Raw genomic sequence first — 42,868 nt, forward strand, 5'->3', positions numbered from 1 at the left:
CTCACCAGACGCGTCGCCGACGAAACCACCCCAACCTGGCGAGACATCTGAAGGCAGCATCACTCGCAAAATACGTGAATCAGACGCCCTCTCAGGCGAACACTCGCCGCAGCAGCGTCTTCCGGAGCACGGCGTCTACCGCCAACTCCACCGACTGCTGCGGGTCGGTCACCCTGAGCCGCTCCAACAGCTCGCACGGCGAATTCAAGCGTGGGCCCTTGAAGTAGCCGTACTCGTCGATGACCTCCCCGTCGCCGCACTCAGCAAACGCGATGGTCGCCGCGATGCTCAGCACCTGGGATGCCGCGGTGCGGCGTGAGGTCACCCAGGCGAACATCCCGGTCTCCGGATCCTCGCCACGGGGTACGAACTCGTTCACTTTGAGGAACGCCGCCGCACCCAGGTCGGGGATCTCGAACACCGCATCCGACTCACCGGGCGGGGCCGGGTTGAGGGGGTCGATGACGATGTCGAGCACCCGGTCAGCGACCGGTCCGCTGGCGCCACCCCACATCCGTTCCCTCGTCGCCTCATGTGCCTCGACGACGAAGCACGCGCCGGGTAGGTCGAGCAGGCCACCGAACCGGTCCTGGGTTAACTCGAGAGCAGCCCGGAGAGTGAAGGCCCGGTTGACCCGACTATTCCATTCGACAGCCATGACCGCACCCTAACGAGGCCGGAAGTGAGCTCTTACCCGCGCGATCACGAACGGCGGACGTGCGCGCCTGACAGCCAGGCGCGGCCAGGCGCGCACATCCGATCGGCCAGCAGCAGCTCGACGTGGTCCCGCGGCAGAGGCAGGATTCCTAGGTCGGGAGCAGGTGGCGCGCTGGTGGAACAACGGCTGGGGCCGGCTGACCCGGCGCGACGTATGGCTCGCCCGCGAGGTCCGGTGGCATGTTGTCGCCAGGGCAGGCGACTCCGAGACAGGGTGCTCCGCTGGGAGTTCGACACCGAGGACGAAGCCCGGCAGATGGTGAAGCGGCTCGTGCAAGCCGATGGCGGCCAGTGGCGCGAGATGAGTAGGCCCGGCGAAGATTGAAGTGGCAGCGCTCGCGGATGTTCGCGCCGCAATTGGGGGAACGATGAGGCCGTGGTGGTCGTGGACCGGACGTGAGGGGACCGTTCGGACGTGGTCCGGCTTGCCGGTTCCTGCCGCGATCAGGGTGGTGTCGGAGCGGGAACTGCGGGCCCTTGTCGATGCTGCCGAACGTGACCGGCTCGGATGGGATCCAAACGACATTGTTCCGGACGAGAAGGACATGTACCTCCTTCTTCCGTACTCCTATGAAGAGCGTCCAGTCCGGCTTTGGAAGTGCCGGGTACTCGCCTTTGCCAACGGTTTAGCGGTGGAGGTCGGCAAAGGGAAGAAGATCCTGTACGGCCGGCTTGACGTGAGTCTCGCCGCTTTTCGGCGACTACCTCCCGCCCCACGAAAGGTGGAGCGGCAACTGTTGCACTGGTTGGCGTGGAAAGCAGCGACGGTGTCATGGAAGGAGACCAGCTCGTCTGATCGTGGATGAGGGGGTGCCTGGTCGCCCCGCCGCGGAGCGACGCTGGACCCAGCCACCGACCTAGGTCACCGCGGCTTGCCCCCTCACGCAATGGTCCTCATCGCCGACAGACGTCGGCCCGCACATGCGTCCCGCCCCCCGGAGGCAGCTCGACGGACCACACACGCCACCCGCCGTCGTCGCGCACAGTCGGGAATGTCTACACCGCACCTGACGGCACCCAGCACCGGCCGTCCATGTGGCTGTCGCTCACCCTCGACTCCTACGGCCGGATGCTGCCCGACGGGACACCGGTCGACCCCGACTCCTACGACTACCGTCGCGCGGCCCGGGACGCGATGCACTTCGCCGGCTGCTCGATCGGTGTCGGCAGAACCTACGGCGGCGCGTCGGCTGGTACGTCCAGTACGCCAACTGCGTCGAGCCCCAACGCGCCTCGCCCCACACGCCCACTTCGCCATCCGAGGCACCATCCCCGGGCCGTGCTGCGGATGCCCACCCCTGTCGCCCGCAAGGAGTTGGACATCGGCGAAGGCGTCCCGGTCCTCGTGGTCTTCCACGCCGACGGGTCCCGCGAGCTGCACCCCGCCGACCGCATCCGGGTCGACCGCTGACCTACGCATTACAAGTCGGTACCACAGCGCTGGTCCGCCGCCTGGTCCTTCTGCTCATGTTGATGCCCCGCGTCCGCGATCGTCCGCTGCTGCTCGCCGGGTTGGCTGCTCGCTTGGCTGATCAGCCAGTTCCGGGTGCCCAATGCTGCTCGTCGTCGATCTTTGCCGGCGTCTCGTGGCCTCGTGGGCCCAGGGCCGCCATCACTGACCGCTCTGGCGGGGCTCCTCTACCCTGCCGTCATGTCGATGGATGGAGTGCCAGTGACCGGCGCGTCCGACTGGATGGCCTTCCGGCTTCCCGTCCGGCGGGTCTTTGTCATGATGTTCCTCGTCGCCTCTGCTTCGTGGCTGGTCGTCCGGGCCGCGCTCGCGTTGATCCTTTGGGAGCCTCCGCACCATCCGCTCCTAGCCCTTGTGGGCGGCCTCATTTACGCCATCATCTTCAGCGGCGGCTGGGTCGTCGTTCATCGGGGACGGTGGACGTGGATTCGGATATCAAGCGCCGCCGTCGAACTGGCCCGGAGCGGCCGACCGGTCGTTCTCTCGTGGGAGGCGATCGAGTCAGCAACGATCCGGCGGTCTGGTCCGTTCGCGGTCCTTCAGGTGGCCCTGCGGCCGGATGCGGTGGCACCTCCCGCTCCCGCACAGCGTCCCCGCCAACGGCGCGGCCGCCGCATCTACACCGTCGACGTCGGTCTGATGCAGCCCGGCGTCCAGGCCTTGCGGGCCGAGTTGGCGCGTCACCTGCCGCAGGGCGTTGCATAACGCCAACTCTTGGAGCAGCACCGCGTTCCGCACTGTTCCGGATCTTGCGATGCGGCCTGACTACTCACTTACAAGAGGAAGATGCCGCTGGCGCGGCACGCCGGCCGTCTGGAAGTAGCCCAGACTGGTCCATCTCACTCGCGCCTGAGACTACTTCCGTCTGAGTTCTGGGCGCTCTGTCCGGCGGGGTCCGTCGACGTCCCTGGCCTCGGGCCACCGTCCCGGCCCGCCGGACAACGACGATGCCGCTGGACGAGCTACGCAGCCTGCCGATGCACGAGCACTGCGACAGCGACACCACCGACGAACTGTGGCGGCAGCCGGCCCACCACGCTCACGACGGGGATCCGCCTGGGTCATCGGCGCGATCGGCGTGGCCCTGCCCGCACTGACACACCTCGCAGCGAAAATCAGCCGCGGCCACGCCCGGCACGCCGACGACGTCGACTCCGCGAGCCTGTCGGATCACACGGTGTGCAACAGCCGGAAACGCTGGGCCAGCACCAGGGTGTCATCGTCGACGGTGAAGCCGGGGTCACCCAGCTCCGCGCGCACCTCCTCGCTCTGCCAGAACGCCTCGTGCCCGGCCCGCCATTGCGCCACAGACTCATCTCCTTCGCCCTCGTCGAGGGCGTGTTGCAGATCGACATCGGCGAGCCGGACCACACGCACCTCGGTCAGCTCGATCACCGCGACGCGCCGGCCCTCCGAGTCCACCACCGCCGATCGCTGGCCGACCTGAGGCAGCGGCTCGTTCGCGCACTCGTATCCGAGCACAAGGCTGGAGGTCGAGGACTTCGCGCCGGACAGGATGGCGGCCACCAGCTTGTCTCGCAGCGGCCCGGGGAACGCGAACTCCGCCAGGGGAAGATCATCGAGATTCATGCGGGAAGGGTAAGTGAAGCGGCGAGCCGCCGCTGACTGATATCTCGCTTGCAAGAGGAACATGCCGCTGGCGCGCCACCCCGGCTGCCTGGAGGTGGCCGATCCCTGCCCATCTCGCACGCGCCTGCGCTACTTCCGTCTGAGTTCTAGGCGGCACCCCCCGTACGCGGCGAGGGCCCAATCCTACTTCGCCGATGGCGGCGGGAGTGTTCGCGGAGGACCGCACATCTCTGGCGGCAGGTCAGGAAATGACACCCAGATCGACCGCTGCTGCGACCGGTCCCGCGGGAAGTCGGCTCCCGACGTCGCTCCCATCCAGGTCCACCAACTCCCCCAGGTCGAGTCGGGTGTGGACGATGTGCCGTACCGGTGGATCGAGGTCGAAAGCCGGAGTCGCCTTGCGTCGCCGGGATCGCAGGGCGCGGTCGCGGAGCCGGATGGCGGCAGGCGGGGCGACAGCTCGATGGCCGCGGGTAGCTGCGGGCGTTACGGAACCTAGCGGTGGAATCGATGCCAACGGGCGCACTACGCGGCAGATCAGCTCGTCATCGTGTGGCCGTCAGTCCTGGATCTCCATGTCCACGATGAGCCGCCAGTGAAGCGGTAGACGTGCGTCACCACTTGATCGACGACCACAGCGCCCTGCAAGGTACGCATCACCTGGTGCACGGTGACGCTGACCCGACCGTCGTCCTCGGTATGGAATGCCGTGGGCACTACGACGGGGGCGGTCGCTGCCCACTGGCGCCTGCTCCGCCGGCCGTCATGGAATGAGGGGCACGGGGCGGGCCGGACGAATTGGTGGGCCGCGACGCCGATCTCGGCGTCGCGGCCCGCCTTTCCTCACGGTCCCTTCACCGCGGCTCGACCATGGTCAAGCCGCGGATCACGGCCTACTTCCCGTTGTTCGGCACCGGGTGCATGACGGTCAGCGTCATGCTGTTGTTCTTGTAGGACACTCGGAACAGGTAACCGCCCACGTTCAGGGCCCGGTTCTCGGGCAGCGCGTGGAAGGCGCCCTTGATCGAGCTGCCGCTCATGATGGTGAACACGGTGCCGGGGGTCAGCTTGCCCCGCACGTCCAGGTCCAGCTCGCCGTCCAGCACCAGCTGGCCCGCTGCCCGGACGCTTGTGTAGTCCTGGTCGCCGGAGATCGTGACGGCGACGCGACCCTGCCTGCCGAGGGTCACGTTCCCGCCGACGTTGAGGACGTTGCCCGCGGAGGTGCCGGTGAGCTGCGCGGCTTCGTCGGACGCGAGCCCGGGCCGCAGCACGCCGCTGGTGACGGTCACGCTGTCGCCCACGCTGCCACTGCCGCCGAGCGTGCCGCCCTTGACGTCGATCGAGCTTGCGTGCGAGCCGGTGATCGAAAGCTTGCCGCCTTCAACCGTCGTGCCGCCCTCGTAGGTGGCGTTGCCCGTCATGATCAGCGTCCCGGGGCCTTGCTTGGTCAGAGAAGCCGTGTAGAGGTTGTTGTCGATGTTGTTCTGAATGTAGGCGGCGCGCTCGTCCATCCATTCCTTGCGCCACTTGACGGCGTCCTCATAGGTGATCTTGTCGTACAACTCGGGATGGCCGTTAGTGATAGCTTGGATGTGAGGATCACCCAAAATGCCCTGAAGCATGAAGGCCTGTTCGTCAAGCGTGCCGTCCGGGTTCAGCACGTTGGGGCTGAATTCACCGGCGTAGGCAATGCCTTGCTTCTTGTAGCCGGCCAGCCACTCCAGATCTTCCCTTTCCCTTTCCTTGATCGCGATCTGGCTGATGTCGTTCGACCAGACGTCCAAGGGCGCTTTATCCATGTTGTAGGTCATGGGGCTCAGGAGCTGGCCGGGGCCGTACATGCCCTTGGCCAGATCGGGAATCCCCCAGCCCCAGCGTTCGTCCGGAAGACCGTCGGGGGCGGTCCAGGCGATGGATGCCCCGGAGGGGGAGGTTTGCCCGGTGCCGAGGAATCTCACGCCGTCGGACATCTTGTTGTTCGCCGTGGTGAACATCAGCTCACGCACCTGCTTGGCGTCCATGTTCGGATAGCGGGAGAGCAGAACCCCCATCACCGCTGTCGCAACGGGCGTTGCCGGTGACGTGCCGCTTGAGTTTGAGTAGTTAGTGTCACCACCGCTGCTCGTGGTCCGAACGTTGCTTGAAGGGGTAGACACGTTCCACCATTTGGCGAGCCCCGCCTCGTTATACCCGAAGTGCTTTGTGTATTCGGGATTGGTCGCAGTGGGCGGTTGCACCCCGCCGACGGCTATCCACTGCTTTTCCGCCAAGGGATTGAAGAGGGGATACGCCGGGCGAAAATACGGGTTGCTCCAGTCGTTGTTGCCGGCCGACCTTGCGTTGACGGTACCGCTATCCTTGATGGCATCCCAGATGGCGTCCATAAAGGAACGTCCGGGGTGGTTCGGATTGTATTGAATGCCGCCTTCCGAATAGCTTTTCTTGAAGAAGAAATACTGGTACTCCAGATCCTTCAGGTGTTCGTTGGGGATAATGGTCGCCATTGCCGTGGCGCTGGCGCTGTCTTTGCCAGGAAGTTGGTAAGCGTTGGCGCGGTTGCCGTTGACTCCAAGGTCGTTTCCTAAGCCGTCATAGCGGGCTCTGTCGAGAGTTTGGACATAAGAGCCCCAACTGCTGTTGATGACCTGGGCGCCTGCGTCGACCAGGGCCTTATTGGCTGTATACCAGTACACGTAATCGTGGAAGGGGCCGTGGGACTGGCTATCGGAGCCGCCGGTCTTGGCAACATACATCTTCGATCCGAAGGCGATGCCGTGCTGGTCTGTACCATCGCGCATGCCGGAGGTGACGCCAAGCATACCGGTCCCGTGCGAGTAGTCACTTGTTCTCGCCTGATCACCGGCCACAGTGAACCACTCGCCCGCAGTAAAAGGGTTCGTCGGGGTCGCGCCACGATACCCGTAGCCGGACGTGCCGTAGACACCCTCCCCTGTCACCGATTCGATCCGCTCGGTCTGAAATGCTTCGTGTGTAGGCCTGTAGCCCGAATCCATCATGCCCAGCGTGACGCCCTGCCCGCAGTACCCCAAGGCGTAGGCGGTGGACGCGTTTACCGCGGCGAGCTGCCATGGGGAATTGACTGCTGTGCCAGGAGTAGAAGGATTATGGCCGGTATAATAACCATATTCCGGCGTTTCCCAACTGGCTTTAGCGGCATCTAGTTCCCCTGGACTCGTGGCGACAAAGCCGGGGTCTTCCGGATACGACCACTGCGCGCAGTCTTCCGGGTGCGACCACTGCGCGCTGGCCGGGCGTTCGTCGGCCCCCGGCCCGGCCAGGGCGCCGGTCGCCGGCAGGCCGGCGGCTACGACCGCCAAGGCCAGCACCGAGCCGCGCCCAGCAAGCTTCCCTCTTCGCATCTGCGTGCTCCTCCTCCCCACACCACCCGTCGACCAGCGGCTCGAGGTCCCTCGTCGGCATGGACACGGGCCAGTCGCCACAACGGTCGAACCGAACCTACGGACCGACGTGCGGCAGGTCATCGGGCACCTGTGGAAGATGGCCGCCGTCGGCTCCTACGACTGTCGCACGTCGCCGCCGGCGCTGGACCGCGAGCCGACCCGATTCGCGTTTGCGACGACCGGATCGTCGATTCAGGAGCGATCGGTCATTGACAGAACACAGAACGAGCCTTTAGTCAGCTCGTCTCGTTGCCCTCGTAGGCGGTGGGCCATGCGCGGTACGGGTTGTAGCCAGGTTGCCTGGTGGGCGCGATGTACCTCGTGCACTCAGCGCAACGCTGTCCGCATGCGGGTGGTGGCGTCCGAAGCCCGGGAGCGGTTCATCGCAGCGCGGGTGCTGGCGCGCCGCGGTCGGCGTCGGGTCACCACTCGGGGACGAGCGGGGTGTCCGGTTCGTGCTGCCGCCAGGCTTGGGTGAGGCGGGCGAGGCGGGCGGGGGCGGCGATGCCGCGCACGGTTGCGATCTTGCCGCCTGTGATGTCGAACGTTACGGCGCCGATGACCTGGTCGCCGAGCGTGAAGAGGATGGCGGCGGCGCCGTTGACGAGCGCGTAGTGGATGGCGGGTGTGCCGCCGGCGAGTCGCCGTTTCGCGGGTGTGGGTTTGAAGCCGGCTCGCACGATGGCGGCGATGCGCTGCGGATTGTCGTACCGCAGCAAGGTCTGGGCCAGGCCGGCGCCGTCGGAGATCGCGGTAGCGTCGTCGGTGAGCAGCGCGACTAGGCGTTCGGTGCGGCCCGAGGAGGCAGCGGCGAGGAATTCCTCGACGATCCTGCGGGCGGATGCCGGGTCGACTTCGCCGCCGCCGCGGCGGCGGGCGGCGGTGATGCGGTGCCGGGCCCGGTGGAGGTGCTGCTGGCTTGCGGATTCGGTGATGTCGAGGATCTCGGCGATCTCGGCGTGGCTGTAGGTGAACGCTTCGCGCAGGACGTAGACGGCCCGCTCGAGGGGTGACAGGCGCTCCATGAGAGTCAGCACGGCCAGGGAGACTGATTCGCGCTGCTCGAAAGTGTCGGCCGGGCCGAGCATCGGGTCGCCGGCGAGGAGCGGTTCGGGCAGCCAGGCGCCGACGGTGCGTTCGCGGCGGGCTTGCGCCGAGCGGAGCCGGTCGAGGCACAGGTTGGTGACGACCTTGGTCAGCCATGCTTCCGGCACCTTGATCCGCTGCCGGTCGACGGCCTGCCAGTGCAGGAACGCATCCTGCACGGCGTCTTCGGCGTCGGCGGCGGAGCCCAGCAGCCGGTACGCCAGCGAGGCCAGCCGGTTCCGGCTGGCCTCGAACCGGCTGGTGTCGAAGCGATCAGTGGCGGTGCTGTCCACGCGGATCACCCTAGGCGGTTACGCCGACCGCCTTCGTGGCGGACGCATTCGGCGCGGCGGCCAGGCGGTGCTTGCGCTTGGGCAGGCCGAAGGTCGGGTGCGAGGTGGCCCACAGCGACATCTTGAGGATGCCCGACTTGATCCGCGCGGCCGTCCGGCCGCCCACGTACTTCGGCTTTGCTTGCGCTTCGTCGTCAACCAGCTGCAGGATCCCGTCCCGCCGCCCGAGACTGATGTGGTTGCCCGGGTAGACCAACTTCGTGTTCGCGATCTTGCGGCCGGTCAGGCGTCCCACGATCGCCTCGATGGCCTGCTGGCCGGTGAAACCGGCCGAAGCGCAGGACATCGGCAGCGGCCGGCCGTTGTCGCCGATGGCGTAGGCGCTGTCGCCGGCGGCGTAGACGTTCGGGTGCGAGACCGACCGCATGGTGCGATCGACGACGATCCGACCGTTCTCGGTGACCTCCAGCCCGCTGACGGCGGCGATGGGGTCGACCGCGAACCCGGCCGTCCACACGGTGGCGTCGGACGCCAGGGCGGTGCCGTCGGCGCACAGCACCCGTGAAGCTTCGACGGCTTCGACCTTCGTGTGCTCTAGGACGGTGATGCCCAGCCGGGCGCAGGCCTGGCGCAGGTGGCTGCGGGCTCCGGCGGAGAGCCGGGCGGCCAGTTCGCCGCGGGCGACCAGCGTCACCGACAGGCCGGGCCGGGCTTCTGCGATCTCGGTGGCGGTCTCGATGCCGGTCAACCCGTCGCCGACGACCAGCACTCTCCCGCCTTCGCCTCGCCTGCCCAGGCTGTCCAGGCGCTCGCGCAGGCGCAGCGCCGAGGGCCGGGCGGCGATGTCGAAGGCGTGCTCGGCCACGCCGGGGACGCCGCGGTCGTCGCCGTGGCTGCCGAGCGCGTAGAGAAGCGTGCCGTAGCCGAGCTCGCCGCCGCCGTCGGCGTCGGCCACGGCGACGACCTGGCGCTCGGGGTCGACGGCGGTGACACGGGCCAGGCGCAGCCGTATCCCCGTGCCCGCGAACACATCGGCGAGTTTCGGTGCCTTGATCTCGTGGCCGGCCGCGAGCTCGTGCAGCCGCAGCCGCTGGACGAAGTCCGGCTCGGCGTTGACCACGGTGATCTCGGTGTCCGCCGGGGACAGCCGGCGGGCCAGGTTCCCGGCCACGTGGGCCCCGGCATAGCCGGCGCCGAGGACGACGATGCGGTGCTTCATGTGGTGCTCCTGTCTGTTCGCTTGCTCTCGGTGAGTTGAGCGGAACGGCGCCCCGATTGCTGACAGGAACTGCATGTGGCACGGGTCACAGGTCGGCAGGAGCGCCGCCCAACGATGCTCGCGACGCCGAGGCGGCGCAGATGCAGGCCGAGCTGAACGGGGTGATCTGATGCCGATCACCGTCGATATCGACGTCATGCTCGCCAAGCGGAAGATGTCCGTGGGCAACGGCTCCGGCGGCGTACTGAGCAGCGCACGCGACCTGGCCAACTGGCTCATCGCCCAGAACGACCAGGGCCGCGGCGTGGACGAGACGCCGGTCGTCTCATCGGCCGCCATCGCCGAAATGCGCCGCCCGTCGGCGGAGAGCTCCTACGCCGTCGGCTGGTATGTCGAAACGACCCCCTCGGGTGCACCCCTGGTCGAACACACCGGCGGCCTGATCACCATCACCGCATACCAGGCGCTGCTCCCGGCGACCGGGTACGGCGTCGTTGTCGCGGCGAACAGCGGCAGCCAGCACGGTGACGCGGCAGACCTCGGCGCGCAGCTCATCGACCTGATCGAGGGCCGACCGGTGCCAACGCAGCCGTCGCCGACGCCGCTTGTCGTGACCGATCTCGTACTCCTCCTGCTCGCCGTCGGCGTCGTGGTCCTGGCTGCCGGCGTTCGCGCCGGTGGGCCGACCGCCGCCGGCCCGGCCCGGCCGCCCTACGCGCAACCGGAACTGGTACGCCGCCGCGACATCCTCCCCTTGGCCCGGCGGCTGCGCACCGACAACGTCCACCCATGGTTCAACGCCGACACGAACCGGCACTACGTCGACCACCCGCAGCACCGGGCCGCGATCGGCGAGCCAGCCGAATACCAGCGGCTATGGCAAGCGTTGACGTCTCCGCTCACTGGCCCCGACCAACGGCACGCTTCCTGGGCCCATTGGCAGCAGGGGGCTCGCAAGGGCGGCGGCGCAGGAGGGATTTCGAACGGCCGTCTCGGCCGGCGCCGCGGCTGGGTCAGCCTGGCTTGACCGCCAGCGTCGCAAAATAGTTCGACATGTATTGGGCGGATGCGTTGGATTGGTCCGGTGCTTCTGCGAAGCCGGTGAGGACGAACCCCGCGGCGAGTTGCCCGCCGATCTGCTCGGTGAGGGTGTGACTATATTCAAGAGGCGCATCCGCGCCGAACTTCGTGGCGCGTTCCTCGGCGGAGTACTGCGTGACATCGCTGTAGGGCAGCTTGTGCACGACGACCAGCTCGCCGCGCTCGTCGAGGGCCTCGTGGTCGAACAAGTACACATCAGGGTTGAGGAAGCCCACGAGCAGAGTTCCGCCCGGTCGCAGGACGCGGAAGCACTCACGCCACACCGGTGCCAAGTCGGGTACAAATAAGTTCGAGACCGGGTGGAACACAACATCGAATGCCGCGTCGCCGAAGGCGCTGAGGTCGCGCATGTCACCCAGGACGGTGCGCAGCTCGAGTCCGTCGCGCGCCGCCACCATCTGGTCCTGACCGAGCTGGCGGGGCGAGTTGTCGAACACGGTGACCCGCGCCCCTGCGGCGGCGAGGATCGGACCCTGCTGGCCACCGCCGGAGGCCAGGCACAACACGTCCTTGCCGGTCAGGTCCGTCGGCAGCCAGGAGCGGTCGACTGGCTCACGCCCCATGAGAACAATCGACCAGTCGCCCATACGGGCGCGCTCGACATCCTCAGCACTCACCGGCCTCGACCACTCGTTGCCCTCCTGGACATACTTGTCCCAGGCTGCCCGATTATGGGCACCGGGGTCGACGACAATGTCCGGCACGTTTAACTCCCTGCTACAGCCAAGCGGACACCAGCGGTACTGACAGTTCGGTGCCGCTAGCCAACACGATCACAGGTGCGGGCTCAACGAAATTAGCGGGCGTCGAGGCCTCGCTGTCGGCCGCGGCGCCCAGGCCCTGCACCGCGCCACCTCGCCGAAGTTCTCTGGCTTGCTGGAGTCACTACGGAGCCACGCTTGACCTGGTCCAAATGCTCGACTGGCTACGCGCTGTCCCCGACCGACAAGATCCGCGAGACAGAACCTGCGCCGACAGGCCAGCGTGGTCGCCATCCTGCGTGACAGGCTCGCGCGGCACCGGGTCCAGGCCGGAGGTGGACGCGAGCCGACGCTTACCCTCTTTGACTATGATCTCGACCGTGTGGCGGCTGCTCACCCGCCAGATCGATACCAACCTGGCGCAGGACGACGCCGTGCTGCGCGAGGCGTGCATGGAGGCGCGGTACGGCACCGACATCGGGCCGGCCCGTAAGGCTTTGGCCGCCACCCGGGGTGACTACGACCGTCGGGCGCGGTACGTCCGCGTGCTGGCCGAATCGACCGCTGGTGGGCTGGGATCCCGAGTCGACCGTACGACCGGCCGGGTCGACACCGAGGCCGCCTGGACCGACCGCTGGGCGGCGGGCTCGCCCACCAATCCGGATGCTCAGCTCGTACGTGCTCGGTCCCTGATGGCACGAGCCTGGGAGGTGCGCGGCGGGGACTGGGCCGCCACCGTCCGTCCAGAGCAGTGGGCTGAGTTCAACCGCCTGCTGCACCTGGCCGGACAGGTGAACGACCTGGCAATGCGGCTCGCACCCGAGGACCCCACGCCGTGGGCGAACCGGCTGGACCTCATGATCGACCAGAGCGCGCCACGGGAGGACGTCGAGGAGACGTGGCGTGAGCTGACCCGGCGGGACCCCTGGCATCGGGAGGGGCACATCCAAAAGCTGACCTACCACTGCAGGAAGTGGAGCGGCTCGCACGAGGCGATGTTCGGCTTCGCCCGGTCCGTCGCCGCCGCAGCGCCTGCGGGCTCGCCGCTGCACGTGCTGCCGGTGCGGGCCGCCGCCGAGTGGGCGCTGTGGGAGCAAGAACGCGAGGCCTCGGGCAGCACCACCGACGAGATCGGCCAAAGGTGGCGGCAGGATCCGGTCATGCAGTCCGATCTCGACAACGCGCTGTCCCGCTGGTTCCACCAGCCGGCCACCCGGCACGCCGACTGGCTCAACGACGTGAACTTCTTGGCGTACGGGCTGGCGCGCACTGGCCGCGACGCCGACGCCGCGCCGGTCTTCGCGTCGATCGGCCGGTACGTGACCAGCGTTCCGTGGTCCTGGTGGGGCGACGTGCGCGGCGATGCAGCCTTTATCCGAGCCCGCCGCCGCGCCCGCCGCGCTGCCTGACCGCCCACTGAGCCGGGTCCCAGAATCGCCGCCCATTAGCGGCGGCAGATGAGGATACGTCCAGGAACAGGTCAAGGTTAATGCTGTATCTACGGCGACCATTCGATGTCGACCCGCCCTCACGCGACCAGCGCTGTCACGATTGGCTGCGTGCCGGCTGCTGGGGCTGTCTGCTACGGTCGCCGCCATGGCTGCCGTATGGCGGATCGGGAACTATCACCGGGCCGAGGCGCCGGTGACCGAGCCGGTCACCAAGTTCGGCGGTCAGCCCGTCTGGCTTACCGGACCGCAGTGGCCGCTCAGCCAAGGCTGGGGCACCCCGATGCGGTTTGTCTGCCAGATCGCACTGGAGCCCGAACTCGCCGGAGCCGGCCCGGGACAGTTGGCCTACGTGTTCGTCACCCATGGCGACCACGGCAGCGACGTGGAGGACTTCGACCCGGACGTCATCTTCCCCGACAGCGGCGAGAACGCCGTCATCATCCAGCCCGGCGGCGTCTTCGACGGGCCGACCAGCCCACTGACCAACGGCCCAACCCTCTACCACGACGATGGATCGCCAGCGGAGTACACCGTCGAGCTGATCCGCGGTGAGGACCCCGAGCACCTGCCGTACGACGCCTACATGGCGCTGCCGCCACACGAACGGGACCGCTACTTCCAGGCACTGGACCAGGACAAGATCGGCGGGACGGCACTGCTGCTCAACGAGCACGACTGGCCCAAGAGCGGGCCGTGGCGACCCCTACTACGCCTCGAGGCGAACTGGAAACCGTTCCACCTCAACCTCGGCGCCGCACCGGTGGCATTCGCGTTCATCTCCACCGACGGCCGGCACGGCTGTTTCCTCGTCCAAGACTCGTAGTCAATCCTGCCCGTACGCCAGTCGCCAGCAGCGAACACAACGCGCCCTGCCGGCGCACGCCTCGCGGCAGAGCCGGATGCCAGTCAGCTGCACGGTGAGCGGCTGGCTGGTTCAGGCGTTCGTGGGTGGCAGATCCGTCGGGTGTCCCGGCTTACCCCGGACTGTCCGCCCTCCGTAGATCGCCGGTAGGGCTTCAAGCTTCGCATCCCACCGCTGCAGGTAGTGCTCCACGCCCTCGGCGGTGCGGGGTGTGCCAAGCCAGTCGCGGGCGGCGTCGCGGATCTTGCGGACGGCGATCGTCTCGGCGTTGGGGCCGTAGTCGACGGGGTAGGCGTCCACGATGTCGGACAACAGGCCGAAGTTGGCGTACAGCTTGCCGACGCACCATAGGTGCTCAAAAAGCGGTGGCTCGATCAGCGCCCCCATCAGCTTCAGGAGTACGTCCACAGGGTCTTCGCCGCTGTCCAGAATCCGGTGCATGTAGGTGTCGATGATCTGCGCCAGGTTGGGCAAGTTGAAGGGATCGTCATCAGACACCTGCTCATGATCGCCCATGGGGTGGACTGGGCGCGGAGGTTCTCGGGGGACGCGTGGGCCAGACCACCAGCGCCCAGGCGGCGTCCGGGGCTGAGCCCGGGCATCCGCCCATCGGCTTCCATCGGCGAAGCCGAAGCCGGTCATGGTCGGCAGGGGCTTGTTCGCGGGTGACGTTGGCGACCTTCGGTCTTGCGGGTCGGGCGGCCTCGACCGCGAAGTCCTCGAGGTTGCGAGACTTCCAGTAGGTGAGGCAGTGATCGGATGTGTAGTCATGGCCGGTTTCGACGTTGAACCCGGCGATTGCTGCATCGGCCGACTCGCCGCGCTCCAGCATCCTCGCGATGGCCTGCTCCCAGACGAGCGGGTCAACCTGCACGGCCATCGCTGGGGCATCCTGTGGGAGCTGAGGGGGACATGACGGCCGCTCCCGGACCGCCTGGAACCCCCGAGACTGGCTGCGGTCATCGCCGCCATCTTGCTCCCGTAGCTACTATGGCGGCGCCCACCGAGCATCGAAAGGGAGCAACGCTTGGGATCAGGCCGTAGTAGTCGAGCCCGAGGTTGGCTTCGGTACCTCCCCACAATCCTGTACCTCGTCGGTGGCGTAGCGGCACTGCTGCTCTCGTGGCGGCTGTATCCGACTGCCTCGCCGCCGTCGCGCCCGGCCCCTGCCGTCGTCGCCATCGGCTCCGATCGGGCGGTCAGCACGGCAAGGCTGACGATTCAGGCGCCGCTCGGCCGGCCCGGCGACGTCGTGATCACCGTCACCGGGACGAGCGACTCGAAGGACCCCGGCGGCACGGCTGACGTGTTCGTGGTCCTGCCGGACGTGCTCCTCGTCCCGGGCCTGGCCGCCGAGGTGCAGTGCGATCCCGGCTGCACGCATGCGAACGAGTTCGGCCAGGGCACCACGATGGCGCGGACCCGGTTTGAACTCAAGCCCGCTTGGAAGCCCGCCAACGACGGAACGACTACGTTCACCGCCGGCGTCGACGTCCCCCGCAGCGTCCTGGCCGCCGGCCGTGATCCCGCGGCCACCGTGCTGGAGCTGCCGGGCATGAACTGCAGCAAGGTCGCCTGCCGTGGCTCGGTCCCGCTGCTGGTGGTGACCGAAGGTACGCCGATCGCGGCGGGAGCGATGGCGCGAGTGAACTTCCGCGACCCGACGCTAATGGGCTATCAATGGAGTTCGGCGCTCTCGCCATACACGGAGGCGGACGTCGGCCTGACGTTCAACTATCCGATCATGGAGGAGCCGAAGCTCGGCTACCTGGCCCAGTACTCCGCCGACGGCGCCAACATCGACCAGGAACGCCGCGTCCAGTACGACACGTTTATAGCCGGCGCCGTGGTCGGCGTCGCGGGCGCGCTGCTGCTGGGCGCCGTCCAGGACGCCGTGACGGTAACCCGCGACCGCGAACCGCGCGGCCTGGAGAGTGAAACCACCAGGACACGTCCGAAGACAGCCAAACGCTAGCCCGGTATTCCGCAGGTAGCTGATTCTCAACACCGGAATAAGACATGCCATACCGCAGGCAGTCCTAGCCGTGCTCGCCCCACGGCAGTGCATTCGACATCAGATCAGGTCAGGAGCGGTGTTTCGAACCTATCGAACAACGGCCCTCCGCGAGGATCTTGGTCGCCTCGCTCGGCGAGGCGCCTGGCCAACACCTCGGCCATCGGGTGCGCTGATCTCGGCATGTCCGGACGTTCCTCCGGACGCAAGCGGTCACGATCCGTAACGCTCGGATCGCGGCTACCCGTGCGTTGGAGCGACGGCGTGAAGCTCTTGGGCAGTGAGCTCACGCTCGCCTGTCGCCCCTACCGAGCCGCGTCTGAACGAGGCCGCCAACACCGCGCTGAGCAGCAGCGGCAGCGTGTCGGCTAGCTGCGGCAGCCCCGGACGCGCCTACGTTGATCCAGTGCACCGAGGCCCGTTCACGCGCTGGCCGACGCCGTCCTCGCCGCCGTGCTGTTCGTGCTCACGCTGCTGCTCACCGACGGGGCGGGCGACTCCGTGGTGCTGCGCGACGTCGGCGCCGTCCCGCTCTGGATCGTGCTGCTGCTCGCGGTCGCTGTTGCCGGAGCCGCTGTCTGCGACCCCGCACACTGGGCCTGCCTCGAGCGTCACACCCGGGCCTGGGCGGGGTCGCGGCCGGCGGTGGCTCGAATGGTCCGGGGCCAGGTCCATGCGGCGCGCAGGATGAAGGCCAGGAGCAGCAGCTCGAGTCCGATGGAGAGGCCGTAGAAGTAGAAGTAGGTCCAGGACTCGCCCTCCGCGTTGTACACCGAGACGGGAATGTAGAGCGTTGCCACGACGAGGTTGGTGGCGCGGTTGACACGGGCGGGGAGTGTCGTGGAGAGCAGGATCATGAGGATCGGGATGGCCATGAGCGTGAGCGCAAGGGCGACAAAGGTTGGGCCGGTGTCGAACTCATGAACGACGCCGGCCAGGATGTCGTTGATGAAGCCGGGCTTGTACAGGGCGAGGTAGTCGACGTAGATGTAGAGGAACATGAAGCTGGCCCAGGCTGCGGCGAGCTTCGCCTGGACCGGGATGTGCGCTTCCTGGAGCGCACCGGCTGGTCTGTCGGTTCTGGTCATCACGTCTCCTGTGTGCTGGCGTCGGCCGGGTCGGCTCACTCGATGTCTTAACCATGACCAGCGTTGACGGGCGCCACATCCGCTTGTGGGCTCGAGCGGTCCTGGCCGCAGGCGCGGGACATCCGCAGTACTTTCGGCTGATCCGCCCGAGCGGCGGCCCCCTTACGTTGTCCGGGAGGGGGAAGCATGCGTGCTGGGATCTTGGCTGAGCCTCGCCCCGCACGCCCGCCGGTGCGGGTCTGGCGGGACTGGGCGCTGTCCTCGGCTCTTGTCGCGATCTCGCTCGTCGAGGTACTGCTGCGCGACGACAGGGCGTGGGCGCCGCTGCTGGTCGGTGTCAGCGTCGTGGTCGCGGCGTGCCTGCTGTGGCGACGCACGCGGCCGCTGGCCGCAGTCACCGTTGCCTTCGGAGCCGTTCTCGCGTTCGACATCGCGAGGATCGCGGTCATTGATGCCACCGGCCTGCTGGGCATCGCAGGGCTGCTTGTGTTGCCCTACGCCCTGCTGCGCTGGGGAGCAGCTCGCGAGGCTGCCCTCGGACTCGGCATCATCCTCATCTGGCTACCCGTCACCCTCATCGCGGACCCGACCTCACCCGCGGAGAAGGTCGCCGGTTACGGCTTCTTCCTGTTCTCGGCCGCGCTCGGTGCGGCAGTGCGCTACCGCACCAGAACCCACGACCGCGACATCGAGCAGGTGCGGCTTCACCAGCGCAACGAACTCGCCCGCGAGCTGCACGACATGGTCGGCCACCGCGTCTTGGCCATCGCCGTCCAGGCACAGGCAGGTCGCGCGCTGTCCGCCGCAGATCCGAAGCGCGCGCTGGCTACCCTGGTCACCATTGAGGAAGAGGCGTCCCGGGCGCTCAAGGAGATGCGAGCCCTCGTAGGCGTGCTGCGCGACGGAACGGACGCCGATCTCGCCCCCCGGCGAGGGGTCGTGGACGTCGAACGACTCGCTCGTCCCGGCGGCGAGGTGCTGGGCGTCCGCGTGCAGGTCTCCGGCGACGTCGAGGCCGTTGAGCCAGCAGTCAGCACCGCCCTCTACCTGATCGCCGCCGAGGCGGTCACCAACGCGACCCGCCACGCCTCCGGCGCCACCCACGTCACCGTCGACGTCACCGCATCCCGCAGCCAGGTGCACCTGCGAGTGCGCGATGACGGCGAGGCGAGTACGACCAGCTCCCCGCACGCCGGCTACGGGCTGCGCGGCATGGCCGAGCGGGCGAGCCTGCTCGGCGGCATCCTCCGGGCGGGACCTGGCCCGGACGGCGGCTGGAGCGTCGACGCCTCGCTGCCTCGGACAGCGCGCGCGTCATGACCATCCGCGTGCTGGTCGCTGACGACCAGGACATCGTCAGGGCAGGGCTCTGCATGATCTTGGACGCCCAACCGGGCATCGCCGTCGTCGGCGAGGCCGCCGACGGCCGCCGGGCGATCGCCATGGCCCGTTCGCTGCGTCCCGATGTGTGCCTGCTGGACATCCGCATGCCCGAGGTCGACGGGATCGAAGCCACCCGCCAGCTCGCCGGGGCCGACGTCGCCGATCCTCTGGCCGTCGTCGTCATCACCACTTTCGACCTCGACGAGTACGTCTACGGCGCGCTGAAGGCAGGCGCCCGAGGCTTCCTCCTCAAGGACGCCGGCGCCGAGATGCTCACCCAGGCCGTCCATGCCGCCGCCCGCGGCGACGCCCTGATCGCACCGAACATCACCGCGAGGCTCCTGTCCTCCTTCGCGAACAGCCGCTCGCGCTCGGGGCCAGCTGAGCCTGTCGAGCCGCTGACCGCTCGCGAGGAACAGGTCCTGCTGGCTGCCGCTCGCGGCCGGACCAACAGCGAGATCGGCGATGAGCTGTCCATCAGCCTCAGCACCGTCAAGACCCACATCGCCGCCCTGATGCGCAAGCTCAACGCCCGCAACCGCGTCGAGATCGTCATATGGGCCTACGAGACACGCCGCGTCGGCACGTGATCGACGCCCGCATACGCGAATCGCGGAAGCAGGAGCGCCGGGGGGCCGGATAAGGCGAGGAACTCACCTCGGACGGGTTGAGTGGGCATGCCGCTGGCTTCGGGCGCACCGTCGGACGTCCGGCGGCTGTCCCTTCCTATACAGGTTGCGCCCTGCGGTGTCCCGGTCGTGTGTCACGGTGCTCGGTGCCCCGAAGGATCGACCGCCGTGTCGGCGGCGGCCGACCCGTTACGGCTCCGACATCCCGCAAGCGCGCTAGTCGTACCGATCGCCGTCGTGCACGACGACGGCAGGGCACGCGGGCCCGGCGAGCCGACGGCATCGAGCGCGACGTCCGCTTCTCGGCACGAGCGGGCGCTGACCGGTGCGCGGTCTGCGGCAAGTTGAGGATGCCGGCGGGGAGGGCGACCATCATGGTGTGCCGATTCGCGCTGTTAGGTCTGGCCCTGGTTCAGACCTGTTGGACGTCGAAGACGTGCAGCTACAACCGCGGTCCCTGGCTTGTTTCACCGCAGTGCACGATCACCCTGGAGGGCGGCTGTCAACTGATCCAAGCCCAGCGAACCCAGCTCCAGCGCCTGACGATGGAATGCGCGCCGGTCGCCGGGGAAAGACGAGCGGCCTGCCAGCCACACGCGCTCACCCACCTTGTAGGCCAGCGCCTGCCCTGGCCGGCCCAGGTAACGCGCGAGCTCGGCGGACGCGTACGGCCCCTGGTGACAGCGGTCCCGCAGCAACTCCAGCGCAGCATCCGGCGTCCACAATGCTCTGTCACCAGAGGGCATCGGCAGTCGCAGGTGCAGGCCGATGTCGACCACAACCCGTGCCGCCCGCAGGAGCTGCATATATAGATACCCCAGTCGAGCGCCCGGCTGTTCATAGAGCCCCAGCTCGTCCATGAACCGCTCGGCGTACAGTGCCCAGCCCTCCTGGCTGCCGGAGAGGCCGCCGAGCAGGTTCAGCCGCTGCCCGAGGCCTCCCCGGCAGACCTCGGAGCCGAGGTGGCGGTGGTGGCCGGGAACGCCCTCGTGGTAGGCGGTGCTATAGGCGTACCAGGTGGGGAAACTCGCTGCGTCCTCGGGAAGGGACCACCAGACCCGGCCCGGCCGCGTCAGGTCCCGCGACGGCCCGATGTAGGCAATGCCGGACGACGTGGTCAACCGCGACTCGATGCGCCGCAGCGGGGCGGGGATGTCGACGTACACGCCGTCGAGCCGCTCGGTGGCGGCCTCCAACAGCTCCTGCAGCCACGCGGCGAACGCCTCCCTGCTGTGCAGCGCGCCGGGCCCGTCGGGGCTGCCGAGCCAGGCAAGCACCTCTGGCACGCTCCCGCCCAGGGCCTTCGCCTCCGCGATCAGCTCTGCCTCTATCGCTCTGAACTCGTCCCAGCCCCAGTCGTACAGCTCGCGCAGGTCAGGCTGGGCCGCGAGGAAGGTGCGCACCCAGAGTGCGTACCGCTGCTGGCCGAACGCTTCCTCCTCAACGGCCCGCGGTGCCAGGTCCGCGGTCAGCATCTCGGCCAGTTTCTGGTACGCCTCTCGCGCGCCCGTCGCCGCCGCCTGCAACGACGCCCGCTGACGCCCCTCGCCGTAGCGATCCACCAGGGCGACATCGTCGTCGATCCAGTTACGGCAGCGCTGCGTGACGAGCTCCACTTGACGCCGCGCCGGCACATTGCCGCGCTCCGCGGCGAGTAAGAGGCTGCGCGCATACCCGTCCAGGGCCACGGGGATCGCGGCCAGGCGCCCGCCGACACGAGCCCAGCCCTCCTCGAAGGCCGCGCCCTCGGCGCCACGGCCGGGAACCGCGGCCTCGACGGCCTGGCGGATGAGCTGGAGCGGACCGGTGGCCGCCGCGTGCAGTTCGCGCAGGTCCTCCCCGGCGTCGTGGAAGGCGATACGGGTACGCAGCCGTTCGGCGAGGTGGGCGTGCAGCGGGGTCGCGGCCGGCAGTGCGTCACTCAAGATCTCGAGCTCGCGCAGGGCGCGGGCTGCGAGGTCGGCGCGGGCCTGGTGGCCCTCCGGGCCGTAGTCGGTAAGCCCGTCGACATCCTGCTCGCCGGCCTCGACGACCGCTGTGCACGGGTCGAGGCCGGCCATGTCGCACAGGAGCCGATCCGGGAAGTCCTCGATCATTGGGCAATGCTAGGGCTTTGCCCAAGCTGCGGTGGTGCGAGCCTGCATCGATCGCGGCAAGCGGTTCAGAACCGTCTGACAACCTTTCATCATCGACAGATGTGGATACTCCGCGCGGACCGCGCAGGTCTCGGCCCGGGACAGAGCGCCACTTTGACGGCGTTGATGAGGTGAATTCCGACTACTCGATCAGCCGAGCCTGCCATCAGTCTCAACCCCCAATCCGTGGCTTGACCCCGTCAGGGTCGACGATGGAGTCGAAGGCGTTCACCTTCGTCGCCGGTATCGGGCCGGCCCTGACCTTGGTTCGCGCCCGGTCATGAGCGCCCGCGCGCGGACGGCCGCGTGATGTAGTCCGGGGCAAGGCCACCTTCCCTCTCGCCCCAGCTCAGGCCCACGGCGGCGGCTCATGGCAGGACGAACGAGAAATCCCTGTGGGCCCTGCGGTTCAGCGGAATGCGGATTTTGACGTAGGGAGCAATCTTCCCGCGGCTGATGCCCAGCTCCCTGAGCGATGAGCCGTTCGGGGCGAGGGGGCGCGGGGTCGTCGAAGATGACCGAAACCTGGAGGGGCCAGGGGCTTTCGGGAGGGGACGGGGCGAGCGGTTCCCAGCATGAGTCCCACTTCAGGGCGAACCGGTTGCGCTGGGCGATCAGCGGGTCGTGAAGGACGCGGGCGATGAGGGTGGAGGAGTTGCCGGAGTGGCCCTCCAGAAGGATCGGATCCACGTGCCGGACTGGGACGCGATCGTGAACGGTGATCTTGCTGGTGCGGTCGCAGGAAACGCAGGCGACCAGGCGCCAGATGTCGAGGAGTTTGTCGTTGGCATGGACGCGGAACTTCCCGTCGCCGGTGGCGGCGAGGCCGGAATGGCGGTGGACGCAGCGGAACGCGAGCAGGGGAAGGCGCGTGGGCCGAAGGACCCAGGGCAGCATGATGTGAGGACGCGTAGACATGATCTCTCTGAAGACCTGACGGTAGGCATGGGAAGAGAGCCGACGGCGACGTCGGCGACCGATGCACGGAAGGTGTCGGGTCTAAAGAGCAGGCGGCGTCACGCGGGGTGAAGTCCTCTCGCGAGTGGGTCGGAGAAGAAGATCCAGTTACAAGGTAGGGCGGGACGGACTGGCGAGGCCACCCATTTTGTCCTGGTGCCGAGCACTGGTCGGGTGGCCGGGAGGAGTCTCACCTCCCGGCTCCCACAGATCCGGGCGTGACAGTCTCTCGTCACCCGGCTCTTGTCACCCCTGGTCCCCGGAAGTCACGAGCGCTACCTCAAACTCACCATCTGAGATACGTCTAAACCACCTAAAAGGACCAATCTCGCCAAGCTGGATCAGATGTCATCTTAACGGCAGGTACCGCAGTATTTTAGGATCGACGTATGGAACTGGTTGACGGCGACCGCCTCGGCCGACTGGTCAGCACCCATCCGGTGGCCGTCTCACGTCGTTGGCGCACCGGCGGCCTGGCGCCGGCGATCGGCCTCGGTGGCGCGTTTCTCCTCGGATATTTGATCAGCGTCTCGCCGGCCAGCGGTTCCGGCAGGCCGTTGCTCCTCGGCTTGGTGCCGATGGCCTGCGGTCTTCCGATCGCCGTGGCCCAGCTGACCAGGGCGGTACGGGGCGGCCGCAAGGAGACCTTCGAGCTCTACGAGAACGGCCTGGGTCGTCACACCTCGGGTGGACACCGGCGCTGGGCCTGGGAGCAGGTGGCCGGGATCCGGGTGAAGACGAATGATGGCACCCTATGGGTTCGCCTGGGCTCGGACCTCAAGTGCTCTGTGCGGTTCACCGACGGTACGAGGGTGTGGATCGACGGGCACACCAAAGACGGCCGGCTGATCGCTCGAACTCTGGTCGCCCGGCGCCCAGACGTGTCGTCGCCGCAGACGGACGAGTTGGGGTCGTGGCGGGTGATGCGCTGGGTCCTACCCATCGTGATCGTGGTCAGCGCCAGCGCCTTGGTGCTCCTCAGCCGCTACGTGAATGCGCACGACGGATATCACCACGTGCCGGACAGTGAGGGCAACCTTCAACTGCAACCAGAGCTGAGTGGCGTCGAAATGGGGCTACTCATACTCGCGGGGGCAGTCAGCGTCATCGCACTGGTCGCCTCGTTGGTGCTGCTGGGCATACACGTACTGATACGCCTGCCGGGCAGACGTTGAAGGCTCCAGTCACCGAGCCCGTTTCGTCCTGACCGCGCATTTGATCATGTCACCCGGCGGGTTCGATACGCAGGACGGCGACGGTGTCGCTGATCTCGGCGACCTCCAAGCTCATAACGTCGTTGATGGTCGCGACGGTTCCCACCTCGCAGCTCATCCCGACACCGCCGCCGCCCTGCGATGACACGCCGCCGCCACCGGAACAGCCCGAAACGCTGTAGCCCGACCGGGTCAGCGGTGCGACCATCTCGACTGCGGCGGCGGTGATCGCCGTAATCTCGATCGGCCCGAGGCCGTACCTTTCCGGCACGGCCACGACGTCGCCCACGGCGACCTCGATCTGGCACGTCCCGTCAGCGCACGGCCCGGTCGGTGAAGGCGAAGGTGTGGCCACCTGGGTGGGAGTCGGCGTGCCGTCGGACGCCGATGACTCGGAGCCGGACCCGTCAGAAGAATCGGAGCACGATGTGAGGGCAGCGAACACGACAGCGCCAACAGCGGCTACGACGGCGGTGGACGACGTTCTCCGCATCGCGCTAGCCGTGGAAATCCACCTCAACTGGAACCCCTCCCCGCCGCGACCGACCGGCGATAACAATACATAATGCTCCATTCGCGGCTACTAGTGCCGCGTCATGCAGCCTTGAACGGGTAATCCGGGTGGCGGATCTTGGAGTTGATCGCGAATCCGGATTTCGGTTGAGCTCGTTGGTTGCGCCAGCGGATGTAGTCGCCGATGGCGGCGTCCTGTTCGGCGTGGCTGCGGTGGTCGGTGCCGTTGAGAGCGAAGTAGCGGACCGCGGCGAACTCGGCCTCGATCCAGTTCAGCCAGGAGGCGTAGGTCGGTAGGAACACCAGGTCGACCTGGTTGGCGGCACACCAGGCGCGGACCTCGGGGTGCTTGTGCGGGGAGAAGTTGTCCACAATCAGGTAGAGGCGTTGGTCGGGCCAGCGTTGGCGCAGGGTCTTGAGAAAACTGAGGAACTCGCGCCAGCGTTTGCGGTCGCGGATGCGGTAGTGCAACTTCCCGGTGGCCAGGTCCAGGGCGGCGATCATGTGGCGTACCCCCTGGTCACGGGTGTAGGTGGCACGCAGCCGCACCGGCTGGCCCTGGGGTCGCCAGGCCCGGCCGGGGCGGGGTTGCAGGTTCAGCGGCCCGAACTCGTCCACGCACAGCACCCGCCCGCCCGCTGGCGGGTGGTCGTAGAGGTCCAGGATCCGGCGCATCTTGGTCGTGAAGTCGGGGTCGGTGCTGGCCTTCCACGTTTTGGTGGCCTGCCAGGTGACCCCGCGTTCATGCAGGATTCGCCGGATGCTCTCGGCGCTGATGGCCGCGACGTAGCCAGCTTCGATCAGGTAGTCGCGCAGCTTGGCAAGCGACCAGCAGGAGAACGGTCGGCCGAGGAAACGGGGGTCGCACCTGGCAATGACACAGATCCAGTCACGGGTCTGCTCATCGATCCGTCTCGGTGCGCCCCCGCTCCATTTTGGGTCCAGCGCGTCGAACCCCCGCTCGTTGAACGCGTGGATCACGTCCCGCACGTAGTCCTCGCTGGTCTTGAGCAGGTGAGCGATGTCCGGCGCCGGCTGCCCCTGCGCGGACATCAGCACCACAATCGCCCGGCGCAGCTTCACCGGGTCCTTCGCGGTCCGGGTGATCCGCTGCAACCGCTGGCCCTCAGCCATCGACACCTGCCGGACGAACACCTCCGGGCGTCTACCCACCCGGCACCACCTCCCACAGCCTCATGCGTTGAGAGACAGCCTGCCCGACGGGCCTTCAGAACCGACGGATTACACGATCAACGTTCAAAGACGCGGCACTAGAGACTTGGTCCAGGATCGGTGTCCGGCCAGACTCGGTCCAGGTGCCACGGTCGCCCACCGCGACCGCACGAGTGAGGGACGCAACATGGCACAAGGTGAGACGACACCACGCAAACGCGGCCGGCCCACTGCTCAGGAGCGCGAACGACGGCGCGATCAGATCCTCGATGCCGCGGTCACCTTGTTCGTGTCAAAGGGCTACGGCCAGGCGTCGATCGATGAGCTTGCGGCGTCCGCCCGCGTGACCAAGAGAACGATCTACACCTACTTCGGCGACAAGGCGGAGGTGTTCACTGCCGCCATCGAGAGCTTCCGCGCTGCCGCCCTCACCGATCTCACCGGCCGGGACGAGTCGCTCGCGGAGCTCGGCGCACGGCTCGTCTTCGCCCTGCACTCCGACGAGGCGATCGGACTACACCGCTTGATGATCGCGGAGGCCGTTCAGTTTCCCGGCCTGGCCGAACGCTTCTACACCAGCGGGCCCCGCGGCTACATCGAACTCCTCGCCACTCGCGTCGCCGACGTTCCCGGACAGCTCACCAGAAGAGCGCGCAGAAGCGATCTTCGGCCTACTGCTGGGCGAGCACCACCGCCGTCGCCTGCTCGGGCTGGCCCCAGCGCCCACCCGCGCCCAGGCTCGCAGACACGCCGACACGGTGCTCCGCATCCTCGGAATCGCCGAGAACGCAGGGCCCTAACCTGATGACGCGGTTGGTGCCTGCTGAGCCGGCGTTGGTGATGCCGGTGTACAGGAATGCGTGGATCTGCCACCAGGTTTCGATCGTGGTGGCGAGCCGGTGGAGTTCGGGCAGGTCGGAGGCGGCGCAGCAGGCGTAGAAGCGGTGGCGGTTGTCCAGCAGCCACCAGGAATGGCTGCCCCGGCGCCGTGCGGCGCGTCATGGATGTCGGCCCGAGGTGGCTGTTCTCGTTGTACCTCACCTATGTGATCACTGAAGACGGCGCCAGCGCGTCCTGTTCCTCGGGGTGAGGATTGCTGGCCAATGAACCTTGTCAACCTCTGTCCGTCTGGATAGAACTGTTCGCGTGGCTGATCAAGGGAACCTGGCGCGGGCCGTAGTGGCGATCTCCTCGGTTGTGGTCGCCGCCTGTGCGGTGGCGGTGACGGTCAAGGTGCTGAGCGCCGACGACGTCGTCACCATCAGACAAGAGCGGGTGCTGAACCAGGCGGCGGTGCAGCAGGCAGTGGCCGCCAACATCCAGGGCATTCGGGATGAGCCGGTAAAGGTGCTGTCGTGCCCTGGTTCCGTGGTGGTCAAGGCGGGAACCACGTTCACCTGCACATACATGGTGGGCAACCACGTGGCGGACGCGGAGGTCGAAGTGGTCAACGACCAGGGCAAACTCCATGTGAAGTGGTGAAGCCCTGACCTGCCCCCGATCTGAGCCATGGGGACGAAGGTCGACTTCGTCGCGGCTCGTCGAAGCTGACCAAGGTTCGCGGCTGGAGCCCACCAGAACGTGATACGACCCGGCTGTTGGGCCTGTACGGCCTGGTGGTGGAGCGGGTCGAACTGGACGCCGAGGGCGTCCCGGTGGTGGACCTGTCGACCGGCGATGAGCAGGCACGATGCTGCCCGGGGTGTGGGCAGCGGGCGGCTCGGGTGAAGCAGTGGGCCACGACCCGGCCGCGGGATCTGCCGGCGGGTGGCCGGCCGGTACGGCTGCGTTGGCGTAAACGCCGCTGGTACTGCCCGGCGGCCGCTCGCCCACGCACGTCGTTCACCGAGCAGGTCGCCCAGGTACCGCCCGTTCCCGGCTCACCACGCGGTTGCGTGAGGCGGCCGGGGCGGCGGTCGCCGACGCCGGCCGCACCCGCTCCGCCGCATGCACGGCAGCACGTCGACCGCCTCGTCGACACCCCTCGACGCCCTGCCCACGGCCATCGTCGCCCCGATCCTGACTGCCTGGAACGCGAAGAGGATCTGCTCGACCTGCCCGCCACCGCCCGCAGCCAGCCCGACCGCGAACACGTCCACCGGCTGCTGCACCGCTTCTACGCCCGCTGCGCCGCCTCCGACTTGCCCAAACTGGGCCGACAACCGCGGAAACCCTCCCGGCTGGCGCCTCGGGTCGTGCCAGGACCTGCGCTTCGGACGGCGGCGAGTGTGCCGAAGGCGATGCCCCAGGCCATGCTCAGCGCCGACCAGACCGGCCCGAACCCGCCGGGCGTGCCGGGCCAGACGAGGCAGACGAGACCGAGATAGGCGGCCACAAGCCCGACCCCGGCCCCGACGAACCGTCGGCCCCGCACCCAGCACGCCGCCGTCCCGCTCAGCACCACGAGGACGAGGCCCACCGCGCCCTGCACGGCGTAGTGGTCGATCCCGATAGTGACGTCTTCGGGCAGCCCCGCCCGGTTCGCCGCGTACATCCGGTGGGCGTACGCCAGCCAGGGCAGCGCGGCGAGCCCGGCCAGGACCGCCAGCGGCCGGTCCACCCGGACACCACCCGTCGTCAGCGGCTCGCGCCCGGGGCGCGAACGCCACGACGAGCGCCTCCCCGGCCACGGCCAGGGCGACGAGCACCAAGGCCCATTCAAGCGAGGCGGCGGCGGATACCGCGAGGGCCGCCGCGACGCACAGCAACTGCACGACGGCTGGTGCTGACCGCCGAGGCCGCGCGGCGATCCGGACGAAGGCCGCCGCGACGAGCACGGTGAACAGCAGCCCCCAGCCGGCCTCCAGCGCCACCGCCCAGGCCGGGTCCCACGTCACCGCCAGGTCGGGCAGGCCGAACCCGGGAAAGACCAGCCACGTCAGCGCGAAGACGACAGCCGCGACCCGGACGCCGGCTGTCCGAACCGCCGTACCGGATCCACGACCCACAACCCATCCCTCTCTCGCACGCCGGTGTCAGGTTGGCGGAAAACCAGGTCCACAGGCCAAGTTTGCCGACAACCCGACACAGGCGGCTTCGTCGTCTGCGACCGGAGCATCGAGGAACACGGCCATTGCAGTCGCGTCGCATGCACGCCTACCCGGTCAGCGGCATAGTCGCGCAGCCGAGCGACAGCGCCACGCTCAACAGGTGACACGAGCGGACAACACCACAGCCCGCCATCTCGGGGCAAAGACGCTGCGGCGCGTGGCGTCATCGTTGCGCAGCCGCGGGCGCCGGATCCGGCAACTCTGTTCAGCTCGCGGCCGAGGCTCGGTGCGCGACGTAGGCGTCGAACTCGGCCAGGACAGCTGACTTGCCAGGTTCGTCAAGGAACAACTGCCGCACCGCCTGCCGGGCCAATTCGGCCACGCCGTGCTCGTCCAGGCCGAGTAGAGGTCGTGCGCACGCCACCAGACGGTCCCCCAGCACTCGTCCGAGCGGATCTCGTCCCGCGTCGATGCAGCCGATTACCGTGGGGGTAGGTGACGATGCCGGAGGGTAACGTGGGAAAGCCTTACCAGCAAGGGGAGATCGTCGAGCCGACCCAAGCTGCCCCCACTGATTCGGTGGTGCTGGGCGAAATCCCGTCGCCACGGCCGGCACCTGAGCCGGCACCAGCGGTCACACCGGCGGACGCGCCCGTGACGGCGGAGGCCTCTGGGGGCGGGGACGGCGGCTCGCGGCGGCAGCAACGCGCGAAGCCGCGGACGGGCCGCGAGCGACACGGTGCGCTCAACCGTCTGATCATGGTTCGTACCTCGGCCTGGCGCATCCCAGAAGTCGAGCTGCTGCGGCGGGACCCGGACTGCTCTCCGGACAGTCTCACCACCGCACCGAGCGGTGTGGACTTCACCGCGCACCGTCGCCTACTCGGCGCCCTCCTCCGGACGGACGGGGTGCCGGACGACGCGGCCTGGCTGGGACGGGTCCACGATGGACACGATGCCGTCGACTACAAACGTGCCGACAGTGATGCGGGCCGGTCACTGATGACCGAGTTGGTAGCCGAGGTGCGGCAGGGGTGTCTGGCCGCATTGGACAAAAACCGAACGGCCCGTGACCAGCTAGCCGAGCTGCGGCATCAAATATTCCTGGAGCCGCGACGGCTGCGGTCGCTGCGCGATCCGGCGGACCCGGACCGGCCCCTGTATGCGGTCGTCGACATTTCCTTCTCCTACCTTGTAGAGCGGCCGCTGTGCCGAGCCAGCATCTCGGTATGGACGTCGCTGCCCCGTAGCCGTCGGCACGCCCCTGAGGAGCTGCTGGCGGTGAACGCCGCGCAGGACGTGCAGATCCCCGCCGAGCAGCTACCCGCCTACCGCAGCTATCTACTGCGGGTCGGCGAGAGCCTGCAGCGGTTGCTCGCCGCACAACTCCTGCCGGTCCAGTTCCGGATCTTCGATTGGCAGTACGACTTACCGACGTTCTGGGTGGCCGTCCCGGCGTCGCTGCGCAGCGACGCCTACCGCTATCTGGAGCAGAGCGACCGGGTCGGTGATCGGCTCGCGCGTGAGCTGCTACTGACCGGCACCGCTCGGGACTCCGTGGTGAGCCGCGCCGTGATCAACGGCGACTTCATGGTGCTGCGCCGATTCCGGCGGGAGGACGACACCTACACTCCGCACTACCTGATCCTGCCGTCCCGCAACGGCTACCCGGCCCGTGACGCCGGAGGCCAGCGGAACCCCGACCGGCAGGCGGCCGCGATCCGCCGTCAGGAGGAGAACGCGGCGGGGATCGTCATCGCCCTCAGTGAACTCGAGGCGAAAAGCGGCAGCGATCTGTACACGGTGGGGCGTGACCTGGAAATCTGGAAAAACCATCTTCAGGTCTACACCGCAATGGCTGAACGTGGCGCGTTTCTGTGGGACGCGCTCTCGACCCACCTGCCGATGCGGCGCGGTCGAACACTCAACGAAGCGCACCGCGCGGTGCAGTTGCTGCACCAGATCCTGCTCCAAGGCGTAGCCGACCTCGGTCATCTGCGCGCGCTGACGCGGGCCTCCAGTGCCGACATCGACGCGGCGGCCGAGCGGTTGCAGGACGACTTCGACGCGAAACTCACCGAGTTGCACGGGCAGAGCGTGCGCGGACTGCGCGGAGCGATCACTGAGACCGGACTGTTCGCCCGGGTACGCCAGCACGGCGCGGAAATCGTCGAGCTGTCCTCCTGGGTCAAGTCTCGGTACGACGACCTCGTGGCCGCGATCACCTCCGCCTTCGACGAGCGGCGGGTCCGCGAGGCGGACGTGATCCAGAAGGGTGGCGTGGTGATCAGCCTCGCGGTGGGACTGGTCAGCCTGGTGACGGTGCTCGACGCGACGACGGACATGAAAACCCCGCAGGGCGTCACGCCGACCCCCGGCGGGCTGACCGGTGCCAACTGGCTGCGCTGGCTGCATGATCAGGCACTGGGGTGGCTGTCCCGGCACGCCAACGAGGCAGCCCTGTTCAGCCTTGCCTGCGGCGTCGCCGTCCTAGGCGTAGCGCTATATGTCTGGGTCAGGTTCAGGTCCTCGGGTCGGCTGAGCTCTCGACAGTTTCGCCAGCTCTATGACGGGTCACGCCGCCGGCTCGTCATGCGCGACGGCCACGGGGTGTGGCACTTCCTGAGGGACGCCTCGACCGACAGTCTCGAGGATTTCCTTGGCAGCGCGCGGCGCCCGCCAGCCAAACCCGAGGACGCCCCGACGAACCGGCAGCGTTGGGCCGAGCTCGATGACGCCCTGGCCGGACGCTTCGCCGACCTGTGGGATCGGGCGGCTCCGATGAAGGTGCGGCGGCAGGACCGGGTCCGTTCCGACATCAAGGCACTGGCCCGTCGAATCGAGCACTGGGGAATCCACGGCCTGTTACTCACCGAGCGGCCCCGCCAACTACATGAGTACGTGCTGCCCCGGCTCATCTGCCTCTACCGGTTCTGCATCCCGTGGCCGGACTCGTTCATCGAAAAGGTGGGCCGACAGAACCGTCCGAAGAGCCTCGTGCCGGACAGCGAGTTCGTACGGGCGATGCAGTGGCTCGGCTTTCAGCGCGACCAGGCATTGGAGTTCGACAGGCACCTGCACAGATGGCAGAAGCGCCAGATCGGCGAGACCCAGGACGCCGCCGAATCTGCCGGAAAAGCCGTACCCGCTCAGTACGCTCGGCGACTTCTCGATCTTCTGAATGAGTTGGAACTCTCGGCGTACTGCACGGCGGAAGACGTCGAGCGGCTGCTGGTCCACTCGGAAGCGGCGGCGGCCGAGAATCGACCCGCGCCGCCGGAGGCTCCTCCGCGGGTATGGACCCAGGTCGTCGTGCAGCCGGGCGATCTGCATCCGAACGGCGAGCCGACCGACCAGGCGCTCGAGCGCTACTGCGTACTGGCCTTTGCCGAGTGGCTCCAGGCCGAAGGGGTGCGGGTCGAGCCGCTCGCCAGCGGACGGGTGACCATAACGGGCAAGGACGGCGCCCCAGCCGAGCCGGTGGTGCTGGGTCCACGCGCCAGCCGACTACCCCGACTCACCGCTGGCGACACCATCGAGGTGAGCTGCGCCGTACACCAGACCGAACTTCGCGGATTCCCCACTCGCCACCTGCTGCGCCCCTCCCCCGCGCCCCTGAGCCAAATGAAAGGCGACGCGCATGATTCGACCACTGTGCTGCAAGGCACCGCTCCGGATGAAATGAAGGGCGAGGGCGGCGAGTCCGACGAACCAGTGACTGTCGACTGCATCGCGCTCCTGCGCGACACTGCCACCGGCCGCTTCACGCGCGAGCCGGCGCTCTGGCTGCGCCCATGATCGACCACTTGGCCAGACGTGGGACGGGGGCGCGAGGGCAGCCGCAAGTGTCGCGTGAACGATGATCTCTGACCGCCGGTGGCTTTGGTGAAGATTTCGTCTTCACCGTTGAGAATTTAGCGCGAGCGGTCGGCGCCGGGGATGTCCCCGTGGGTTTCGTCAAGCAGAGACGGGGGCGTTGGGCGGAGCTGGTAGCAGATCTTGTCGCCGGGGAATATCGACAGCAAGATCGACGGGCGTTCGCCGTGCGGACGGCAGCCAGGTGCGGCTGCTGTCCGCGTTCTCCGCGCTGTGAGAGTGCACCGTGCACAGCCCGATGAGGAATGTGGGCACCGTGCACGGTGGCTCCTCCAGAATGCCGCGTCATACCGTGCTCCCAGTGCGGATATCCGCAGCTGAGGCGCGGGTGCGTGTTTGCGGGCCCATTTCTAGCGCGGATCAACCTGTTGATCATCGGGAAGGGAACTCATGAAATCTCGACGCATCCTGTCCGGTCTGGCCGTAGCGGCGCTCGCCGCCGCCGCGTCCCTGACGTTCGCGGCCCCGGCGTCCGCCGCCACGTGGGACCACTGGATGTACACCGATGACGGCGACCCGGGCGGGATCGTCCGCTTCCGCGCCGACGGTGACGTCGTGCAGCTCTGCGACATTGAGGCCGACGGGTGGAAGGTCTATTTGACGGTCTCCGACTGGACCCAGAGCAACCTTCACAAGTACGACCTGAGTGTCGGCGGCAATGGCAACTGCATCGAGGCTCGGGCATCGTTCGGCAGCCCGTACGACCTGCGTGAGGGCAACGTGTTCAGGTTCGCCATCTGGTTGGACAAGGACGGTAGCGTCCCGAGTTTCCACGACGTCGCATACTGGACGAACGTGAACTGACGGGCGCGTGCGACGAAGGGCCGGTCCCAGTGGGGCCGGCCCTTCGCAGTGTGGCGGAGGTACGAGATTCACCCCGGTACGGCTCCCAGTCGCGATCTCCTACCGGCCGGTGGCACCGTCGATAAGCTCTCGCAGGATGTCGGCGTGACCGGCATGCCGGGTGGTCTCGCTCGTCATGTGGGCGAGCACCCAGCGAAGCGTACGAGGCGTGTCACCGACGGGTTGCGCGGTGAGGACGTCGAGGCCAGCGGCTGCGACGATGTGGGCGTCGCTCTCGGCGATCGCGGTCCGGTAGCCGGCGATGATCTGATCCGGGGACCGGTCCGGCTCGACCACCATGTCGGAGTCGACGTCGGCGTAGCGCGGATCGTCGGCGAACGTGTAGCCGAACCAGTACCGTTCGGCGTCGGTCAGGTGCTGAACCAGGCCCAGCAGTGTGGTGTCGGAGACGACCAAGCGGCGCCGCAACTGCTCCTCGTTCAGCCCGGCGACTTTCTTCAGCACGCACGATCGAGCGAAGGACAAGAACGCGAGGGTGGTGTCGAGCTCGCCACCGTCGTTGCGCGGCACGGCTTCGCGTTGGGATTCGATCATGCCCGGACCTTACGTGCTTGTCATCCGGGCGAGCCGGGCGGGCGGGGACGTCATCCGAGCGGTACCGACCAGACGTCCGCTCATCGACACGACCGCGCATCGAACGCCACGTTCGTCAAGGGCCGTGGCTTCCGATTCGGCGGCCGGATCCCGGCGTTGATCTGGATCGGCGCGATCACAGGTGAAGATCGACAGGCGATTGGAGATGGCGCGGAGCGCGGCAAGCGGCACCCGTCACCACGAGAGCCACTGGGCACCGTGGGTGGTCGGGATGGTCTCAACGACCCCGTTCCCGCGATGTTCTTTCCCGGCGTTACGGCGATCTTCGCAGCTGGCGCTCCCGGCTGGTCCAGACGGCGTTGATGTACCAGTGCGGCGGGCCGCCCCACCGGGCCAGCCACCGCAGGCCGGTCCGCGGATGATGCGGACCGTCTTTGTCCCCATCGCCTCCGCGTTATCTGGCATCGATGAACAGACCGGCGTAGCGGTCCAGGTACAGCGGCCAGCCCTGGTCGTGAGCGACGCCGTCACGAACCGACTCCCAGCCCGGACCGTGCCGGTCCAGGTTACGGTGCTCCAACTCGACCCGGGTCCGCTGCGGTGTCTCGGCGACGAACCGGACCTCGACCTCGCTGGCGTTGTCCGGATCCTGTTCGACCTGCCATGCCGGGCTGATGTCCCAGCTGAACACGACCCGGTCCGGCGGCTCGAAGGCGAGGATTCGCGCCCAGGCGCACTCACTGCCGTCCTCGCCGCGGTCATAGATGTGCCCACCGACCTTCGGCTCGAACACAGTCTCCGCAATCGGCGACCCCAGCAGGTTGTGCTCCTTCGGCTTGAAGTCGCCAAACCGCTCCGTGAACACCGCGAACGCTCGTTCAACTGGCGCGTCGACCACGATCTGCCGCCGCACCACCGCATCCGTGCCACTCATGATTCCTCCTCGTCATGACGCCCGGCAACGTCCCTGAAGCCGTCCAACGCCCGGCTCCAATAGGTGTCGAGCTGATCTCGTAACGCGGCCACGCCGGCGGGATTGAGTCGGTAGACACGCCGCGTGCCCGCCGTACGGTCCGTCACCAGACCAGCGTCCTTCAGCACCCGCAGATGCTGCGACACCGCCGGCCGGCTGACCGGCAGCACCGCGGCCAGCTCGCCGACCGCCCTTGGCCGCTCCGCGAGACACGCGATGATCGCCCGCCGCGTCGGGTCGCCCAGGGCGTCCCACCCATCCTCAATTCGGTAAGTGGCCACGAACGGTAAGCTACGACTTACCACCGGGGTTCGTCAAGCCCCGCCATTCCTCAGAGCCTCCGAGTCGGCCAACGCCGGTAGCTCCGAGTGCCCCCGTGAGACGCAGGCGTGGCTGGACAGCGGGATCGCGGCGGGGTAAGACAACGCAGCGAGGCACCTGTTCGGGGCGTCTGACCTTGGTCGGCTGCCTGTCTCACCTGAAGCCTCACCCTCATCGACCTCCGGCCCGGGCGCACTCACCCCGACCTGCAAGATCAGGGTGGAAAAGCCTCACTGCTCCACGCTGCTGATCTGCCGCTCCGGCATTCCCTTCGAGTGCAGGGGTGCCACCTGGGTTACCGACGTGTTGGCAACGCAATCCTCCGGGACGTCTTCTGGCTTCGTCCCTGGCAAGCAGCGATCCTCTCCGAGCCGTACGTCGACCAGGCGTCGCTCGGGAAGCGGTAGTAGGTGCCACGCCGCCGGCGCTACTGGCAAGGGCGGCTACTGCGGGGGGCTTTGTCTCGGCCCCACTGCACCTGGAACTCCACAGGGGTGTCGAAGGCGTCGCTGGTGGCATTTGCGTTCGGGTATAGCCGCTTCAGCAGCACGAAACGGATCCACACGCCGTCGCGTTGCGGTACCACGATCGACTCCCCGATCTGGGAACCTTTCACCCTGCAGCTGCCCTCGGGGGTTACCACGTAGAAGAAGATGCCATCCTGGTTGACCCCCGTCAGTCCGATCTGGACGGAGCCGTCGGCCGTCGGGACGTCGCGGCGCCAGCTTGCGGTGACTTTCTCCGTACGCGGAAGGGTGGTGCTCGTCATCGTCGGTGCCTCTGGGGTGCGACTGCTCGTGGCAGGGCCGGCCGAGACGCCGGGAGGGGTGGAGCCGATCACCTGCGGTTTCCTCGGGTCGGAGTCGAGCGCGAGGGCGCTCGCGAGCCCGGCGGCGGCGACCACCAGACCTGCGGCTACCGACCACGGGAGAACGCGGCGCCGTCGAGACTGCTCGTAGGTTCTTGCCGGAGTCTCGCCTGGGCTGCCCGCGGCACGGTTGCGGACCAGTGCGATCCGGTTGCCGCCGTTGCGGCTGCGACGCTGCGGAATCGGCTGGCCCCGGCCGCGCAGCTCAGATTCGACCTGGTGAAACAGGGTGTCCATGTCGAGCGGATCGGGGCCGCCGGGTACGCCGTTCTCCAGGGCGCTCAGCAGCGCCGCGGTGAAGGCGGTGTACCTGTTTCCCGGTGGGGCCAGGGCCAGTGTCGTCTCAGCGGTGGCAGTCATCAGGTACGTGCCGTCGATGACGGCGTGGTCGGCCAGCGGCCCCGGTGCGGCCATGAAGCCCGACATCGCCCGCCCGCTGAAACAGCAGTCCAGAATCACCACCTTCGCCCGGCAGCGCCGCGCGGTCGTGACCACCTCCCGGCGTACCTGGGCGAAGTGCACCGCATGATGCAGCGCGTCGGCACCACCGCCGACCAGCGCGAGCTCCAACTCGCCGTTGTCCAGCAACCCGTGGCCCGCGAAGTACACCACCAACGCATCGGTGGCCTCCGCGGCCGCTTCGTGGATCGGATCGAGGATGTCCTGAGCAGTGACCGGATCCACGACCAGGCGGCAATTCTCCGCGGGCAACCCCCACCGGTCGGCGTCGGTGAGCACGGCGGACAGGGCGGCTACATTGGCCGCGGCGGCAGGGATGGCCGGCATCCGGGTGTACGCCGAGACACCGATCAGCACGGCCCGCGACCTCGCCGGATCGGGCAGGTAGGCGGCCGTGGTCACTGCGTGGCCTGATCCGATCCGCCGTTCTCCCCAGCCAGGAACTGCCGGATCACGTCGGCGTTCCCGGCGTCGCCGCTCGGCAGGGTCAGGGTGGCGCCGTCCGCCCGCGTGATCGTGACGGTCCCGGGACGTGGGCGGGAACGGCGCCATGCCTCGACGGCCAGCGCAAGACTTGAGATCGCCGTCGCCTGCCCGAGCACCACGTCGATGATCTCCAGTGCGCCGAGTTTCCCCGGGTCGGCCGGACCGGGCCGTACCTCAGCGCCTCGGATCAGGCTGGCGTCGACGCGCAGCCAGTCAAAGAGCTCAGCCGAAGCTGCGGCGTCGTCCATGCTGATCCGTATCTGCATGCCGCCCCCTTCTCCGCCCGCCGAAGACCATCAGTGACCATCCATGATATGCACCGGGCCCATTCGCGATCGCACGATCGCGGTCGGCTCTGGTCGGCTTTCACTGCAAATCGGCCACTTCGCCACATAGGACGCCGGATCCGACCCGGGCGCAAGCACGCACGCCGCGTCGGGGCGACAACCCGGGTGACGGCGTTGGGGACACACTGTCTTCGGCACGACCGCGCGTTCGAGCGCCTCCGCTCGTGGGTCGCACTCTGTAGCACCCGGTCGGCCGCGGATGAGGGCAACGGCGCCGTCGTGCTGCGATGCCGAGGACGTCGGTCCATTACGGGGCGGGCTGATCGGCATGGCTACCATCCCCTTGTGATCGAGGACTTGATCAGGAGGACGGCCGCCGAGGACGACGATGCGATCGAGGAGTTGTGCGCGATCGCGGACAGCGATCCGGCGCGGTTGACTCCGCACCACGGCCTCCTGCTGGACCTCGACGTGTTGTGGCCGGCGAAGTTGTACCGAGCGGCAGATGCCGACGTGGTCCGCCGGGTCATCGACCAGATCGACGGTGGGCGGACGCCGGACCGGCTCAATCACCTGCTCCTTGTCCTGGCGCACAGTGCTCACCCGCTCGCCGAGAGCGCCATGCGTCGCTGGTCGGCACAGCCGCCGCCCGGCGTGGACAAGCTGCACGTCGGCCCACTGCACTACGCGCAGGAGGGCGGTTGGGTGGTCGGCCCGGACGGCAACCGACGTGACCTGTGCGGTGACACCGCGTACCGGTGGGTCATGCGTGAGACATCACGACGCGTAGAGCGTTCCCACTGTCCGTGGTGCGCGTCGCCGCTCTGGACTGCCGCAGACCTCGACACCGCAGACCCCGCCATCGGTGCCGCCATGGCCCACACGGGCTGGTCCGGCCGGTTGGTGATCGAGAGCTGCCACTTCTGCGCCTGCTATACGACGCTGTACAGCCGGGTCACACCTGCCGGTGCCGCTACCTGGTGGGCCGGCAACACCCGCCCCAGCTACCTACCCGATGCGGCCGAACCGGAGGACCCGCCAGCGCTGCTGCCGGTCCCAGGACCGGCTCTGCCCAGCCCCTACCAGGCCAGCGCCTGGAATCGCGGCGGCTCAACCCTGGGCGGCAGGCCCGACTGGATCCAGGACGCCGAGCACGCCGACTGCCCAGGCTGCGGCCAACCGATGGACTACGTGGGTTTGATCGGCGGCGCAGACTTGGACGAGTTCGGCGAGGGCGCCTACTACCTGCACCTGCACCAGCCGTGCGGGTTCGCCGCAGTGAACTACCAGCAGAGCTGACCGCCGCAAGCGCTGTCGCCGGATGCTGCCGGGTACCACGCCGCACGTTGCAGCATTGCCGCCAAACCATGGCGGCTCTGCTCCATCACGGTATGAAGGACGAGTTCGTCCGAGTTCCTCGTCGGACAACACTGTTCTGAGCGACGACCGGGCATGCAGCACCGGGGACATCACGCTCCGCCCAGGTCGGCATGAGCGAGCACCCGATCAAGAAGTCCCGCCGGGAGTGGGGCCGGCCGCGGCCCTGGCGAAGCGGCGGGCGAGGTGCCCGAAGGCGTCGACAAGCTCGGCGGGGCCGACAACCTCGATCTCGGTGTCGAACCGGGCGATGGCGGCGGCGAGGCCGGGCCAGGACCAGGAGCCGAGAGTGAGCCGGCACCGGTCCGAGCCGAGCTCCTCGACGATCCCGTCGCGCGTGTAGAGCGCCACGGTGGCGGCCGGCAGGTCGAGGATCGCGGTGCCCTGACAGGGCCAGCCGATGGTGCCGTCGTCAGCGCCGCGGAACCTGCCGGTGACGAAGGTGGTCACGTCGCCGCCGGGCAGTTCCCTGGGCGTGAAACGGGGCCCGTTGGGGATGCGCAGGGTGATCCGGTCGGCGCGGAAGGTGCGCCAGTCCGACCGGTCGAGGTCCCACGCGACGAGGTACCAGCGCCCGTCCCAGGTGACGACGTGGTGCGGCTCGACGCGGCGCGGGCGCTTGTCCGCGGTCTCGGAGCCGTAGTCGAAGCGGAGGATCTCATGGGCTCGCACGGCGGAGCTGACCGCCAGGAGCACGTCGCCGTCGACCGGGGCGGCAGGTCGGGCGGCGGGCCGGTCGACGGCGGTGATCTGGACGGCGTCGATGCGGTGCCGCAGCCGGGACGGCATGACCTGCCGGATGGTGTTCAACGCGCGCGCTGCCGCTTCGCCGGTGCCGTCGCCCAGTGCGGTAGCGGCGATCTGCAACGCGATGGTGAGGGCCACAGCCTGCTCGTCGTCGAACAGCAGAGGCGGTAGTTCGGTGCCGGCGCTGAGCCGGTAGCCACCGTCGGGACCCTTGACGGCGGCGATGGGATAGCCGAGCTCGCGCAGCCGGTCCACGTCGCGGCGCACGGTCCGCAGGCTGACGTCGAGCCGCTCGGCCAGCAACGTGCCCGGCCAGTCACGGCGCGTCTGCAGCAGCGACAACATGGCCAGCAATCGACCAGAGGCTTTCGGCATGAGGCTGAAATCTACCCGCAGTAGATGACACAACCTGTCACCTACGCCGACGAACCTTGGTGACGACGCCGGCCGGACACCGTGACCGGAAACAACTCTCACCAGGAGCCTTGGATGAGCATCACCACCACCGCCCACCTCAACTTCCAGGGCAACGCCCGGCAGGCGCTGGAGTTCTACCACTCGGTGTTCGGCGGCGAGATCACGATCATCACGTACAGCGACTTCGGGATGCCGAAGGACCTGCCCGACGCCAGCAAGGTCGTCTGGGGCCAGGTCGCGGCCGACGACGGCTTCCGCGTCATGGCCTACGACGTGCCCAGTCAGGCCGGAGCCGGCATCGCGCCGGCGCCCTCCACGCGACGCGAGACCGGCATGACGCTGACCGGCGAGCCGTTCTTCCTGTCCGTCCGCGGCGAGACCGTCGAAGAGGTCGGCGCGCTGTGGGAGAAGCTGGCCGATGGCGCCACCATCGTCGAGGCGTACGGCCCGGCGCAGTGGGCACCCGGGTTCGGGATGCTGACCGACCGCTTCGGCATCACCTGGATCCTCGACGTCGCCGCCCAGTACGCCAACGCCTGACCCTCGCCCTCTGGCAACGGGACGAGACGCCCAGCCCGGCGGCCTCGTCCCGTTGCCAGATCCCCCTGGGATACCACGCGCATCAGCGCGGGGATCGCGAAAAAGCCCTCGCGTGGTGGACGAAGGCCGCCGACAGCGGCTATCAGCTTGCCGCCGAGGCGCTCAACCTGCTCGACGTCGACGGCAGAGGCACAGGAACGCTGGAGTGAGACCGGGATGGCTCCCCGTGATGTGATCGATCACGCCTGCCAGGTGGCGCGGCTACTTTAGAGCGGATGCCGGGCTACCCGGTTGCTCTTGCGGCCGCGAGGGTGGATTGCACTCGAAATTGGCGGGCTTCCCTCCTAGCATCATGATCACGGAGATCCTGCGGTACGCCGCGTTCAGTGCCGATCCGGCTGGCGGCAACCCGGCTGGTGTTGTGCTGGATGCCGCCGGGCTCGGTGACGCGGAGATGCAGCGAATGGCGGCCGAGGTCGGGTACTCCGAAACGGCGTTCCTCGTGCCTGTCGGGGATGGGCATTTCAAGGTGCGCTACTTCAGCCCGAAGGCAGAGGTCCCATTCTGCGGCTACGCAACCATCGCGTCGACAGCTGCCTACGCCGAGCGGCACGGTCCGGGAGTCCTGCACCTGGAGACCCGCGCCGGCCTGGTCGAGGTCTCCACCAAGGTGCAGGCGGACGGCACCACCACCGCCACGCTGATCAGTGTCGAACCCCGAACCGAACCTGTCTCCGCCAGCGACCTTGCGGCGCTGCTCGAAGCGCTGCGATGGACGTCGGGTGACCTCGACGTGACGCTGCCGCCGCGGATCGCCTTCGCCGGGGCGTGGCATCCCATCGTGGCCGCCGCGAGCCGGCAGCGCCTGGCCAACCTGGACTACGACATGGCGGCCCTGGCCAGCTTGATGTCTCGGCGCGGCTGGACAACGATCGACCTGGTCCACCGCGAGTCCCCGCTGGTGTTCCACGCGCGTAACCCGTTCCCACCCGGTGGTGTTGTGGAGGACCCCGCGACCAGTGCGGCAGCGGCCGCGTTGGGTGGCTACCTACGCGAGCTGGGCTTGGTGGCGCCGCCCGCGACGGTCACCGTGCACCAGGGCCAGGACATGGGCCGTCCAAGCGTCTCTGATCAGCTTAGCGATCCTGTGTCGGATGGGGTTTCCGGGATCGTTTCCCACCGTGGTGGAGATGCATGGGCGTGGAGGTGGAATCCTGCGCCCAGTGCGGCTCCGCGTGGCCGGTGGCCGGTGGTGGTGGGTGTGCTGGTCGTGTTCACGTCCTGGTGTCGGAGGGCTGCGCGGGGCAGCCTCCGGTCCGTTGGTGCGTGTCCCTCCGGACGCTTGCCCGCCTGGCTGTGGCGCCGGGTGGGGGAGGGTGCCCTGCGTCGCCTGGGCGCGGGGCGTGGTGGCTGATGCCGGGTGGGGCTGGTCTTCGACCGGTCTCTCCCGGTGGCATTAGAGGTGCTGGGGGTGACGACGGCTGCGGCTTCGAGGGTGTCGACGATCGAGCGGATCACCATCGCGCCGCTGGTCTTGTCGATGACGGTCTTGCCCTGATGGGTGAGGCCACGGGCGGCGATACGCCGCCAGGCGCCGTGGTCGCGGTCGCCCTGCCAACGACAGGACTGGTCGGGGCAGATGGCCCACTTCCATCCCGGTGTGGTGGGGCGGTCGGGGGCTTTACGGTGCTGTAGCGGGGTCAAACATTGAGGGCAGTGCTTGGAGGTGTTGCGGGCGGGGACGGTGACCACGGCGATCCCAGCCTCGGCGGCGAGGTGCCGCATCCGGTCGGTGATCTTTCCGCGGATCTGTTGGGATAGGCGGGTGTTCAGGCTGTGCCCCATGCCCTTGGCTTCCATCGATCGTAGGTCTTCGAGGTAGATGACGGTCGCCCGGGCGGCGATCGCCTGGTCGACCGCCCAGCGGGCGGCAGCCCAGGCGAGCGCCTCGTTCAAGTTGTGGCGGCGGGTGGACACGTGGCGGATCTCGCCGGCCAGCACCTCCTGTTTCGCCCTCAACTGCTCGTCGGGGCGGCCGCCGAGCAGCCGCGCGTACTGGTCGGCCTTCGCATGCAGCCGCTCACTGTGGCGCCGCAGGCGATGCTGCTTGGCCAGGATGCCGGCGGCCCGGAACTGTCCACCCGCCCCCAACGCCGTGACCCGCCCGTCCGCCTGTAGTCGCAGGGCACCGGCGCTGAGGAGGGTGTTGAGGCCCCAGTCCACGCCAAGCGCCACCGAGTGACCGGTGGCCCGGGCTTTCGGCACGGCGTGCGTGTATGCCATGTCGGCGCGGACCGTGCCGTCGGTGAGGCGGAGGGTGGGCAGGTGCAGCACCGCCGCGGCGGGAACCGTGGACGGCAGCCTGATCGGACACGCCACCCACGTCCAGTCCCGATACGTCTGCGGATCCGGTCGTAAAGGAAGCTGCAGCCGCAGCAGCGCCCTGCCCGAGTCGGTGTCGCAGCGCTCGATGATGGCCTGCTGCCGGTCACACGCGGCCAGCAGCAACATCCGCCCGATCCTCGGGACGCCTTCGAGTTCGAACACGTCCACCGGCAGCCGACCGTTGGCCTTGACGAACGTGACGACCTGCCGGGTACGGCCCTTGATAACGCTGGATGGCAGATACTGCCCGCCGGGGATCGAGGCCCGAACCTGATCCCACTCGGCGGGGGTGCGCTTGCGCGGATCCGCCGGCCACGTCGACAGGACCCTGACGGTCACCTCGGCACGCCACTTCACCGACCGCAGAACACGGCCCGCCTGCTCCTGCGCCATCCGCACGACCCGATCATTGACCCTCACACCCCCAGGCGCGGCCACCGCCCAGCCCAGCCGCCGCAACGCCATCCACGCGTTCGACGGCAACCGCCGCCCACCCGCATCCACCCCGGCCGCCAACACCCCCACATCCACGCTGTTCCAATGCTCACCGACCAGCACGGCCACCATGCCCGCCACCAAGTCGGCACACCAACCGACCCGTTGCGCCAGCACCGCCTGAGACAGCACCTTGAATCGGCCTGGGTTTCCCGGAGGGCATGATCTAACAGGGAGAGGATCATGCCAGCACCGAAGAAGTATGACGATGAGACGCAGGCGCGTGC

Annotated in this window: 39 protein-coding genes and 4 pseudogenes; 20 read left to right on the plus strand and 23 right to left on the minus strand. The window is 68.1% G+C overall.

Translation table 11 applies throughout. The features are described from left to right. Window positions 1–91: 91 nt before the first annotated feature. On the minus strand, window positions 92–658 hold the full coding sequence (locus ACFYML_RS34410; RefSeq protein ID WP_387424614.1) for a hypothetical protein: 567 nt from the start codon (window positions 656–658) through the stop codon (window positions 92–94). Between the two features lie 511 nt (window positions 659–1,169). Here ACFYML_RS34410 and ACFYML_RS34415 point away from each other — a divergent pair. The 3 genes and pseudogenes from ACFYML_RS34415 (at window position 1,170) to ACFYML_RS34425 (ending at window position 2,893) form a co-directional block, all read left to right on the plus strand. Next, window positions 1,170–1,523 carry a hypothetical protein gene (locus ACFYML_RS34415; RefSeq protein WP_387424615.1) on the plus strand — a complete coding sequence of 118 codons (354 nt, stop codon included), beginning with the start codon at window positions 1,170–1,172 and terminating at the stop codon, window positions 1,521–1,523. Between the two features lie 170 nt (window positions 1,524–1,693). Further along, a pseudogene (locus ACFYML_RS34420) lies at window positions 1,694–1,991 on the plus strand (replication initiator); the annotation flags it as partial. A gap of 377 nt (window positions 1,992–2,368) precedes the next feature. After that, entirely contained in the window at window positions 2,369–2,893 is a 525-nt protein-coding gene (locus ACFYML_RS34425; protein ID WP_387424616.1) for a hypothetical protein, read from the plus strand. A gap of 465 nt (window positions 2,894–3,358) precedes the next feature. Here ACFYML_RS34425 and ACFYML_RS34430 read toward each other — a convergent pair whose 3' ends face one another. The 5 genes and pseudogenes from ACFYML_RS34430 to ACFYML_RS34450 all read right to left on the minus strand — a co-directional run bounded on the left by ACFYML_RS34430 (window position 3,359) and on the right by ACFYML_RS34450 (window position 9,801). Further along, window positions 3,359–3,778, minus strand: coding sequence for an ASCH domain-containing protein (locus ACFYML_RS34430; protein ID WP_387424617.1), 420 nt, complete (start codon window positions 3,776–3,778; stop codon window positions 3,359–3,361). Window positions 3,779–4,124: 346 nt separating this feature from the next. Then, window positions 4,125–4,231, minus strand: a pseudogene (locus tag ACFYML_RS34435) (RNase III inhibitor); the annotation flags it as partial. A gap of 440 nt (window positions 4,232–4,671) precedes the next feature. Then, on the minus strand, window positions 4,672–7,161 hold the full coding sequence (locus ACFYML_RS34440; RefSeq protein WP_387424618.1) for a S8 family serine peptidase: 2,490 nt from the start codon (window positions 7,159–7,161) through the stop codon (window positions 4,672–4,674). A gap of 464 nt (window positions 7,162–7,625) precedes the next feature. Continuing rightward, window positions 7,626–8,582, minus strand: a complete 957-nt coding sequence (locus tag ACFYML_RS34445; protein WP_387424619.1) for a sigma-70 family RNA polymerase sigma factor — start codon at window positions 8,580–8,582, stop codon at window positions 7,626–7,628. Window positions 8,583–8,592: 10 nt separating this feature from the next. Then, window positions 8,593–9,801 (minus strand): NAD(P)/FAD-dependent oxidoreductase, encoded by a 1,209-nt coding sequence (locus tag ACFYML_RS34450; protein WP_387424620.1) that lies wholly within the window; start codon window positions 9,799–9,801, stop codon window positions 8,593–8,595. A gap of 73 nt (window positions 9,802–9,874) precedes the next feature. Here ACFYML_RS34450 and ACFYML_RS34455 point away from each other — a divergent pair, with 73 nt between their 5' ends. Next, a complete protein-coding gene (locus ACFYML_RS34455) occupies window positions 9,875–10,828 on the plus strand; it encodes a serine hydrolase (protein ID WP_387424621.1) in 954 nt (317 codons plus the stop codon). Here the strand turns inward: ACFYML_RS34455 and ACFYML_RS34460 are convergent. After that, window positions 10,815–11,606 (minus strand): class I SAM-dependent methyltransferase, encoded by a 792-nt coding sequence (locus tag ACFYML_RS34460; RefSeq protein WP_387424622.1) that lies wholly within the window; start codon window positions 11,604–11,606, stop codon window positions 10,815–10,817. The genes ACFYML_RS34455 and ACFYML_RS34460 overlap by 14 nt on opposite strands. A gap of 365 nt (window positions 11,607–11,971) precedes the next feature. On the opposite strand from ACFYML_RS34460, the gene ACFYML_RS34465 reads away from it, so the two are divergent. Both ACFYML_RS34465 and ACFYML_RS34470 read left to right on the plus strand, forming a co-directional pair. After that, entirely contained in the window at window positions 11,972–13,012 is a 1,041-nt protein-coding gene (locus tag ACFYML_RS34465; RefSeq protein WP_387424623.1) for a DUF4034 domain-containing protein, read from the plus strand. Window positions 13,013–13,199: 187 nt separating this feature from the next. Continuing rightward, window positions 13,200–13,877, plus strand: coding sequence for a hypothetical protein (locus ACFYML_RS34470; RefSeq protein ID WP_387424624.1), 678 nt, complete (start codon window positions 13,200–13,202; stop codon window positions 13,875–13,877). 111 nt (window positions 13,878–13,988) lie between these two features. Here the strand turns inward: ACFYML_RS34470 and ACFYML_RS34475 are convergent, their stop codons facing one another. Both ACFYML_RS34475 and ACFYML_RS34480 read right to left on the minus strand, forming a co-directional pair. Further along, a complete protein-coding gene (locus ACFYML_RS34475) occupies window positions 13,989–14,414 on the minus strand; it encodes a hypothetical protein (protein WP_387424625.1) in 426 nt (141 codons plus the stop codon). 4 nt (window positions 14,415–14,418) lie between these two features. Beyond that, window positions 14,419–14,796, minus strand: coding sequence for a hypothetical protein (locus ACFYML_RS34480; protein ID WP_387424626.1), 378 nt, complete (start codon window positions 14,794–14,796; stop codon window positions 14,419–14,421). A 372-nt stretch (window positions 14,797–15,168) separates the two neighbouring features. Between ACFYML_RS34480 and ACFYML_RS34485 the strand changes: the two genes are divergently transcribed. Continuing rightward, on the plus strand, window positions 15,169–15,891 hold the full coding sequence (locus ACFYML_RS34485) for a hypothetical protein (protein ID WP_387424627.1): 723 nt from the start codon (window positions 15,169–15,171) through the stop codon (window positions 15,889–15,891). Window positions 15,892–16,541: 650 nt separating this feature from the next. Here the strand turns inward: ACFYML_RS34485 and ACFYML_RS34490 are convergent. Then, entirely contained in the window at window positions 16,542–17,018 is a 477-nt protein-coding gene (locus tag ACFYML_RS34490) for a DUF6326 family protein (RefSeq protein WP_387424628.1), read from the minus strand. A gap of 231 nt (window positions 17,019–17,249) precedes the next feature. Here ACFYML_RS34490 and ACFYML_RS34495 point away from each other — a divergent pair, with 231 nt between their 5' ends. Continuing rightward, a complete protein-coding gene (locus ACFYML_RS34495; protein WP_387424629.1) occupies window positions 17,250–18,338 on the plus strand; it encodes a sensor histidine kinase in 1,089 nt (362 codons plus the stop codon). Beyond that, window positions 18,335–18,991 (plus strand): response regulator, encoded by a 657-nt coding sequence (locus ACFYML_RS34500; RefSeq protein ID WP_387424630.1) that lies wholly within the window; start codon window positions 18,335–18,337, stop codon window positions 18,989–18,991. Before ACFYML_RS34495 ends, ACFYML_RS34500 begins: the two co-directional genes overlap by 4 nt. Before the next feature lie 506 nt (window positions 18,992–19,497). Here ACFYML_RS34500 and ACFYML_RS34505 read toward each other — a convergent pair. Both ACFYML_RS34505 and ACFYML_RS34510 read right to left on the minus strand, forming a co-directional pair. Then, entirely contained in the window at window positions 19,498–21,126 is a 1,629-nt protein-coding gene (locus ACFYML_RS34505) for a DUF885 domain-containing protein (RefSeq protein WP_387424631.1), read from the minus strand. Window positions 21,127–21,393: 267 nt separating this feature from the next. Next, window positions 21,394–21,933, minus strand: a complete 540-nt coding sequence (locus tag ACFYML_RS34510; RefSeq protein WP_387424649.1) for a DUF1062 domain-containing protein — start codon at window positions 21,931–21,933, stop codon at window positions 21,394–21,396. Between ACFYML_RS34510 and ACFYML_RS34515 the strand changes: the two genes are divergently transcribed. Together ACFYML_RS34515 and ACFYML_RS34520 are read left to right on the plus strand one after the other, a co-directional pair. Further along, window positions 21,829–22,194 (plus strand): hypothetical protein, encoded by a 366-nt coding sequence (locus ACFYML_RS34515; RefSeq protein ID WP_387424651.1) that lies wholly within the window; start codon window positions 21,829–21,831, stop codon window positions 22,192–22,194. The genes ACFYML_RS34510 and ACFYML_RS34515 overlap by 105 nt on opposite strands. A 317-nt stretch (window positions 22,195–22,511) precedes the next feature. Beyond that, window positions 22,512–23,297 (plus strand): hypothetical protein, encoded by a 786-nt coding sequence (locus ACFYML_RS34520; RefSeq protein WP_387424632.1) that lies wholly within the window; start codon window positions 22,512–22,514, stop codon window positions 23,295–23,297. A gap of 49 nt (window positions 23,298–23,346) precedes the next feature. On the opposite strand, the gene ACFYML_RS34525 is transcribed toward ACFYML_RS34520, so the two are convergent. Next, window positions 23,347–23,625 (minus strand): hypothetical protein, encoded by a 279-nt coding sequence (locus ACFYML_RS34525; protein ID WP_387424633.1) that lies wholly within the window; start codon window positions 23,623–23,625, stop codon window positions 23,347–23,349. A gap of 305 nt (window positions 23,626–23,930) precedes the next feature. Next, window positions 23,931–25,022 (minus strand): IS630 family transposase, encoded by a 1,092-nt coding sequence (locus tag ACFYML_RS34530; RefSeq protein WP_387424634.1) that lies wholly within the window; start codon window positions 25,020–25,022, stop codon window positions 23,931–23,933. 187 nt (window positions 25,023–25,209) lie between these two features. Between ACFYML_RS34530 and ACFYML_RS34535 the strand changes: the two genes are divergently transcribed. From ACFYML_RS34535 to ACFYML_RS34545, 3 genes and pseudogenes are all read left to right on the plus strand, one after another. Next, window positions 25,210–25,827 carry a TetR/AcrR family transcriptional regulator gene (locus ACFYML_RS34535; protein WP_387424635.1) on the plus strand — a complete coding sequence of 206 codons (618 nt, stop codon included), beginning with the start codon at window positions 25,210–25,212 and terminating at the stop codon, window positions 25,825–25,827. A gap of 341 nt (window positions 25,828–26,168) precedes the next feature. Continuing rightward, entirely contained in the window at window positions 26,169–26,504 is a 336-nt protein-coding gene (locus ACFYML_RS34540) for a DUF4333 domain-containing protein (RefSeq protein ID WP_387424636.1), read from the plus strand. A 176-nt stretch (window positions 26,505–26,680) separates the two neighbouring features. Next, window positions 26,681–26,827, plus strand: a pseudogene (locus ACFYML_RS34545) (transposase family protein); the annotation flags it as partial. Window positions 26,828–27,138: 311 nt separating this feature from the next. Here ACFYML_RS34545 and ACFYML_RS34550 read toward each other — a convergent pair. Then, on the minus strand, window positions 27,139–27,582 hold the full coding sequence (locus ACFYML_RS34550) for a hypothetical protein (RefSeq protein WP_387424652.1): 444 nt from the start codon (window positions 27,580–27,582) through the stop codon (window positions 27,139–27,141). On the opposite strand from ACFYML_RS34550, the gene ACFYML_RS34555 reads away from it, so the two are divergent. Continuing rightward, window positions 27,476–27,751, plus strand: coding sequence for a hypothetical protein (locus ACFYML_RS34555; RefSeq protein ID WP_387424637.1), 276 nt, complete (start codon window positions 27,476–27,478; stop codon window positions 27,749–27,751). The two genes, ACFYML_RS34550 and ACFYML_RS34555, sit on opposite strands and share 107 nt — an antisense overlap. A 526-nt stretch (window positions 27,752–28,277) precedes the next feature. Here ACFYML_RS34555 and ACFYML_RS34560 read toward each other — a convergent pair. Then, window positions 28,278–28,454: a hypothetical protein gene (locus tag ACFYML_RS34560; RefSeq protein WP_387424638.1), complete on the minus strand. Its 177-nt coding sequence runs from the start codon at window positions 28,452–28,454 to the stop codon at window positions 28,278–28,280. Window positions 28,455–28,507: 53 nt separating this feature from the next. Here ACFYML_RS34560 and ACFYML_RS34565 point away from each other — a divergent pair, with 53 nt between their 5' ends. Both ACFYML_RS34565 and ACFYML_RS34570 read left to right on the plus strand, forming a co-directional pair. Continuing rightward, window positions 28,508–31,810 (plus strand): hypothetical protein, encoded by a 3,303-nt coding sequence (locus ACFYML_RS34565; RefSeq protein ID WP_387424639.1) that lies wholly within the window; start codon window positions 28,508–28,510, stop codon window positions 31,808–31,810. A 468-nt stretch (window positions 31,811–32,278) separates the two neighbouring features. Further along, complete coding sequence (locus ACFYML_RS34570) at window positions 32,279–32,692, plus strand: hypothetical protein (protein ID WP_387424640.1); 414 nt, start codon at window positions 32,279–32,281, stop codon at window positions 32,690–32,692. A 99-nt stretch (window positions 32,693–32,791) separates the two neighbouring features. Here the strand turns inward: ACFYML_RS34570 and ACFYML_RS34575 are convergent, their stop codons facing one another. From ACFYML_RS34575 to ACFYML_RS34595, 5 genes are all read right to left on the minus strand, one after another. Further along, a complete protein-coding gene (locus ACFYML_RS34575; RefSeq protein WP_387424641.1) occupies window positions 32,792–33,286 on the minus strand; it encodes a DinB family protein in 495 nt (164 codons plus the stop codon). 454 nt (window positions 33,287–33,740) lie between these two features. Then, window positions 33,741–34,220, minus strand: a complete 480-nt coding sequence (locus tag ACFYML_RS34580; protein WP_387424642.1) for an SRPBCC family protein — start codon at window positions 34,218–34,220, stop codon at window positions 33,741–33,743. Then, window positions 34,217–34,540: an ArsR/SmtB family transcription factor gene (locus ACFYML_RS34585; protein ID WP_387424643.1), complete on the minus strand. Its 324-nt coding sequence runs from the start codon at window positions 34,538–34,540 to the stop codon at window positions 34,217–34,219. The genes ACFYML_RS34580 and ACFYML_RS34585 overlap by 4 nt, the downstream gene beginning before the upstream one ends. A 467-nt stretch (window positions 34,541–35,007) precedes the next feature. Beyond that, window positions 35,008–36,309 (minus strand): caspase domain-containing protein, encoded by a 1,302-nt coding sequence (locus tag ACFYML_RS34590; RefSeq protein ID WP_387424644.1) that lies wholly within the window; start codon window positions 36,307–36,309, stop codon window positions 35,008–35,010. Then, window positions 36,306–36,659 (minus strand): hypothetical protein, encoded by a 354-nt coding sequence (locus tag ACFYML_RS34595; protein ID WP_387424645.1) that lies wholly within the window; start codon window positions 36,657–36,659, stop codon window positions 36,306–36,308. Before ACFYML_RS34595 ends, ACFYML_RS34590 begins: the two co-directional genes overlap by 4 nt. Window positions 36,660–37,025: 366 nt before the next feature. Here ACFYML_RS34595 and ACFYML_RS34600 point away from each other — a divergent pair, with 366 nt between their 5' ends. Continuing rightward, window positions 37,026–37,979 (plus strand): hypothetical protein, encoded by a 954-nt coding sequence (locus ACFYML_RS34600; RefSeq protein WP_387424646.1) that lies wholly within the window; start codon window positions 37,026–37,028, stop codon window positions 37,977–37,979. A gap of 207 nt (window positions 37,980–38,186) precedes the next feature. On the opposite strand, the gene ACFYML_RS34605 is transcribed toward ACFYML_RS34600, so the two are convergent. Then, window positions 38,187–39,179: a helix-turn-helix transcriptional regulator gene (locus ACFYML_RS34605; RefSeq protein WP_387424647.1), complete on the minus strand. Its 993-nt coding sequence runs from the start codon at window positions 39,177–39,179 to the stop codon at window positions 38,187–38,189. Between the two features lie 114 nt (window positions 39,180–39,293). Here ACFYML_RS34605 and ACFYML_RS34610 point away from each other — a divergent pair, with 114 nt between their 5' ends. Both ACFYML_RS34610 and ACFYML_RS34615 read left to right on the plus strand, forming a co-directional pair. Then, complete coding sequence (locus ACFYML_RS34610) at window positions 39,294–39,761, plus strand: VOC family protein (protein ID WP_387424648.1); 468 nt, start codon at window positions 39,294–39,296, stop codon at window positions 39,759–39,761. A gap of 352 nt (window positions 39,762–40,113) precedes the next feature. Beyond that, window positions 40,114–40,887: pseudogene (locus tag ACFYML_RS34615) on the plus strand (PhzF family phenazine biosynthesis protein); the annotation flags it as partial. 5 nt (window positions 40,888–40,892) lie between these two features. Here ACFYML_RS34615 and ACFYML_RS34620 read toward each other — a convergent pair. Next, a complete protein-coding gene (locus ACFYML_RS34620; RefSeq protein ID WP_387424650.1) occupies window positions 40,893–42,758 on the minus strand; it encodes a zinc ribbon domain-containing protein in 1,866 nt (621 codons plus the stop codon). Window positions 42,759–42,868 lie beyond the last annotated feature (110 nt).

The organism is Micromonospora sp. NPDC007230 (assembly GCF_042869115.1).
In the GTDB taxonomy this organism is placed as follows: Bacteria; Actinomycetota; Actinomycetes; order Mycobacteriales; family Micromonosporaceae; genus Micromonospora.

Bases quoted from the DNA above. Each gene is read 5' to 3' on its own strand.
- ACFYML_RS34605 (WP_387424647.1), bottom strand. From the start codon at position 39,179: ATGCCGAAAGCCTCTGGTCGATTGCTGGCCATGTTGTCGCTGCTGCAG.
- ACFYML_RS34610 (WP_387424648.1), top strand. From the start codon at position 39,294: ATGAGCATCACCACCACCGCCCACCTCAACTTCCAGGGCAACGCCCGG.
- ACFYML_RS34595 (WP_387424645.1), bottom strand. From the start codon at position 36,659: ATGCAGATACGGATCAGCATGGACGACGCCGCAGCTTCGGCTGAGCTC.
- ACFYML_RS34470 (WP_387424624.1), top strand. From the start codon at position 13,200: ATGGCTGCCGTATGGCGGATCGGGAACTATCACCGGGCCGAGGCGCCG.
- ACFYML_RS34580 (WP_387424642.1), bottom strand. From the start codon at position 34,220: ATGAGTGGCACGGATGCGGTGGTGCGGCGGCAGATCGTGGTCGACGCG.
- ACFYML_RS34575 (WP_387424641.1), bottom strand. From the start codon at position 33,286: ATGATCGAATCCCAACGCGAAGCCGTGCCGCGCAACGACGGTGGCGAG.
- ACFYML_RS34450 (WP_387424620.1), bottom strand. From the start codon at position 9,801: ATGAAGCACCGCATCGTCGTCCTCGGCGCCGGCTATGCCGGGGCCCAC.
- ACFYML_RS34425 (WP_387424616.1), top strand. From the start codon at position 2,369: ATGTCGATGGATGGAGTGCCAGTGACCGGCGCGTCCGACTGGATGGCC.
- ACFYML_RS34520 (WP_387424632.1), top strand. From the start codon at position 22,512: ATGGAACTGGTTGACGGCGACCGCCTCGGCCGACTGGTCAGCACCCAT.
- ACFYML_RS34570 (WP_387424640.1), top strand. From the start codon at position 32,279: ATGAAATCTCGACGCATCCTGTCCGGTCTGGCCGTAGCGGCGCTCGCC.
- ACFYML_RS34500 (WP_387424630.1), top strand. From the start codon at position 18,335: ATGACCATCCGCGTGCTGGTCGCTGACGACCAGGACATCGTCAGGGCA.
- ACFYML_RS34505 (WP_387424631.1), bottom strand. From the start codon at position 21,126: ATGATCGAGGACTTCCCGGATCGGCTCCTGTGCGACATGGCCGGCCTC.
- ACFYML_RS34465 (WP_387424623.1), top strand. From the start codon at position 11,972: ATGATCTCGACCGTGTGGCGGCTGCTCACCCGCCAGATCGATACCAAC.
- ACFYML_RS34455 (WP_387424621.1), top strand. From the start codon at position 9,875: ATGTGGCACGGGTCACAGGTCGGCAGGAGCGCCGCCCAACGATGCTCG.
- ACFYML_RS34430 (WP_387424617.1), bottom strand. From the start codon at position 3,778: ATGAATCTCGATGATCTTCCCCTGGCGGAGTTCGCGTTCCCCGGGCCG.
- ACFYML_RS34410 (WP_387424614.1), bottom strand. From the start codon at position 658: ATGGCTGTCGAATGGAATAGTCGGGTCAACCGGGCCTTCACTCTCCGG.
- ACFYML_RS34490 (WP_387424628.1), bottom strand. From the start codon at position 17,018: ATGACCAGAACCGACAGACCAGCCGGTGCGCTCCAGGAAGCGCACATC.
- ACFYML_RS34440 (WP_387424618.1), bottom strand. From the start codon at position 7,161: ATGCGAAGAGGGAAGCTTGCTGGGCGCGGCTCGGTGCTGGCCTTGGCG.
- ACFYML_RS34535 (WP_387424635.1), top strand. From the start codon at position 25,210: ATGGCACAAGGTGAGACGACACCACGCAAACGCGGCCGGCCCACTGCT.
- ACFYML_RS34480 (WP_387424626.1), bottom strand. From the start codon at position 14,796: ATGGCCGTGCAGGTTGACCCGCTCGTCTGGGAGCAGGCCATCGCGAGG.